This window comes from Oleiphilus sp. HI0043, from assembly GCF_001634935.1.
Map to the genome: position 1 here is coordinate 1 of NZ_LWEY01001888.1, position 57,671 is coordinate 57,671.

62 protein-coding genes (1 of these 62 running past the window's edge) are annotated in these 57,671 nt (G+C 44.2%); 12 read left to right on the forward strand and 50 right to left on the reverse strand.

Annotated features, from left to right (window positions below):
- Positions 1-225: 225 nt before the first annotated feature.
- A complete protein-coding gene (gene tyrS / locus A3729_RS28890; protein ID WP_068634548.1) occupies positions 226-1,425 on the reverse strand; it encodes a tyrosine--tRNA ligase in 1,200 nt (399 codons plus the stop codon).
- A gap of 302 nt (positions 1,426-1,727) precedes the next feature.
- On the opposite strand from tyrS, the gene A3729_RS28895 reads away from it, so the two are divergent.
- Positions 1,728-3,002, forward strand: a complete 1,275-nt coding sequence (locus A3729_RS28895) for an OapA family protein (protein WP_197476256.1) — start codon at positions 1,728-1,730, stop codon at positions 3,000-3,002.
- Positions 3,003-3,022: 20 nt separating this feature from the next.
- On the forward strand, positions 3,023-4,132 hold the full coding sequence (locus tag A3729_RS28900; RefSeq protein ID WP_068513055.1) for an anhydro-N-acetylmuramic acid kinase: 1,110 nt from the start codon (positions 3,023-3,025) through the stop codon (positions 4,130-4,132).
- On the opposite strand, the gene A3729_RS28905 is transcribed toward A3729_RS28900, so the two are convergent.
- Positions 4,120-5,772, reverse strand: coding sequence for an NAD(P)/FAD-dependent oxidoreductase (locus A3729_RS28905; RefSeq protein WP_082880411.1), 1,653 nt, complete (start codon positions 5,770-5,772; stop codon positions 4,120-4,122). The genes A3729_RS28900 and A3729_RS28905 overlap by 13 nt on opposite strands.
- Before the next feature lie 162 nt (positions 5,773-5,934).
- On the opposite strand from A3729_RS28905, the gene A3729_RS28910 reads away from it, so the two are divergent.
- The gene (locus A3729_RS28910; RefSeq protein ID WP_068513060.1) at positions 5,935-6,468 is read left to right on the forward strand and encodes a PadR family transcriptional regulator; all 534 of its coding nucleotides are present in this window, start codon (positions 5,935-5,937) and stop codon (positions 6,466-6,468) included.
- 91 nt (positions 6,469-6,559) lie between these two features.
- Positions 6,560-8,374, forward strand: a complete 1,815-nt coding sequence (locus tag A3729_RS28915; RefSeq protein WP_068634549.1) for a DEAD/DEAH box helicase — start codon at positions 6,560-6,562, stop codon at positions 8,372-8,374.
- Between the two features lie 92 nt (positions 8,375-8,466).
- On the opposite strand, the gene A3729_RS28920 is transcribed toward A3729_RS28915, so the two are convergent.
- Entirely contained in the window at positions 8,467-8,880 is a 414-nt protein-coding gene (locus A3729_RS28920; RefSeq protein ID WP_231872168.1) for a cytochrome c5 family protein, read from the reverse strand.
- Positions 8,881-9,306: 426 nt separating this feature from the next.
- On the opposite strand from A3729_RS28920, the gene A3729_RS28925 reads away from it, so the two are divergent.
- A complete protein-coding gene (locus tag A3729_RS28925) occupies positions 9,307-9,516 on the forward strand; it encodes a cold-shock protein (protein ID WP_068511735.1) in 210 nt (69 codons plus the stop codon).
- Between the two features lie 94 nt (positions 9,517-9,610).
- On the opposite strand, the gene A3729_RS28930 is transcribed toward A3729_RS28925, so the two are convergent.
- The 3 genes from A3729_RS28930 to aceE all read right to left on the reverse strand — a co-directional run bounded on the left by A3729_RS28930 (position 9,611) and on the right by aceE (position 15,383).
- Entirely contained in the window at positions 9,611-11,032 is a 1,422-nt protein-coding gene (locus A3729_RS28930; protein ID WP_068511734.1) for a hypothetical protein, read from the reverse strand.
- An 87-nt stretch (positions 11,033-11,119) separates the two neighbouring features.
- Positions 11,120-12,712 (reverse strand): dihydrolipoyllysine-residue acetyltransferase, encoded by a 1,593-nt coding sequence (aceF, locus tag A3729_RS28935; RefSeq protein ID WP_231872189.1) that lies wholly within the window; start codon positions 12,710-12,712, stop codon positions 11,120-11,122.
- Between the two features lie 10 nt (positions 12,713-12,722).
- Positions 12,723-15,383 carry a pyruvate dehydrogenase (acetyl-transferring), homodimeric type gene (aceE, locus tag A3729_RS28940; RefSeq protein WP_068634550.1) on the reverse strand — a complete coding sequence of 887 codons (2,661 nt, stop codon included), beginning with the start codon at positions 15,381-15,383 and terminating at the stop codon, positions 12,723-12,725.
- Positions 15,384-15,681: 298 nt separating this feature from the next.
- Between aceE and A3729_RS28945 the strand changes: the two genes are divergently transcribed.
- On the forward strand, positions 15,682-16,317 hold the full coding sequence (locus tag A3729_RS28945) for a hypothetical protein (RefSeq protein WP_068512542.1): 636 nt from the start codon (positions 15,682-15,684) through the stop codon (positions 16,315-16,317).
- Between the two features lie 8 nt (positions 16,318-16,325).
- On the opposite strand, the gene A3729_RS28950 is transcribed toward A3729_RS28945, so the two are convergent.
- Complete coding sequence (locus tag A3729_RS28950; RefSeq protein ID WP_068554852.1) at positions 16,326-16,907, reverse strand: TetR/AcrR family transcriptional regulator; 582 nt, start codon at positions 16,905-16,907, stop codon at positions 16,326-16,328.
- A 138-nt stretch (positions 16,908-17,045) separates the two neighbouring features.
- On the opposite strand from A3729_RS28950, the gene A3729_RS28955 reads away from it, so the two are divergent.
- Together A3729_RS28955 and A3729_RS28960 are read left to right on the forward strand one after the other, a co-directional pair.
- Complete coding sequence (locus A3729_RS28955) at positions 17,046-17,657, forward strand: glutathione S-transferase family protein (protein WP_068554566.1); 612 nt, start codon at positions 17,046-17,048, stop codon at positions 17,655-17,657.
- 8 nt (positions 17,658-17,665) lie between these two features.
- On the forward strand, positions 17,666-18,325 hold the full coding sequence (locus A3729_RS28960) for a glutathione S-transferase family protein (RefSeq protein WP_068554564.1): 660 nt from the start codon (positions 17,666-17,668) through the stop codon (positions 18,323-18,325).
- A 383-nt stretch (positions 18,326-18,708) separates the two neighbouring features.
- Here the strand turns inward: A3729_RS28960 and A3729_RS28965 are convergent, their stop codons facing one another.
- The 3 genes from A3729_RS28965 to crp form a co-directional block, all read right to left on the reverse strand.
- Positions 18,709-19,299 carry a hypothetical protein gene (locus tag A3729_RS28965; RefSeq protein ID WP_068554562.1) on the reverse strand — a complete coding sequence of 197 codons (591 nt, stop codon included), beginning with the start codon at positions 19,297-19,299 and terminating at the stop codon, positions 18,709-18,711.
- Between the two features lie 8 nt (positions 19,300-19,307).
- Positions 19,308-20,321, reverse strand: a complete 1,014-nt coding sequence (locus A3729_RS28970) for a hypothetical protein (protein ID WP_068512552.1) — start codon at positions 20,319-20,321, stop codon at positions 19,308-19,310.
- 279 nt (positions 20,322-20,600) lie between these two features.
- Positions 20,601-21,242 (reverse strand): cAMP-activated global transcriptional regulator CRP, encoded by a 642-nt coding sequence (crp, locus tag A3729_RS28975; protein ID WP_068512556.1) that lies wholly within the window; start codon positions 21,240-21,242, stop codon positions 20,601-20,603.
- A 383-nt stretch (positions 21,243-21,625) separates the two neighbouring features.
- Here crp and A3729_RS28980 point away from each other — a divergent pair, with 383 nt between their 5' ends.
- Positions 21,626-22,045, forward strand: coding sequence for an OsmC family protein (locus A3729_RS28980; protein WP_068512558.1), 420 nt, complete (start codon positions 21,626-21,628; stop codon positions 22,043-22,045).
- Between the two features lie 59 nt (positions 22,046-22,104).
- On the opposite strand, the gene A3729_RS28985 is transcribed toward A3729_RS28980, so the two are convergent.
- Genes A3729_RS28985 through A3729_RS28995 form a run of 3 tightly spaced genes read right to left on the reverse strand, consistent with a single transcriptional unit; the run spans position 22,105 to position 28,863 of the window.
- Positions 22,105-26,184, reverse strand: coding sequence for a DUF1631 family protein (locus A3729_RS28985; protein WP_068554560.1), 4,080 nt, complete (start codon positions 26,182-26,184; stop codon positions 22,105-22,107).
- A gap of 48 nt (positions 26,185-26,232) precedes the next feature.
- Complete coding sequence (argA, locus tag A3729_RS28990; protein ID WP_197470293.1) at positions 26,233-27,555, reverse strand: amino-acid N-acetyltransferase; 1,323 nt, start codon at positions 27,553-27,555, stop codon at positions 26,233-26,235.
- 30 nt (positions 27,556-27,585) lie between these two features.
- Positions 27,586-28,863, reverse strand: coding sequence for an LSM domain-containing protein (locus A3729_RS28995; RefSeq protein ID WP_068554558.1), 1,278 nt, complete (start codon positions 28,861-28,863; stop codon positions 27,586-27,588).
- 188 nt (positions 28,864-29,051) lie between these two features.
- Here A3729_RS28995 and A3729_RS29000 point away from each other — a divergent pair, with 188 nt between their 5' ends.
- The gene (locus A3729_RS29000) at positions 29,052-30,116 is read left to right on the forward strand and encodes a GGDEF domain-containing protein (protein ID WP_068554556.1); all 1,065 of its coding nucleotides are present in this window, start codon (positions 29,052-29,054) and stop codon (positions 30,114-30,116) included.
- A gap of 45 nt (positions 30,117-30,161) precedes the next feature.
- On the opposite strand, the gene argB is transcribed toward A3729_RS29000, so the two are convergent.
- The 5 genes from argB to A3729_RS29025 form a co-directional block, all read right to left on the reverse strand.
- A complete protein-coding gene (argB, locus tag A3729_RS29005; protein WP_068512576.1) occupies positions 30,162-31,058 on the reverse strand; it encodes an acetylglutamate kinase in 897 nt (298 codons plus the stop codon).
- 38 nt (positions 31,059-31,096) lie between these two features.
- Complete coding sequence (locus tag A3729_RS34400; RefSeq protein ID WP_082865411.1) at positions 31,097-33,697, reverse strand: phosphomannomutase/phosphoglucomutase; 2,601 nt, start codon at positions 33,695-33,697, stop codon at positions 31,097-31,099.
- Between the two features lie 24 nt (positions 33,698-33,721).
- Positions 33,722-34,183, reverse strand: a complete 462-nt coding sequence (gene dut / locus A3729_RS29015) for a dUTP diphosphatase (protein ID WP_068512582.1) — start codon at positions 34,181-34,183, stop codon at positions 33,722-33,724.
- Positions 34,184-34,259: 76 nt separating this feature from the next.
- Entirely contained in the window at positions 34,260-35,498 is a 1,239-nt protein-coding gene (coaBC, locus tag A3729_RS29020; protein ID WP_068512586.1) for a bifunctional phosphopantothenoylcysteine decarboxylase/phosphopantothenate--cysteine ligase CoaBC, read from the reverse strand.
- A gap of 207 nt (positions 35,499-35,705) precedes the next feature.
- Positions 35,706-35,915 carry a cold-shock protein gene (locus A3729_RS29025; RefSeq protein WP_068512589.1) on the reverse strand — a complete coding sequence of 70 codons (210 nt, stop codon included), beginning with the start codon at positions 35,913-35,915 and terminating at the stop codon, positions 35,706-35,708.
- A 230-nt stretch (positions 35,916-36,145) separates the two neighbouring features.
- On the opposite strand from A3729_RS29025, the gene nth reads away from it, so the two are divergent.
- Entirely contained in the window at positions 36,146-36,781 is a 636-nt protein-coding gene (gene nth, locus A3729_RS29030) for an endonuclease III (protein ID WP_068512591.1), read from the forward strand.
- Positions 36,782-36,822: 41 nt separating this feature from the next.
- On the opposite strand, the gene A3729_RS29035 is transcribed toward nth, so the two are convergent.
- The 5 genes from A3729_RS29035 to A3729_RS29055 all read right to left on the reverse strand — a co-directional run bounded on the left by A3729_RS29035 (position 36,823) and on the right by A3729_RS29055 (position 41,239).
- The gene (locus A3729_RS29035; protein ID WP_068554554.1) at positions 36,823-37,401 is read right to left on the reverse strand and encodes a YceI family protein; all 579 of its coding nucleotides are present in this window, start codon (positions 37,399-37,401) and stop codon (positions 36,823-36,825) included.
- Between the two features lie 27 nt (positions 37,402-37,428).
- Positions 37,429-37,986, reverse strand: a complete 558-nt coding sequence (locus A3729_RS29040) for a cytochrome b (RefSeq protein ID WP_068554552.1) — start codon at positions 37,984-37,986, stop codon at positions 37,429-37,431.
- Between the two features lie 174 nt (positions 37,987-38,160).
- Entirely contained in the window at positions 38,161-38,964 is an 804-nt protein-coding gene (locus A3729_RS29045) for an aspartyl/asparaginyl beta-hydroxylase domain-containing protein (RefSeq protein ID WP_197470107.1), read from the reverse strand.
- A gap of 252 nt (positions 38,965-39,216) precedes the next feature.
- Entirely contained in the window at positions 39,217-39,813 is a 597-nt protein-coding gene (gene ssb, locus A3729_RS29050) for a single-stranded DNA-binding protein (RefSeq protein ID WP_068554548.1), read from the reverse strand.
- Positions 39,814-39,862: 49 nt separating this feature from the next.
- On the reverse strand, positions 39,863-41,239 hold the full coding sequence (locus A3729_RS29055) for an MFS transporter (RefSeq protein WP_231872100.1): 1,377 nt from the start codon (positions 41,237-41,239) through the stop codon (positions 39,863-39,865).
- Between the two features lie 166 nt (positions 41,240-41,405).
- On the opposite strand from A3729_RS29055, the gene uvrA reads away from it, so the two are divergent.
- Complete coding sequence (gene uvrA, locus A3729_RS29060) at positions 41,406-44,240, forward strand: excinuclease ABC subunit UvrA (protein ID WP_068554546.1); 2,835 nt, start codon at positions 41,406-41,408, stop codon at positions 44,238-44,240.
- A gap of 289 nt (positions 44,241-44,529) precedes the next feature.
- On the opposite strand, the gene rplQ is transcribed toward uvrA, so the two are convergent.
- The 27 genes from rplQ to rplC all read right to left on the reverse strand — a co-directional run.
- Entirely contained in the window at positions 44,530-44,919 is a 390-nt protein-coding gene (gene rplQ, locus A3729_RS29065) for a 50S ribosomal protein L17 (protein ID WP_068511128.1), read from the reverse strand.
- A 35-nt stretch (positions 44,920-44,954) separates the two neighbouring features.
- Complete coding sequence (rpoA, locus tag A3729_RS29070) at positions 44,955-45,959, reverse strand: DNA-directed RNA polymerase subunit alpha (protein ID WP_068554544.1); 1,005 nt, start codon at positions 45,957-45,959, stop codon at positions 44,955-44,957.
- Positions 45,960-45,994: 35 nt separating this feature from the next.
- Entirely contained in the window at positions 45,995-46,615 is a 621-nt protein-coding gene (rpsD, locus tag A3729_RS29075) for a 30S ribosomal protein S4 (protein WP_068508558.1), read from the reverse strand.
- 11 nt (positions 46,616-46,626) lie between these two features.
- Complete coding sequence (gene rpsK, locus A3729_RS29080) at positions 46,627-47,016, reverse strand: 30S ribosomal protein S11 (RefSeq protein WP_068508553.1); 390 nt, start codon at positions 47,014-47,016, stop codon at positions 46,627-46,629.
- A gap of 12 nt (positions 47,017-47,028) precedes the next feature.
- Positions 47,029-47,385 (reverse strand): 30S ribosomal protein S13, encoded by a 357-nt coding sequence (gene rpsM, locus A3729_RS29085; RefSeq protein WP_068508551.1) that lies wholly within the window; start codon positions 47,383-47,385, stop codon positions 47,029-47,031.
- Positions 47,386-47,531: 146 nt separating this feature from the next.
- Positions 47,532-47,645 carry a 50S ribosomal protein L36 gene (gene rpmJ / locus A3729_RS31225; protein WP_082865410.1) on the reverse strand — a complete coding sequence of 38 codons (114 nt, stop codon included), beginning with the start codon at positions 47,643-47,645 and terminating at the stop codon, positions 47,532-47,534.
- 37 nt (positions 47,646-47,682) lie between these two features.
- On the reverse strand, positions 47,683-49,014 hold the full coding sequence (secY, locus tag A3729_RS29090) for a preprotein translocase subunit SecY (protein ID WP_068508549.1): 1,332 nt from the start codon (positions 49,012-49,014) through the stop codon (positions 47,683-47,685).
- A 5-nt stretch (positions 49,015-49,019) separates the two neighbouring features.
- Positions 49,020-49,454: a 50S ribosomal protein L15 gene (gene rplO / locus A3729_RS29095; protein ID WP_068508547.1), complete on the reverse strand. Its 435-nt coding sequence runs from the start codon at positions 49,452-49,454 to the stop codon at positions 49,020-49,022.
- Between the two features lies 1 nt (position 49,455).
- Positions 49,456-49,641 (reverse strand): 50S ribosomal protein L30, encoded by a 186-nt coding sequence (gene rpmD, locus A3729_RS29100; RefSeq protein WP_068508545.1) that lies wholly within the window; start codon positions 49,639-49,641, stop codon positions 49,456-49,458.
- A gap of 4 nt (positions 49,642-49,645) precedes the next feature.
- Positions 49,646-50,146 carry a 30S ribosomal protein S5 gene (gene rpsE, locus A3729_RS29105; protein WP_068508544.1) on the reverse strand — a complete coding sequence of 167 codons (501 nt, stop codon included), beginning with the start codon at positions 50,144-50,146 and terminating at the stop codon, positions 49,646-49,648.
- 11 nt (positions 50,147-50,157) lie between these two features.
- Positions 50,158-50,508, reverse strand: a complete 351-nt coding sequence (rplR, locus tag A3729_RS29110; protein ID WP_068508543.1) for a 50S ribosomal protein L18 — start codon at positions 50,506-50,508, stop codon at positions 50,158-50,160.
- Positions 50,509-50,516: 8 nt separating this feature from the next.
- Positions 50,517-51,050 carry a 50S ribosomal protein L6 gene (gene rplF / locus A3729_RS29115; RefSeq protein WP_068508542.1) on the reverse strand — a complete coding sequence of 178 codons (534 nt, stop codon included), beginning with the start codon at positions 51,048-51,050 and terminating at the stop codon, positions 50,517-50,519.
- Positions 51,051-51,059: 9 nt separating this feature from the next.
- Positions 51,060-51,452 (reverse strand): 30S ribosomal protein S8, encoded by a 393-nt coding sequence (rpsH, locus tag A3729_RS29120; protein WP_068508541.1) that lies wholly within the window; start codon positions 51,450-51,452, stop codon positions 51,060-51,062.
- A gap of 101 nt (positions 51,453-51,553) precedes the next feature.
- Positions 51,554-51,859: a 30S ribosomal protein S14 gene (gene rpsN, locus A3729_RS29125; RefSeq protein ID WP_068508540.1), complete on the reverse strand. Its 306-nt coding sequence runs from the start codon at positions 51,857-51,859 to the stop codon at positions 51,554-51,556.
- A 12-nt stretch (positions 51,860-51,871) separates the two neighbouring features.
- The gene (gene rplE, locus A3729_RS29130; RefSeq protein ID WP_068508538.1) at positions 51,872-52,411 is read right to left on the reverse strand and encodes a 50S ribosomal protein L5; all 540 of its coding nucleotides are present in this window, start codon (positions 52,409-52,411) and stop codon (positions 51,872-51,874) included.
- Between the two features lie 14 nt (positions 52,412-52,425).
- Positions 52,426-52,743, reverse strand: a complete 318-nt coding sequence (rplX, locus tag A3729_RS29135) for a 50S ribosomal protein L24 (RefSeq protein ID WP_068508536.1) — start codon at positions 52,741-52,743, stop codon at positions 52,426-52,428.
- A gap of 16 nt (positions 52,744-52,759) precedes the next feature.
- A complete protein-coding gene (gene rplN, locus A3729_RS29140; protein ID WP_068508534.1) occupies positions 52,760-53,128 on the reverse strand; it encodes a 50S ribosomal protein L14 in 369 nt (122 codons plus the stop codon).
- 26 nt (positions 53,129-53,154) lie between these two features.
- On the reverse strand, positions 53,155-53,424 hold the full coding sequence (rpsQ, locus tag A3729_RS29145; RefSeq protein WP_068508559.1) for a 30S ribosomal protein S17: 270 nt from the start codon (positions 53,422-53,424) through the stop codon (positions 53,155-53,157).
- Between the two features lie 2 nt (positions 53,425-53,426).
- Positions 53,427-53,618, reverse strand: a complete 192-nt coding sequence (rpmC, locus tag A3729_RS29150) for a 50S ribosomal protein L29 (RefSeq protein ID WP_068508532.1) — start codon at positions 53,616-53,618, stop codon at positions 53,427-53,429.
- Positions 53,618-54,031: a 50S ribosomal protein L16 gene (gene rplP / locus A3729_RS29155; protein ID WP_068508522.1), complete on the reverse strand. Its 414-nt coding sequence runs from the start codon at positions 54,029-54,031 to the stop codon at positions 53,618-53,620. Before rplP ends, rpmC begins: the two co-directional genes overlap by 1 nt.
- Positions 54,032-54,042: 11 nt before the next feature.
- Positions 54,043-54,726 carry a 30S ribosomal protein S3 gene (rpsC, locus tag A3729_RS29160; RefSeq protein WP_068508520.1) on the reverse strand — a complete coding sequence of 228 codons (684 nt, stop codon included), beginning with the start codon at positions 54,724-54,726 and terminating at the stop codon, positions 54,043-54,045.
- 11 nt (positions 54,727-54,737) lie between these two features.
- The gene (gene rplV / locus A3729_RS29165; protein ID WP_368664608.1) at positions 54,738-55,076 is read right to left on the reverse strand and encodes a 50S ribosomal protein L22; all 339 of its coding nucleotides are present in this window, start codon (positions 55,074-55,076) and stop codon (positions 54,738-54,740) included.
- A gap of 12 nt (positions 55,077-55,088) precedes the next feature.
- Positions 55,089-55,364 carry a 30S ribosomal protein S19 gene (gene rpsS, locus A3729_RS29170; RefSeq protein ID WP_068508516.1) on the reverse strand — a complete coding sequence of 92 codons (276 nt, stop codon included), beginning with the start codon at positions 55,362-55,364 and terminating at the stop codon, positions 55,089-55,091.
- A gap of 20 nt (positions 55,365-55,384) precedes the next feature.
- Positions 55,385-56,212, reverse strand: a complete 828-nt coding sequence (rplB, locus tag A3729_RS29175; protein WP_068508514.1) for a 50S ribosomal protein L2 — start codon at positions 56,210-56,212, stop codon at positions 55,385-55,387.
- Positions 56,213-56,227: 15 nt separating this feature from the next.
- Entirely contained in the window at positions 56,228-56,521 is a 294-nt protein-coding gene (rplW, locus tag A3729_RS29180) for a 50S ribosomal protein L23 (protein WP_068508512.1), read from the reverse strand.
- The gene (gene rplD, locus A3729_RS29185) at positions 56,518-57,126 is read right to left on the reverse strand and encodes a 50S ribosomal protein L4 (RefSeq protein WP_068508509.1); all 609 of its coding nucleotides are present in this window, start codon (positions 57,124-57,126) and stop codon (positions 56,518-56,520) included. The genes rplW and rplD overlap by 4 nt, the downstream gene beginning before the upstream one ends.
- Positions 57,127-57,134: 8 nt before the next feature.
- Positions 57,135-57,671: the 3' portion of a 50S ribosomal protein L3 gene (gene rplC, locus A3729_RS29190; RefSeq protein ID WP_068508507.1), read on the reverse strand. 102 nt of this gene lie beyond the right edge of the window; only the last 537 of its 639 coding nucleotides appear in the window; the start codon falls outside the window, past its right edge; its stop codon occupies positions 57,135-57,137.

Here is a 57,671-nt window from a genome sequence, read left to right on the forward strand (position 1 = left end):
ACGATTTTTTTTAATTTGTTTTCGAAGAAATTTAAATTCAAAACCGAAAACCAAAACCTTTAACAAGCGAAGATAAATTACTGATTTTAATCACTTAATTTATCCTCTATCTCCTTCAAACTTCGCCGCTTTCGAAGCGGTTCGCCTTAAGGAGGTGCGCATTATATAGAGCTGATTCTTTAGGTCAACACCTTTATCAAACTTTTTATAAATTAGTTTGTAACGCTATTTTAACGAGACTTTAGCTATCTTTTTCTTGCCCGCCTGAATCACATATATACCAGGCACCGACAACTTCAAGCTCGCCTCTACCTTCTCGCCTTCTACATAGACTGCACCGCGACCCAAGACATCTTTAGCTGCTGCACCATTCTTTACCAAAGCCGCCATTCTTAGTACAGCAGATACTGGCAACTCCGACTGCCCCTCAGCATCAACATCAACTTCCGGAACATTATCTGGAATCTCACCCAAACCGACTCGGTTGCCTGCCGAGTTATGCGCAGTCGCCGCCGACTCCGCATCATGGAAACGCTCAATGATTTCGCGCGCAAACAGATCTTTAACCTCTTGCGGGTTTCTCCCTTGCGCAACCTCTTGTTTAAGAACCTCTATCTCTGCCAATGACTTAAAGCTTAATAATTCATAGTAGCGCCAGATCATTTCATCAGGTAGCGATAGCAACTTCGTGTACATCTCACCCGGCGCATCATTCACACCCACATAGTTATTGAGCGATTTGGACATTTTCTGGACACCATCCAAACCCTCTAATAAAGGCATCGTTAGAATTGTCTGAGGATCCATACCCGCATTTTTCTGCAAAGTACGCCCCATTAATAAGTTGAACTTTTGGTCAGTTCCACCCAATTCAACATCTGCCGCCATTGCAACCGAGTCATAACCTTGCACTAACGGGTACAAGAACTCATGAATTGCAATGGACTGCTCCCCTTTAAAGCGCTTACTAAAGTCATCACGCTCTAGCATTCTCGCTACAGTATATTGCCCGGCCAGCTTGATCATATCCGCAGCAGACATCTTCGACATCCATTCTGAGTTAAACATGACCGCTGTTAACTCAGGATCTAAAATTTTGAACACCTGCTCTTTATAGGTCTGCGCATTTTGCGCCACCTGCTCTTCAGTCAAAGGCGGCCGTGTAGCACTTTTACCGGTAGGATCACCAATCATGCCGGTAAAGTCACCAATCAAGAACAGCACCTCATGACCAAGATCCTGAAACTGCTTCAACTTATTAATGAGTACCGTATGCCCTAAATGTAAATCTGGAGCAGTTGGGTCAAATCCAGCTTTGACACGAAGTTTCTTCCCCGCCTCAAGCTTCTTTACTAAGTCTTCTTCTACTATTAACTCTTCAGCTCCGCGTTTAATAATTTCTAGAGCTTCTTGAACCGATCCCATCTTAAACTTCACCTTTCAACGCATACCAATAACAATCGAGAAACAATCGCGACATCAAAAAACAAACAAGTATATCATCTTTAACATTACTGTAAGCTTTATAAACAAACATTGACTTTGCTTGAACCCAGCTTACAACTATACTTATAGGAATATTTAACAGATTTTCACATTTTTATGTGACTTCTAAAAAGCATTAATACTCACTTTATTGAGTAAAGCAATTAATTAAAGCAGGCCAGACGTTGATTCACGCCTTTCCAAAAAAGCACATGATAGCCGCCAGCCTCACCGGCGCGGTAATGACACTTGTACTTGCACTGAGCCCTAGCAGCAAAGTCAATGCAACCAGAACGTCCATCGAGATTGATCTAGATAACCAGGTTTTGTCTAGCAGCGAGAGCGTTAAAGCATTAAACACGCAAGAGCCCAGCCAGCAGCCCCTGATTGCCAGCCCAACGCCTAAAGTCGAAAACTGGCAGAGTTTTGATATCAAATCAGGCAATACATTATCAACACTGTTTGCTAAAGCCGGGTACAACGATAAAATCATGTACTCCGTTATACACTCGTCGAAAGCTGCAAAGCAGATTGCTAACATTTACCCTGGCGAAAAAATCGCCTTTCTTAACGATGAGAACGAGCAACTTTCCCAAATCAAACTGGTTCGCTCCCCCCTTAAGTCAATTGTATTTAAACGGGATGAAAACAATTCTTTCACTAAAGAAGTTGTTACTCGCACCCCGGATATTCATATCGCCTACGGTGAGGGAACTATAGAAAGCTCATTATTCCTTGCAGGGCAAAAGGCCGGGCTCTCACAGTCGCAGATTATGGAGCTAGCCAATATTTTCGGCTGGGATATCGACTTCATTTTAGATATCCGCTCCGGCGACAAGTTCAACCTAATCTATGAAGAGTTATACCTAGACGGAGAAAAGTACAAAAACGGCAGAATTTTAGCGGCCAACTTCCACAACCGTGAACGAGAACTTTCTGCCGTCCTCTATGAACAAGAAAACGGCATTAGTAATTACTTTACTCCTGACGGAAAAAGCATGCGGAAGGCCTTTATCAGAACGCCTGTCGACTTCGCTCGCATCTCCTCACGCTTCAACCTGCGTCGCAAGCACCCTATTCTACATAAAATCAGAGCGCACAAAGGCACTGACTACGCCGCGGCGACCGGCACGCCAATCAAAGCTACTGGTGACGGCAAGGTTATTCATGCAGCCAGAAAAGGTGGTTACGGTAAAACTGTCATCATCCAACACGGACAAAGCATCACCACTCTTTATGCTCACATGAATGGCTACGCACGCGGCATCCGCTCGGGCAAGCGCGTTAAGCAAGGCCAAATCATTGGCTATGTCGGTAGCACAGGACGTTCAACAGGGCCCCATCTTCATTATGAATTTAGAGTTAACGGTGTCCACAAAAACTCTCTAAAGGTGAAACTGCCACACGCGAGCCCTATCCCTAAAAAGGAGCTTGCTCGCTTTAAGAAAGCAACACACTCACACTTGGCACAGCTCGAGACCTTTTCAGAAAGTTATCAAGTCGCCTCTAATCAGTAAGTACAGATAGAGTCCCTGATATGGCAGACAAACTATATATAGGCGTCATGTCTGGCACCAGCATGGACGGAATCGATACCGTCCTTGCCTCAATATCTGAAAACAAAACCACCGGCATTGAATCATTTAGCGCACCATTTTCAAGCTCGCTTAAGTCGAAACTTCAGTCATTGTCACTACCAGGCGACAATGAGATAGACCGCCTTGGCGAAGCCAGTGTCGAGCTAGGTGAAGCTATTGCGGAAACCGTGAACGATTTACTCAAGAAAGCCAACAAGAATAGTAGCGATGTTTGCGCCATCGGTTGTCACGGACAAACAATCAGACACCGCCCTGAGTCAAGCAAACCCTTTTCACTCCAGATAGGCGACCCAAGTACAATCGCCCACATCACTAATATCACGACGATTACCGATTTCAGAATGGCAGATATGGCCGCGAAGGGGCAAGGCGCACCATTAGTCCCCGCATTTCACCAAGCAGTATTTGGCGACTCAAACGAAACGAGAATCGTTGCCAATATTGGCGGCATCGCGAACATTTCAGTGCTCTCAAAAACAAAGAACAAGCTATCCGGCTACGACACAGGCCCCGGAAATATGCTTATGGACCTATGGATTCAAAGCCGCTTAAAGAAAGCGTACGATCATAATGGCGACTGGGCGAGCACAGGGTCTGTTATCGAAGATTTATTACAGGGTTTTCTCGACGAGCCCTATTTCAAACAAACAGCACCCAAAAGCACCGGTAAAGAACTGTTTAACTCAGCATGGATAGCCAATAAGATTGCAAACAGCACATTCCAAAGCGAAGATATTCAGCGCACGCTACTCGAGCTAACGGCCAGCACAATTAGTAACAGCATCATCACCAGCACTAATGGTGATGGCTGCGACATCTTCGTCTGCGGCGGCGGCATCAATAATCAACTACTAATGACTCGCCTCCAAAACCTGCTTCCAAGCTATCGCTTAAGTTCAACCCTCGACCTGGGAATAGACCCGCAATTGGTTGAGGCCAGCGCTTTCGCCTGGTTAGCAAGACAAACACTGAACAACCTGCCAGGCAATGCCTGCTCCGTTACGGGAGCAAGCAAGAGCAAAATATTAGGTGGAATTTACCCCGCTTGAAGCGATTCCTTCGAAGCCTCTTCCGTATTTTGTTCTGGCTGCCACTTCTTTATTAACCCCATAACCTTGTAGCCTTTTACCCCCATCATTGCGCTAGCAGTCATCACACCTGCCATCAATGCGCCACCAACACCCGCAGTCACTACATCAGCACCGGTAAGGTAGAAGTTTTTAATCGGCGTTACCGGATGCAACCACGCCTGTTCAAAGCGCTCTACGCTATGGTCAATACCATAAATCTCGCCTTCTTCATTCCATTGAAACCATTGAGTCGAAAGCGGCGTCGAAAGCTCAACATAATCAAGAGCATCTTTTAATTGTGGCATTTGCTCGTAAAGCATATTCATCAATTTTTCAGTAAGCTTCACCTTAAGCGCTTCGTACTCTTCCCCGCGCTTATTCCAGGTCGACCCTTCCCATTCCGCAAACCACTCTGGCTTACAGGGTGCTACAATCTCTGCCGTAGACTTTCCAGGATAGCGTTCATTCCAGCTTGGATCTTTTGCTGAAGGAAAAGAAATATAGGTAAGCGGCAGTTCTGCTTCCAAGCTCTCATTGAACTTACTTACATTGTCATCATGATCACTCGTCGGGTATATCCAGAAGTTTTTCTTAGGTATCCCTAATTCTTTTGCCGTACCTTTAAAGCCCGCGTAAATACATATATGCGACGAGGAAATCTCCACTCTTTCTAACAACTTATTCAGTTTATGCTTTTTGATAGCCGACTCTGGCAGCAATTTATTCACCGTGGGATATAAACCAGCGCAACTTACCACTGCATCAGCCGTAATTTCCTGACCTTTCTTCAGCCTTACGCCATAAGCTTTATTGTTTTTGATGAGAATTTCATCCACACCAGCATAGGTAAAGACATTTCCTCCTGAACGCTGAATCACTGGAATAATTGTCTCTGCAATTTTTGCTGCCCCCCCAACCGGGTAACTACCACCATTCAAGTAATGCTTCGCCACCATCGCATGCATCATGAATGATGCTTTCTTAGGAGGTAAACCATAATCCCCCCACTGAGCGGTTAAGACGCCGATAAGTTCTTCGTTATCAGTAAGCTCTTTCAGCACCTCGTAAGTTGTTTTATAGAAATAATCCGGAAGAAATTTATGGCGAACGCGGTTATAGAGCAAACCTGCCATTCTGGGCATTGCCTGTCCGGCAAAGAATTTTGGCACAAGAGAGCTTACCCTATATAGAAGCTCCACATACTTATCGATAGCTTCAGTCTCTGATGGAAAATTCTTCTTCATCTCGTCTTTGAAAGCGTCTTTTCCCGCTAGGTAGTTATACTCTTTACCGCCTATAATCACTTGATCGAAAAGCGGGTCCATCTCTTCCCATTTGAGCTGACCATCTGTGATCACATCAAACAAACGGCGCAGCACCGTCCAAGGCTTATGAACCTCACCAATATAATGAACACCAACATCCCACTCATAACCATTGCGCTCATAGGCGTGCGTGTAGCCACCTGCGGTATAGTGCTGTTCTAGCACACAAACCTTCTTTCCCAACTTTGAGAGTAAGGCCGCATTTGCCAGGCCACCTATTCCGGAACCAATAACAATCACATCATAATGATCATCTGCTTTGTTTTTTCTATATCGAGTTCCAGTTCGCACCATTATTTCTCTCCACTGCATCAATCAGTCAAAAACACAAAAAACCAAGCTCACGACAAGCTCATTATTTCGACATATTACCTCGCAAACAAATTATTATGCAACTTATTGCATATTGAAAAATAATATATACTAGCCAATGTCTATTCAATTTAGAGCTGAGCCATGTCCTTAAAACACGCCATTCTCGTATTATTAGAAACCGAACCAGGCAGCGGTTATGACCTATTAAAACAATTTAAAGAAGGACTAGGGTATTTTTGGAATGCAAGCCACCAGCAAATTTATCAGCAACTAAAAGTTCTTTTAGAGCAGGATTTTATCTCCTGCAACAATATAAAACAGACTGATAAACCCGATAAAAAGGTTTACGACATCACAGCAAAAGGCGTTGAAGAGCTCAAGCAATGGCTATCGGCGCAGGTAAAACCGAATAAAACCAATGATGCCCTCTTGGTAAAGGTTTTTGGCGGCCACCTTATCGATCAAAACAACTTGTTAGAGGAAATTGAAGCGCATCAAGCGCTACACCAAAAGACATTACAAAGCCTTCTATCGATAGAGCAGAGCTACTTAAGCCTGCCCCCAGAGAAGCAAGCCAACTATAAACTTCCCTACCTTACACTAAGGCGCGGAATCATTGGTGAACAAGCCTGGTTAAGCTGGGCAGAGGAAGCCTTAGAGTCGATCAAAAAATAATCAAAGCTTTTTTTCTCAAATCTGCGTATAATTGCCGCCCTTTTATTCTGTCCTCGCGTCAGAACCATTTTATCGATAGGCATTCCTAACTATGACAGACTCCACGCCTCAATTTGAGCAACTTGGTCTCCCCGAAAATATCTTAAAAGCCGTAAAGGATCTTGGATACGAAACCCCTTCTCCAATCCAAGCTCAAGCAATACCCACACTTCTTAGCGGCAAAGACATTTTGGGTCAAGCTCAAACCGGCACCGGAAAGACTGCAGCATTTGCCCTCCCTTTACTTGCAAATATCGACGCAAACAAGTCTGAAACGCAAGTATTGGTGTTAGCCCCTACACGCGAGCTAGCGATTCAGGTTGCTGAAGCATGTCAAAGTTATGCGAAACACATGAAGAACTTCCATGTTCTTCCTATTTACGGCGGCCAAAGCTATAGCAACCAGTTACGCCAGCTCAAGCGCGGCGCACAAGTGGTGGTTGGCACTCCGGGACGCGTCATGGATCACATGCGACGCGGGACGCTGAAACTCAACACCCTAAAAACCTTAGTACTTGATGAAGCAGATGAAATGCTACGCATGGGCTTTATTGATGATGTTGAATGGGTATTGGAACACACACCCGAGGATCGGCAAATCGCCCTATTCTCTGCGACCATGCCTCGCGAGATTAAGAAAGTAGCCCAGAACCACCTCACAGACCCAGAGATCATTAAAATCGCTGATAAAACAGCGACGGCAAAAACCATCAACCAGCGTTATATGATGACCTCCGGCATCGATAAGCTAGAAGCTTTGACTCGCGTTTTGGAGATGGAAACCTACGATGGTGTCATTATTTTCGTACGTACTAAAATTGCCACCGAAGAGCTTGCGTCAAAACTTAACGCTCGCGGTTATTCGGCGGCGGCTCTAAACGGCGATATAGCACAAGCGGCCCGAGAGAAAACAGTAGACCGCCTAAAGAAAGGTGGCATCGATATCCTTATCGGAACTGACGTTGTCGCGCGAGGTCTGGATGTGGAACGCATCAGTCACGTCATCAACTATGACGTTCCTTACGATACTGAAGCCTACGTTCACCGAATTGGCCGAACAGGCCGCGCCGGTCGTTCAGGTGATGCAATACTTTTCATCACACCACGTGAAAAGCGCATGCTTCGCTCTATTGAGAAGGCAACGAGCCAAGCTATTACACGAATGGATGTGCCGACAGCGAATGTCATTAATCAGATTCGCGTAGACCAGTTCAAGAAAAACATCCTGGAGCTACTTGAGTCTAACGACACCAGCTTTTTCCAAGAGATCATCGAAACGCTCATTGAAGAAAGTCATGCAGACCCGATCAAAATTGCTGCTGCACTCGCTCATATCAATAATGGTAATCGTCCCTTCTTGCTTGATCCGAATAGCGATAGAAAGATCAACAAACCCGAGCGAGAAAGGGAACCAAGGGAACCAAGAGAAAGAGATAGCCGAGGCGGTATGGATAAGTTGAAAGCCGCTCCTCGCCCACTAAGGGATCATCCAGATGTTAAACTGGTTCGCTACCGCTTGGACGTAGGCTATAAAGATAATGTCAAACCTGGCAATATCGTCGGCGCTATCGCAAACACTGCTGATTTAGATAGCGAATACATCGGACAAATTGAGATATACAACAACTTCAGTACGGTAGACTTACCTGACGGCATGCCTAAGTCGGTTTTATCTTTACTTAAAGCAGCTCGTGTCGCGAACAAGCCAATCAATCTGCGTAACTTCTCTATGGATGAAGTTGACGAAGGCTCTTTAAGGCCTAGCCCTAATAAGCGAAACACTAAGCCTCGCTCAAATCGACGTAGCGGAAGCAAGCCAGACCGTAAAGGAAAGGCTAATCGAAGCCGTGATAGAGATAGAAGCTAAGTAAATTGCAGACACAAAAAAACCGGACTTAGAGAAATCTAGTCCGGTTTTTTTGTGTCTAACAGCAGTTCTAGTTATTGCTAATTAATAACTTACTTACTGTTTTCAAGAATATAGTTAACTGTCGCAGCAATCTCGTCATCAGAGCAAGACATACATGTACCTTTAGGAGGCATCGCGTTTACACCAGAAATAGCATTAGCGATCAAAGCATCCACACCTTTTGCAGAACGATCAGCCCAAGTCGCTGCATCACCAAATTTCGGAGCGCCCATCGCACCAGTACCGTGACATGCTGCACATGAAGTGTCATAGATTTCTTTTGCGCTTTTAGGCCCTGACGCTACGGCTGCAGCAGCTGTACCACAGTCATCACCTTCAACACATACTTTACCGACCGGCTTCAATCGATCACGAATAGAGTCTTCATCCATTGCTGCATTAACAGAGAACACGACTGCCATAGTCATTACAGTTGATAGCAACACTTTGATTAGCTTATTCACTTAACACCTCATCTCTCATTTAATATTTATAGTGCACCTACTCTCATTTGATATTTATAGTACACCTATAATGTTGGCAGCATTATAGGGCATATTACAAACAACACAACCGTAGATATCTTCGAAAAAGCCCGGAAAAGTCGTTCTAAGGCAGCCAAATAAACCTATCTCACACCTTATTCCTAGATTAGGTCATATTTGTTAATTTTTTCTGCATTGTTCTTTGTTCAAAGCCCAATCCTTGACTACACTTGAACTTGAGTTTGAAAATATTCGCAAGAGCTGGTTTCTGTCCCAAGTTATAAAAAGGATGAAGAGCCCTTCAAATAGGTAATTCAAACAGCAATATGAGCCTCTCAGGTAACCCCTATAAAGTTATTACAGAGTACTCATTGAATAGTAAATTAAAATGGAAAAGGTTAGATAATGTCAGAAACACTTTCAGGAACCGTTAAATGGTTCAATGAATCAAAAGGCTTTGGTTTTATTCAGCGTGAGAATGGACCAGACTTGTTTGTTCACTTCAGCAATATTCAAGGCGACGGTTTTAAAACTTTGGCAGAAGGCCAAGCAGTTACATTTACAGAAGGCTCTGGCCAGAAGGGCCCTCAGGCTGAAAATGTAAACCCTGCATAGTAAGAATTCCTCATTCAACCCCGTTCCGGGGTTGAATTTTTCCTCTCTCACAAGCCTCACACTCAGTCAGCTAAACTCCTCAAATAAGCGACCTCTAGCGAAACCAACGTTTACCATTTCGAAAAGCTCTATTCAATTCAAACAGTCCACGATTGAAGTGCACTCGACACTTTTGTAACAGCGTATACTCTATGATTCGACGCTGATATAGGTGCAGGCTGACATGCCCCCAAACTACCCACCAGCGAACCGGATTCATTCCTTTACCTGACTTACCCGTGTCTTTATTCAAAAGCATTACATTCAATTGAACATCTGGCTTTTTAGGGTGATCGAGCACTAGACCAGTACCTTTAAAGCCCATTTTCTTGTATCGATAGACCCAATCATCGAGACTCGAAACCATTACGTACTTCTTACCCGCCGACAAGCCTTCACGGTACATATTTTCAAACACACCATGCAGAACGTCGGTGTCCTGATAGTACTTTTCAATACATATCGCGGTAATTTCCATAAGCTCTTCATATTGAGGCAGCTTTGCAAAAAGGCTCTTTGGTAATAACTGGTCAAGCTCAAATGGCTTCTCACCTCGCTCACCAAATACCAGCAAAGCACTACCGATTACGCGCTCATTATGAAAAGCAATCAATATCCGACCATAAGCATCCTGCTGCATAGCAAAGCGTGCAATAGGGTCATCTTTGTTACACATCCCCATACTCGCGTATGACTTGCGACGCAATTTCAAGACGGCTTCGTACTCCGCCTGAGTTTCAACAAAACGATACTGAACCAGCTCTTGAATATGCTGGGCATTCATACCCGCTCGACTAATGTCTCGCGGCGTCTTCTGTGCAAAATGGAAGCAATGCTGAGCCAGCTCGTCTTCTGCCAAATACGAAAGTGAGGGCGTTTCAATAAAGCATCTAATTTTATTCTGATCCGTTAACGAAACGTTGGACACCTTACCGACGACATTCTGAAGCTCTTGAATCGAACCCAAGCTATACTTCAGCTCCATACCTTCAAACAAGGTAAACTCTGTGTGAATCCCGCTTGCATAGAAGCCATTGCGAGACAAACTCTCCACCTCAAAATAGGCGTTTTGTTTGTAGACAAAAGGGTGAACCATTTGTCCTTTTAGGCTTTGTTCGGCACTTAAGTGGATAGGATGGAAACGGTCGTGCTTACTGCTCTGTTCGTGCTCAATGACCGCCGCAATTTTTACCTGCCCCTGCCTGATGGGCTGCCGGTCTATAATAAGCCCTTTAATCAGGTACTCGTGGTGTATCAAGGGGCTTACTAATACTTCTATTTTCCCTCCCACTTTCAGATCATCAGCATGCTCTTTTGAAACCGAGATAGCAAAGCCCAAACTTGAGAAGTCTGTGAGGGAAACCGAGAGGCTTTTATGCTCCAGACGAATCATCGCCTGGAAACCGTGCTTCCCGCTTAAAGATTGCCGAGCGATACGTCTATCTTCTCGGCTTATGAACTGGGTCTTAAATTCCATTATGGAAGTTACTCTAATTAATTGACAGCCTACAGCTATTTATTGAATTTATTATTTAATGACTGCCCGCATTCTGTACAATTTTTCCTACAATAACAACTCTCGCAAGTCACCTAGCACCTGTGACAATAAAGTTGTGAAACGCGCAGCATCGGCTCCGTTAACTGCTCGATGATCATAAGATAAAGACAGTGGCAACATTAAGCGTGGTTTGAAGGCTTCACCGCCATCCCAAACCGGTTTCATTTGCGCTTTCGATACCCCTAAGATCGCCACTTCCGGTGTATTTACAATTGGTGTAAAGGCGGTACCGCCCACACCACCTAAACTAGAAATAGTAAAACATGCCCCCTGCATATCCGCTGGCGACAACTTTCTGTCTTTCGCTTTGGCTGCCAAAGACTGGCATTCCTGGGCAATATCCCAAAGGCTTTTTTGGTCGACATTGCGAATAACCGGAACAACCAAGCCAGCAGGCGTATCTACTGCCAAGCCGATGTGTATATATTTCTTACGTACAATTTTCTCGTTTTTTATATCGAGTGAAACATTGAACTGCGGTAGCTGCTGCAAAGCATAAGCGCACGCTTTTATAATGAAGGCTACCGGTGTCAGCTTTACGCCGCGACTCTCAGCCTGTGCTTTGTGGCCTTTTCGAAAAGCCTCAAGGTCTGTAATGTCCGCCTCATCAAACTGCGTAACATGCGGAACCGTTAGCCAACTGGCCTGCATATTCTTAGCAGTAAGGCGCTGAAGTTTATCCATCTGCTGGATTTCAACTTCTCCAAATATTGAGAAGTCAGGCAAAGCAATTTCAGGAAGACCTAGCCCCCCTTGGTTACCACTTTGCGCAGCCTGGACCTGAGACTTTATATATTTCCTTAAGTCCTCTTTCAGAATTCTACTTCGAGGCCCGGAACCCTTTACTCGAGACAACTCAACTCCATGCTCTCTCGCAAATTTACGAACTGCAGGACCTGCATGAACCTTGCTTCCTGAAATCTGAGGCAGCACCGCAGGCGCATCATCCTCACTTACGATTGTCTCTTCCCGGGCATCAGTGTCATGCTCAGGTTTGGGCTTATTTTCATTGCTAGGCTTGCTGATTTCTTCGTTAGCATTCGCTGCTGATGAACCACCTTCAACCTTGAGCTCTGCAATAATATCACCTTTGGAAACCTTGTCTCCAACTTTGATATTAAGCGTTTGCAAAATACCCGACTCAGAGCAAGGTATCTCCATGGTTGCTTTATCAGACTCCAGCACAATCATCGCCTGATCACACTCTAAGGCATCACCTACTTCAACCAAGACCTCAATGACTTCAACCGATTCACTTCCGCCTAAATCCGGTACAGCTACCTGAACAAGCTCACTTTGCGGTGTTTCGCCCGGACTCTTCTCTTCCGAAGCTGATTCCTCAAGCTGAGCGTTCCCCTCAGAGGGTTCCATCACCAGTACCAAGGAACCTTCACTGACTTTGTCTCCTACTGTCAAAGAAACTGATTCAACCTTCCCCGCACATGGACTGGGTACCTCAACGGTCGCCTTATCCGATTCCAATACAATAAGTGAGCTGTCCACCTCAATTTCATCACCAGGAGATACACAGACCTCTACAACCTCTACTTCGCCCTCAACTCCGACATTGGGGACTTTGACTTCTATCGAATTCATCATCGTCTCCTGGTTATCGTTGAGTTGGACTTAGACAATTTCGGTCAATACCGAATTTGCGCATCGCATCTAGCACTACCTTCGCTTCAACCTTCCCTTCTTCAGAAAGTGCACTCAAAGCCGCCACCACGACATAGTGTCGATCAATTTCAAAAAACTGTCTTAATTTCTGCCGAGTATCACTCCGGCCAAAACCATCAGTCCCCAGAACCGTATAGCGCTTCGGTAAGTATGCTCGAATCTGCTCGCCATAAAGGCGGATATAGTCAGTCGATGCCACCACTGGTCCTTCACGTTCACCCAAGCAAGTTTCGACATAGCTTACTTTTTTCTTTTTATCCGGGTTCAACATATTCCAACGAACGGTCTTCATGCCATCTCGCGCCAATTCATTAAAACTAGTGACACTCCAAATATCACTTGCGATGTTATATTCATCACGCAAGATTTCGGCAGCAACTCTAACTTCATTTAATATGGCACCACTACCCATTAACTGAACGCTGAGTTTCTTTCCTCGCCCCTTAGGTTTAAGGGTATCGAATAAGTACATCCCTCTCAGGATTCCCTCTTCGGAGTCTTTGACCAAAGCAGGCTGTTTATAGTTTTCATTCATAATACTCAAATAGTAATAAACGTCTTCATTCTCCTGATACATACGACGTAAACCATCTTGAATAATCACCGCTAATTCACAGGCATAGGCGGGGTCATAAGCGATACAGTTCGGTATCGTTCCTGCCATAATATGACTATGTCCATCTTGATGCTGCAGCCCTTCTCCGTTGAGCGTTGTTCGACCTGCAGTTCCACCAACAAGAAAGCCGCGAGAACGCATATCGCCCGCCGCCCACGCGAAGTCCCCAACACGTTGAAACCCAAACATTGAGTAGTAAATATAGAACGGTATGAGCGGGTAATCATGAGTGCTATATGAGGTTGCGCAGGCCATCCATGCAGCCATTGCACCCGCTTCATTAATCCCCTCTTCCAGAATCTGTCCACCTTGATCTTCACGATAGTACATCACCTGATCACTATCATTCGGCACGTATTTTTGACCTTCAGAGGTATAGATGCCAAGTTGACGAAACATTCCCTCCATACCAAAGGTTCTCGCTTCATCCGGCACGATTGGCACGACGCGCTTACCGATACGCTTGTCCTTAGTTAAGGACGAAAGCATTCTAACAAAGGCCATGGTAGTTGAGATTTCTCTCTCACCACTGCCCTCTAGTTGATTCTTGAAAAAACTCAAGTCAGGCGTCACCAAAGGCTGACTCTGGGCACGCCGTTTTGGATAGAATCCACCTAGTTCCTCTCGGCGTTTTTTCATATAGACAGCTTCAGGGCTGTCTGCTGATGGCTGATAGTAAGGGATTGATTCTATATCGTCATCGCTGACAGGCACCCCAAACCGGTCACGGAATGCCTTAAGTGTTTCGACATCAAGTTTCTTCAGCGAGTGAGTACTGTTTGTTCCTTCACCAACCTTACCAAAGCCATAACCTTTGATCGTGTGCGCCAGAATAACGGTCGGCTGACCTTTATGATTAACCGCCTTATGATACGCAGCATAAACCTTGTAAGGATCATGCCCGCCACGATTAAGTTGCTCAATATCCCGATCACTCAATTGCTCAGCTAACTTGGCAAGCTCCGGATAGCGACCAAAGAAGTGCTTCCTCGTATAAGCCGCACCATTTGACTTAAAGTTTTGCATCTCGCCATCAACCACTTCATCCATCGCGCGCTGCATCGAGCCATCAGTATCTTGATCAAACAGAGGGTCCCACATCCGTCCCCAAATAACCTTGATAACATTCCACCCTGCGCCGCGGAATACCCCTTCAAGTTCTTGAATAATTTTACCGTTTCCTCTAACAGGCCCATCCAACCTTTGAAGGTTACAGTTCACGACAAATATCAGGTTATCGAGTTTTTCTCGCCCCGCTAGAGCTATGGAGCCAAGCGTCTCAGGCTCATCTGTCTCGCCATCGCCTACAAAGCACCAGACTTTTCGATTGCTTTTATCAGTAAGCTCTCGACTATGTAAGTACTTCATCACATGCGCTTGATAGATGGCTTGTAAGGGCCCTAAGCCCATAGATACCGTTGGGAACTGCCAATAATCAGGCATTAACCAGGGGTGAGGATATGATGGCAAACCATTTCCATCTACTTCATTTCGATAATTATCCATTTGCTCTCTAGAAAGCCGCCCCTCGATAAAGGAACGAGCATAGATACCTGGCGAAGTATGCCCTTGAATATATATAAGATCCGCTTCGCGCTTATCATTTCCCGCGTGAAAGAAGTGATTAAAGCCAACATCGTAAAGTGTCGCACTCGAAGAAAACGAGGATATATGTCCACCTAGTTCCCCCGGCCGTTTATTTGCCCTGAGTACCATCGCCATTGCATTCCAGCGAATAAGAGAGCGAATCCTACGTTCCATAAACAAATCGCCGGGCATCCGAGCTTCTTGGTCAGTAGGAATTGAGTTGCAATACGGCGTCGTCACTGAATATGGTAACTCACCACCTAACTTGCGAGCCTTCTCAGATAGTAAAGCAAGCAAATACTCCGCTCGCTCCATACCTTCATTATCGATTACAGACTGAATAGCTTCTAACCATTCCGAGGTTTCAATTGGATCAGAATCATCCAACATAGAGCACTCCTTAGGACACTAAATATTATTATTCTCTAAGAAAGCCAATCCTGGCACGCGAATCACCGCCAAAAATAAGCCGTCTTTACACATGACTCTAAGTTTAGACCCTCATTAGCAATAGCGTTAATTGAGTTTAGTAAAATAAACAACAAGCATAACGTGAATAATATTCACATTATTAAATGTACATATAGGACTTAAAACTGTATTATTTGTAACCAGCCGCAATTGATCTGCAGCGATATGTTCGAATGGAATATTTTTTTAGCTTTACTATGTTGTGTGTCTTGTTGAAATGAAAGCTCCGCTTATTCTTAGTATTTCTCTGCCCTTAATGTTGATAGCAAGTAAGTCACTTGCTTCGCAGCCAATTAATTCTCAAGAAAAGAGCACTATTGCCACTTATCAATCTTTGGCAATGAGCGAGTCAGACATGGACGACGTCTCTGCCATTGCCGGCATCTCTGTTTTGGACATATACGGCTCGCCTGCCGCAGGCTTAACCGTCGATAGCGAAGATGACGAAGCAACGAACTCTAACGGGAAAAATTCATACAATGAAGCAGAAGATACACAAGATTTTGCATCCCACGAGCTGAAGAAAATTGAAGACGGTGGACTGGCTACCACTCAAGCTAGTAATGATATAGCTTCGCCAACTGAAACATTAACTATTGAAGATAATTCAGTTGTCAGCGGTGCCGCACAAAGCTTTACCACCACCAGTGAAATAAATTATAAACCGAAGAATTTTCAGCATGAAATGAAGCAACTAAGTGGTGACTCAATTTCTATTTCACGTAACCTTCATGTAGACCTACTAAAAATAGAAAATCTTAGTGGCGATCATTATGACGAAAGCCGCTCCGCGGGCAGTATTTACCTATCCGACTGGACTTCTCGAGGTGACACAATCCTAACGCCTCGTTAGAAACCACCTTACCAGGCAGCGACCGTATTTCTTAGTATTTGCATCTGCCCTTCAATCTGCGCTTTAGAGTTAACAGCTCTGCGCCAGACAATCATCCCTTGAAGCTGGCAGAGCACAAATGCAGTCATATCCTCACTTCTCATTGTAGCTGGCTGCTCTCTTTGTATTTCATTTATTGCATTAAAAATAGCATCACGAAGATCATCGACCAGCAGCTTTAGAACCGACCTCACATCGGCGTCTTTTGAAATCTGGCTTAAGCCAGTATTCTGCATCATACATCCTAACGAACCCGCTTCAGACTGAAGCTGCTCCAAAAGCAAAACAAAATAATCATCTAAACGCTGCCTTGCAGGCTTATCACTCTTAAGCGGCGCTAACAAATAAGCTAGAACAGTCTTCCTATAATGCATTAAGACCTTTATGAATATTTCTTTCTTATCACCAAAGGTATTGTAGACACTAAAGCGGTTAATCCCAAGCTCATCTACCAAGTCTTGCATAGACGTTGCTTCATAACCCTTAAGCCAGAAAAGCTTCATTGCTTTATGCAACACTCTATCCGCATCAAATGCTAACTTACGACCCATATGCCTTTCTCAATGAATGTACTAATAAAAACTAATTATAGATTATTCTTGACCGGTCGTTTAGAAAAAAATACCATTCTAAACGATCAGTTAGAAAAATTACTAAATCCCGACCAATAACGAATAAGGAAAAACCCTATGAAAATATATGAGATGAGAATCGCACCGAACCCGCGCAGAGTCCGAATTTTCTTAGCTGAAAAAGGGATTACGGACATAGAGTTCATTGAGATCGACCTTCAAAAAGGAGAAAACCTAAACTCAGAATTCAAACAAAAAAATCCATTGGCTAAAGTTCCGGTTCTAGAGCTCGATAATGGCCAAACAATTTCTGAGTCCGTCGCCATCTGTCGATACTTTGAAGAGCTATATCCAGAGAAGCCTCTAATGGGTGAAACTGCTTTCGAAAAGGCTCAAATAGAAATGTGGCAACGTTGGGCGGAGTTTTACTTTCTGATGCCAACAGGTATGTGCTTTCAACACTCAAGCGGCTACTTTAAAGACAGAATGAATCCAATTAAGGAATGGGGAGCCGAGTGTGCCACTCATGTTAGAAAATTTATGACACACCTGAATAAGCATTTAGAGCACAATACATTTCTTGCCGGTGACACATTCAGCATTGCTGATATTACCGCACTCTGCACAATGGACTTTAATCGAGTGAATCAGATATCTATAGACAAAGAACAAGTTCACCTTCTGCGCTGGTATAAAGAAGTTTCCTCTCGCCCATCGGCTAAAGCCTAGGTACATATATGATTGATCTATATACATCACCAACCCCTAACGGACACAAGATTAGCATTGCGTTAGAGGAAATGAATATTCCTTACAAAGTAATCACTGTTGACCTATCTAAGGGTGAACAAAAAACGCCCGAGTATATCGCTATTAACCCGAATGGGCGAATACCGGCGATTATTGATCACGACAACGAAGGTTTTACTCTTTTCGAATCGGGGGCCATCCTGATCTACCTAGCCGAAAAGTCGGGAAATTTTTACGCACATACACCTAACGAGCGCGCGCTTATAAATCAGTGGCTAATGTTCCAAATGGGCGGAATTGGTCCAATGATGGGGCAAGCAAATGTTTTCTTTCGCTACTTTCCAGAAAAAATCCCCGCAGCTATTGACCGTTATCATAACGAGGTAAAGCGTTTGTTTGGAGTACTTGACTCTCACTTAAGTGAACATGAGTACCTGGTAAACAATTACAGCATTGCAGATATCGCAAACTGGGCTTGGGTTCGAACCCACAACTGGTCGGGTGTTGAAATCGATAGCTATCCAAACTTGGAAAGGTGGGTAAAAGCAATATACGAACGGCCGGCAGCATTAAGAGCCATTGATACGCCAAAGCGCCCTCGCTCAGAAAAAGTCGTTGCTAGTGGGCAAAAGATAATCGTTACCTGACAGACAGCGCTAATCAATTAAAAAGCGGGGAGCAGTGTGCTTCCTTGCGCACTACTCCCCGCTACCCAAGCTGAAGTCTTGCTGACCTCTTGGTAGGTTGATAAACCCTCATCACAGATGCTCATCCTTGAGCCCTACCCGCTTGTTCACGAAGTTAACAGCCAAATGCCACTGAAAGAATAATAATACTCGCTAAGCAGCATCCCTCGACTCCTCATGATAGATAAGGCTAGTTCGCTAGCATAAACTCTTCCGCGGCGTATCCCTTGCGTAAGGCAAAGCTAAATCCCTTTACTGCGTGAAGAACGTCTTATCTGGAACTAATGTTATAAGCAATTTTTGGGTGTGAATAGTTGTAGCTACAACCTTTTCAAAAAAATAGTCTAGTGATACTGAAATAACTTGGCCAGTACGCGGAAGGCCTTATCATTTGGAACAGAGCATATACTGAGCTTGTTATATATCGCCAATTTCTTTTTATTAATAGCTTGCTGGGAGATTCCCTTCATTTCAGATAATTGATTAACATCGTAAATTAACAGTTCTCTAGCAAGCTCCTGATCAGAGGAGCTGAGCTGTGCAAAAGGACTATCCCCCTCAATAAACGTATCCCCCTGGGCTGCGGATATAATCGCACTCCAACAAGGAGCGAAGCCCTTATTTTTATCCAAAACGGCATAACACCCCAGGCGCATCATTTTTGCTGCGCTCAAGTTATAAGAGTTTGGACTGGTTAGGATAATCACCTGGCCTTTGAACTGTCTACCGAGCCAGCCAACCAAAGCCCAATAATCAACCCCTGGGATTCCTGCATCGACGAGAAGAATGCTCTCGCTTCCCGCTAATAGAAGCTGCTGTTCAAGCTCAGGAGATATTTGGTTGAACGTCTCAAATTCGCACCCCAGCAATACATCTAGAGATATTCTTAGCGTATCGAGCAAGACCTGATCGGTAGAGATTACCTTAACGTGCACCTTCACTCCTAACAAACCAGACAAAGCGAATAGGTTTCGTCATAACTAATTTCTGCTCGTAGATTTGACGCCTTCGCCAACATGAAAAACTCTAGTTTTAAGCAAGCTAATTCTGCACCACGCTCAACACTTGATAGTAAGGGGTTAAAGTAATCGTTATATGTAAATCGCCCTCCAAGATCAAAGTGAATACACTCTCTTTGAGGCTGAACCATGTCTTTAATGTCATAACCTAAAATGGAGTAATAATCTTTAAGGGTCGCAAGCATCAACACCATTGCAGCCTCATTACTTTCAATATTGCGATCAAATCGTTTTTCGCTCTTGATACCGAACTGACGCAGCAACTTAGACAAACGAAAATTACTATTCATCGCTGTCTCAACTTCTCTAGCATAAACTCTTTTAACTGCCGCTATTATTCTCTGGCTTAGAAAACGCTTGAATTGCTCGCTATCCCGAATACATACCTCGTCCATATAACGCTTGGAGTGCAGCCAACCTCGCTCACATACAGCCAAATACTCTGCTGGAAATAACACCAATTGTTCTCGATGCTGTTTGCTTAATTGCGCTTTTTCAATCCCCTTTTTCAGAACAGCCAAGCGGTCATCTATAACCTGCTGAATACAGCTATTCTCACTCAAAAGCTCCTCACAGGCTTTACTCAATAAGCAGCTCAACACAGCATCCAGCTCCAGATTTTTTGGAGTCTTTGATAAGAGTTCACCGCTATCGATAAAGCTACTAGTCGAAACAACCTTGATATGAGGCCAACGCTGATCAGCTTCGTTTAAAAATGAATATGCCGAAAAGCTGGCGCTCTCCTCATCCATCACAACCAGAAAATAATCAGCGGGTTTATGTTCCAAAAAGGAAATAGCTGATTGAATAGAGTTTGCACTTTGTATACGCAGGCCTTTAAATTTAGCTACACGTCGCGCAGAAGAACATGCTAAAGAATCATCACTAACAAACAAGAAGGCTTTGTCTAATTGCAAGCGGGTCGAATTCCATGTCATCACTTAAATCCTTTTATGATCACTGACTACTAACCGAACAAACTTATCACAGGTGCCGAGACAAGAAAGCCCGACCATATAATTAAAGGGTCACGGGTCACATTCACCTTATAAGCATATTCCATCGGAATCCAGACCGAAGGTCAACCACTATTTACATTGCTATTTGAATTAAACCTTCTACCAACAAAATATAGAATAGGTATATTACCCACAGCCCAAACAAAAAAAGCAGGCTAAGCCTGCTTTTTCTTAAACAAAATGGGAAAACCTAAAGAGTTAACGCGTACCGTAAACCACCATAGTTTTACCCTTAACCTGAACTAATCCCTGATCCTCAAGGGTCTTGAGTACACGTCCAACCATTTCACGAGAACAGCCAACTATTCGCCCTATTTCTTGACGCGTAATCTTAATTTGCATGCCGTCTGGATGAGTCATCGCATCAGGTTCTTTACATAAATCCAGTAAAGTGCGTGCAACACGACCCGTTACATCAAGAAATGCTAAGTCACCCACCTTACGCGTTGTCTGTCGCAAACGACTCGCCATTTGCTCACCAATAAAATACAAAATACGCGAGTCTTGAGACGATATTTCCCGGAACTTGTTGTAGCTGATCTCAGCAACTTCACACTCGGTTTTGGCTTTAACCCAGGCACTTCGAGAGTCCAGATTATCAAACAAGCCCATCTCACCGAAGAAATCACCGGCATTCAAATAAGCCATGATCATCTCACGACCATCATCATCTTCAATGATTACCGTTACCGAGCCTTTAATAATATAAAATAAGGAATCACTTTTATCGCCGGCGTAAATGATTGTACTTTTACTAGGGTATTTTCTACGATGACATTGCGATAGAAAGAAATCGAGGTGCTTTGTTTTACTTTCTATCGGTTTGAGTATTGTGGACATTCTAATTTACCTTTTTATTTGCTTACTTATCGTCAAGCGTTACTTCCTGTAATAGGCCAAAACTGAATCTTTATTCACTTTTTATCAGCAAAAACCGTAGCTTAGCCTACTATAATTCAGCTCAAGCACAAGGTTTTTCAATTCCTTTTTCGTAATAACCTTAAGTAACTCTTTGATACTTTTAAAAAGTATAGATCAAAAAAACAATTCCACAGTGATTATTAATTAGGGATTTATGTTACTCTGCATCATCATTTTGTAACATACACACTAGAGCAAGTGACATTCGAGGAACCAACAGTCCTCTACTCGCTTTTTTAAGTACTTCTTCGACGCAATTTCGCTAATTCAATTCTCATTACGAATACTCATTAGGTACACACATGAACGTAACAATTAATTGGGGCGGTGACGCCAAATTTGTAGGTCAATCAGGCTCAGGTCATGAAATAGTAATGGATGGCCCTCCTGACCATGGCGGAAAAAACCAAGGCCCTCGACCTATGGAAATGCTGCTACTAGGTTTGGGTGGCTGCACATCATTTGACGTCATGAGCATTCTGCAAAAATCCCGTCAAAACGTAACTGACTGCCAAGCAATTATCGACGCAGAACGTGCCGACGAAGTCCCCAGTGTTTTTACCAAGATCAGCATCCACTTCATTGTCAGTGGTGAGCAGCTTAAAGAAAGCCAAGTAAAAAGAGCCGTTTCTCTCTCTGCTGAAAAGTATTGCTCTGCTTCGATTATGCTTGAGAAAGGCGGTGTGGAAATCGCTCACAGCTATGAGATAAAAGAAGCCTGAGCCATAGTTCTTGAATATATAGAGCGAATTAAACTCACTAATTCGCTCTATGCCTCTTGCTATAAATCGATATAAGCAGAGACGGAAGAGCCCTGAACAAAATCGACCTTCAAGTGCTTCATTTTTTGCAGACAGATGGCTGTGTCAACGGCATTAGCCAAGACTTTCTTACCTAAATAGTGAGCGATTTCTATAATCGAATCCGCCGCCTTTTCATCACCTTCGGCTTGATTCAGCTCTTCCATAAACGACTCATCAATTTTGATCATATCGAAAGGCAACGCTTTGAGAAAGGCAAACGGAGACCGCTCTGAGCCAAAGTGATCGAGACAAAATTTGAAGCCTTCCGCTTTTAATTGGTTCATATAAGCCACCGCAGAGTGAATATCTTCAATCGCTGCGCAGTCATATAGATCAAAACATACTTTTCTAGCGGGAATTTTCCCTGCTCTGGAAAGAGAAAGCATTTGTTCAGTAAACTCTTCATCGCATAAAGAGTAACCACTAATCTGCACTCGGACATAGTTCTCATCATCTAAAACAGGGTGCTGATGTGCCTGCAAGGCTATCAGCTGCGCAATCCACCATGCATCCAGCTCTTTGGCATCTTCATCGCCACTGACCTCAAAAGGCGATTGCCCCCCCTCAACAAAGCACAACAGGTTCACGTGATTCTGTAATACGCTATTGCTGCTCGACGCATCGGCCTCACTCTCAGTATTGTTTAAACACTCCACAACCTGCATCTTCAGCTCAAGCGTCAGCGCACTAAAATCTATATCTTCAGGTAAAATGTTTTCTGACTCGTCAATATATAAAGTCGGGATATTGTCTGAATTGGCGACAGGCTCTGGTTCATTAACACGAACGCCATCCGAGGCAAACTCGTCTTCAAGCTCATTTCGATACTCTGAATCTGATCCATCGACACCCTCATCACTTTGATGTATTCGGGCAAAGCTCTCTTCAATTAACTCTAATGCAGCACGAATCATTGACTCTGGGTTATAAAACCCCATATGCGCCTTACTTTCACCAATCAACACTGACAATGCAGTCTCTTCAGACTCACATAGAGTCTCCAGCGTATCCTGGCACCGCAAACCTAAAAACTCTTCGCCATGGTCAACCGTAAATAAGACGAAGTCAGAATCATTAACCCGCCCTAAAACACCACCACCAAGCATACCACTCAATTGACCTGCAACATCCTTAGCGAAACTCGGCTCCAAACTTGCTGCATCATCTGTTTTGGTATCGTAAAAACGAATATAGAGTAAGTAACACTCTGCAGTTCGCTTGCCTTTCTTCATCAAGGTTCTAACCTGACGACAAAACTCTGATTTACGTATTAGGCCTGAACCTTCGTCATAATTCGACTCATACGCTATCTTGTCGTAAACCTCGGCAACCATATTGTCGAGGCTCTGGTTAACCATGGGTAGTTCATAATCAAAATCCAGAGATATTCGCCGGTCTCTTAGGTACGTCGCAAACTTTAGTAAGCCCAGCTCAATAACTTTCATACCCTGATGGTTTACACATACGAACTTGCTATAGCCTTTCGCTATCCAGACCAAGCGCATGTATTGCGGTTCCTTTCCTTCTCGCTCAAGTTGCAGCCAAGTACCCGTTTCAATAGATTTTGCTTTTAGAATCCAGGTTTTGAGCTCTTGAGACTTAGTAAGGTTTCGTTGCACCAAGTCATCTTCAGTCTCTGGCAGGTCTTGTAACTTAGCTTGCACCATATTATGGCAACCACGTGGCGCATTTTGAATAAGATGCTTTAACGACTCTCTTACAGTGCCAGACGCTTCATTCGTTCCCGATACCTGTTTCAGACCTTCTTGAATAACAGGAATAATTTTCTTAGCATCAACGGGGATTTCAGGATTGTCTCCAAAAGCAATTAGACGATCAAGAACCGATAAATAAGTATGCCACTGCTCACTATCTTCACCATATTTTATATGGGTGAGGTTCAGCAGTTCCTTCCAGCCATTTTCAACCAACACACTAACGGCTGATGGAACCTGCTTTCCAGCAAAACGTTGATTAAGTGCTGTTGCAACCGCAACCTTGGCCTCATCAACCTTATGCACACCATCAGCAGCGGCTGCCACTCGCTCTACATTCTTAACATATAGCTTGTTTTGCTTCTCGATCAATTGGTCCAATTCTGCCAGGACGCTATCGAATATTTCAGTATCTTGTTCAAACTGCTCAACAATCTGCTCTACTAATTCTGACACCTTTCGCCGGCTTGCAGGGTTCAAGGTAACACCTTTTGCGCCAAGCTGAGCAATACGGTTCATAACAGCTCTGACGGAGCTATTATGATCTTCAAAGAAACGCTCATCTTTCAGTAGCACTTTCAGTACTGGTACTTCAAGTTTAAGTAGGTGCTGTTTTGCTTCAGAACTAATACGGGGGTTATTCCGCATACTGTAAAAAAAGCGATCTACGACATCGATAGCAACCTTCTGTTGCTCATCGAGTGCTTTTTCAGTTCCCTGCTGTTTGAAGCTCTCCTCTACTCGGGACATCAAGCTAGGGCGTTCTTCCAGCTTGTCAGCATCACTAGCACCTTGAAGCTCAGCAAGGCCTTCGGTGAACTCTCCTTGCGAGTAATTCTCTAGTGGAGCGCTGGCCTCACCTAAGCGCTGACTCTGTTCAGCTGATTTTTTCCGCAAAGATCGCATCAAACCCACAACATTATTTAGCGCACTTTGCACTTCTGCCTGATTTTGTTGGAATGGACTATCGCCACCCATTTGATTTGCTTGACCGGATAGTGTTCCTAGACCTGGAGCCGCACCTGAAGGAGAGCTTGCGGACTGAAAAGGCGGCGCTGTTAATGCAGCGCTTTGAGTATCAGCTTGCCCGGTTCCACCACCAAGAGATTCGATAAAGGAAGAACGCTGCTCTTCTAACGGGGCACTTGGCGCTCCCAAGGCATCTTGGTTTTGTTGAGTTTCAGCGGAGGTAGCTAAACTTGCTTGGCTTTCTAAACTGGCTGCCATAGGGGACGCTTCCGGCACATAGCCTGGCCTTCCCGCCACACCAGGCCCACCTGCAGAACCACCCTGAGCTGAATTTTCTTGCTCTTGCGGTCTTTTCTCCTGAGAGGGCTCTGGTTTTGATCGCTTAGGTTTAGCTTCTGCACGTGACTTGACTGCCTTAGCCAGATCCATATTCGGTAGAATATTATGGTTAACCAAAATCTGGTTTAAACCTAAATACAAACTATCAAGCGACGTCATTACCTGCTTTTCAAACACCTTGAAAACCAGTTTCTCTAGTGCCCCACCCAAGCGCAGAGGTATAACGGCGGCATGAAAAGCACTCACCAACAATGCTGGGCCAAAAACACTTTGGTGATGGTTTTTATCACCAATTCCTACCGCATCCAAACGGACTTTAAGAGGTAATAATTCGGCACGATATTGAGTTTCACATTTGGTAATCAAGACCCTTGAAGTCAACCAGTCTTCAAAGTCACCTTTATCGACAAGCGATAGGGTATCGCTCATTTTTGTAGACATATCCAGATGCTCTTGATATGCCCCTAAAGGATCTTGCACTCCAATTGAAAAACCAGCTTGCAGTTCACGCTGACTCTTCTCTACTTTCTCAGCAGCGGCCATTAGCTCATTGGCTTTTTGGTCACTTTGGGCCTGTATTGAAGCTTGCTTTATTTCCTCAATTAAAACTGGCCAAAGGTCTGTCATTAAGGGAAGTGTCGTGCTATGAATCCTTTCTATACACTCCTCAACAATCTTTTTGCTCTCTTCGCTTGGTGCCGAACGTGCACCCTGGTTCATAGCAACCAAAGCACGGATAGCTTGAGGTTTACGCTCAGTAAAGCGAATACCAAAAGCTCCTGTCATCATATGTGCGAGATGCGCACCGATGTGAAACTCTTTACCACGCAAGTCCTTAAAAGAAAGGTCCAGTAAATCTTCTTTTCTAAGTATGGCCAAAAAGTCGATATACTCACGATCAAATTTGAGAAACATACCGTCAGGGCAATAGTCTGCAATCACACAAGGAACATGGTGGGTTTTACCTAAGTGCAGTATTGCCTCATGATGAATCGGTCGACGAATACTTGAGCGACGTTCCTGACTCTTGTTCATTGCGTAATCCGCTGTTGTTGAGTTCGATTAATATGGTCCATGAATAGTCTAAATCTGTTTCATCAATACTTTTGCATTGCGGCTAGAGTTATAGTTTTTCCCGCCAGGCAAGTGCTCTGAAGAACTCAAGCCGAAGCCCCGTTCTTTAAACCATTGTTCAGTCTTAGTTGTTAACACAAATAAACGGGATAAGCCTAGAGACCTTGCTCTATCTGTTACAGCTTCTAACAAACGATCTCCACGGCCTTTTTGTCGATAATCCGGATCGACCGCGAAACACGAGAGTTCACCGGCCTTGTCTTCAGTAAAAGGATATAAACCAACACAAGCTATGATCGCGTTGTCACGAGCCTCAACCAGAAAATAATCTAATTCCGTCTCAAGTAGCTCTCGTGAGCGTCTAACCAAATAGCCTTGCTCTTCAAGAGGACGAATCAGGTTCAAAATACCGTTCGTATCTTCCAGTCTCGCTGGCCTTATTTGGTCAAAGACTTCGACACTAACCATTGTGCCATGACCATCTCGGGTAAATAACTCTTCAAGCAAAGCACCATCATGAGCATAACCAAGCAAGTGAGCTCTAGTCACACCAGCCTGGCAAGCTATCGCAGCGGAATATAGCAAATTCAAGGGAGTACCCGCGTCAATTAGCTCAGTACCAGCACGTTTTGTGTCGACAAGAGACAAGGCCTCTTCAGCCGTCAGCTGCTTTACTGCTGTGCCTTTTTCTGTCGAAATAGGGCTTTCACTACCTAGAAATATCAGCTTATCTGCTTGTAGCCTTACCGCTAAGTCCCCTGCGAGCTCTTCGTAGCTTAAATTGAAAATATCACCACTCATAGAGTACCCAGTTGCAGGAATCAAAACGATTGAGCTTGACTCTAAGCTCTGGGTAATAGCCTCGACTTCAATCTTCCTGACATGCCCCGTATGGCCCATATCGACACCTCGACTCACACCATGAGGCTTTGCCATAACAAAATTGCCACTGACTACTCGAATTTTAGCCCCGTGCATTGGCGAATTCACAACCCCCATAGAGAGGCGAGCCTCGAGCTCCGAACGAAGTCTTCCGTAGGCTTTAAGCACCGCAGGCATCATTCTTTCTTCCGTTACACGAAGGCCCAAGTGAAATTTTGAACGTATCCCCCGGTCGGCAAGCTCCTCATCTATTTGCGGACGAGCCCCAAAAACAATAGCCAAGCGAATACCCAAGCTATTTAGCAAACTAATATCATTGATAATATTCGCCAGATTATGGTTTGCTAGCGCTTCTCCGCTTAGGGCGAGCACAAAAACCTGATTACGGTGAGCATTTATATAGGGGGAAGCATTTCTAAACCAGCTCACCCACTCTTTCATTTCAGTCATCTATTTATGAATACCTGAGTTGGCAGCGTATTAGCGCCAAACTTCGACGAGTTCTATTTTCTCATTAGCAAAAAAGTAATCTGCAGTCCCACCGCCAAAAATAAGCGTCACTTCAATTTTTTGTTCGTCAGCAGATTTCAACAAGCCCTGGTAGGTTTTGCCATCCTTGAGTTCAATTCTTACTTTACGGTCGACGAATTCGGATAAAACCATAATATCAGTTGGCTGATAGCGTAAATTACTCAAAACCACTGTCGCCTGACCGCTGCTCTCTGGTTTTTTAGGTTTCTCTTCAAGCACTGGCTCAGGCCGATAATAACTGCCATCTAAAAACAGCTGCAACGATTGACTCATTTTGCCGTTGATATTTGCACTTATTGCTAGACTAGACACTAGTTCCTGATCATAAAGTCGTTCTAACTCTCCCAACCTTATCGGCACAGGAGGTTCAACTTTTAACTTCAAGACACCGCCTTGCAACAATTTATCACGATATAAATCTTCGACAGCCTCATTTGCCAGCATTCCTATCCCCGCCATACCTATTCGCCAAGCTTGAGAAGCATGTTTTGCATAGGCCTCAGGCTCTAAGCCACTCTCTTCCGTGCATAAGTTCACCATACGACGAGCATAGCCCGCATCTAAATGACTCATTTCTAGGTTATGAATATTTATTGCTGACACATTTCCCGTTTCAATTACGGTATTAAGCCCTTCCAAATCCAGACTTAGGGCCAACTCTAACTTTCCGATCTTATCGATGTCTATCGACAGCGTAATCATATCTTTGCCGCGGGCTTGCTCATAATAGATGCGACCCGAAGCCGATAGCTCTTCTATCCCCATGGCTTTTAAAGCTGAGAAATCCAGAGATGAACGATCTCCGCAAGCAAACAAGCTCATTGGAACCAACACCTTATCGCCAATAAACAGAGCCATCCATTCATCAAGACCGCGCCCCTTAAAAGGCATTCGCAAGCCAGAGTAGCTCATTGAAATCGGAGCAGTCAATTTGCCTACTTTTAAGCTAGGCAAGGCTGTCATCATTGAAGATGCATTGCCTAAACCGAGCGTAAGTTTGTCTATATTAATCGGACGCTTCAAACTAAAAGGCGTTAAAACAAGTCCCTCAAAATGGATATTCCCTTCAAAGTCAACCGATAGCCAGGAATAGCTTAACGAAAGGCTTTTACTATGCTCTTGTTTAAAACTTTCTATAAACTGCATCGCAGAGTACGTGGCATAGGCCTTGATGCCTGCTACAAGGAGCAGCCCAAGAATCAATAAAGCCCCTAACTTCTTAATCATTTCTTATGTTCCAAGTAACTTATCCAACTTCGTATACAAACTATAGCAAATATTCTAAGAATTTAACTTTATCTTCAGATATTTAGGTCTAAGCTAAAATCTATAAGCTGTAGGCAATTAATGGGTTAATCACTGCCAATTCAGCATTTCACCATTTATATAGCTAAAGTCGAAGTTAGACCCTTACCATGAAGCACTCAGATGATGTATCCAGAGCAGTAGACCTTCTGAAAAAAACGCTGCCGGAAATGAACAAACGAAATATCGCTACTACGCCTAATAATTATGCGATTTGGTATGAGTTCGTCGTGGGTGACAACCCGGAACTTAGCAAAGCAATTCAAGAACTGGATGCTAAGAAGACAAGCTATACCACGGAAACCCTTCAATCACTCTATGAGAAATATATTTCAGACGCCCACGAAGCTGCAGTCAATAAGCTGAGCAATAGTGTTAAAGAAATTATTCATAACTTTCTCAACAAAGTTAATAAGGAGGGTCACGGACTAACTGATTACGCGCAGACCTTATCGTCGTTTTCTGAGAAAATGGAAGGTGCCAGTGACATCAGTGATATAAAGTCACTCATTAGCCATCTGCTAGATGAAACCAAGAAGCGTGAAAGCGCTACACAGAGTATGCAAACTTCCCTTGAAAGCATGGCGCTTGAAATGAAAAAACTCAGGGCCGAAGTATCAAAGCTTAACTCTGAAGCAACAACAGATTCCCTCACAAAGGTGAACAATCGCCGTGCCTTTGATATGGAGATAGAAAACTTTATTTCTTCCAGCAAAGCCGAGAAGAAACCATTATGCCTACTGTTAATCGACCTGGATGATTTCAAGCGTTTTAATGAACAATTTGGTCATACAATTGGCGACAAAGTTCTTCGTTTTGTCGCGACACTCTTAAAAAACAACATTAAGGGCTGCGACTCGGTTGCTCGGTTTGCTGGCGAACAATTCGCAATTCTACTGCCTGAAACGGCCTGCGAAGGAGCTTACATTGTCGCTGAGAATATTCGTGAGCGCTTATCGAAACAAACTTTATCAGACAGCGCAGAAAAGATTGAACTAGGAACTGTCACAGCTTCGATCGGTGTCGCCGTATACAAGTATGGAGAGAGTGCAGAGCAGCTAATTCGTAAAGCTGATAAGTTCATGCACGAGGCAAAACGTTCAGGAAAGAATAAAGTTGTGGGCGGTTCAAATGTAGGTTCTGACAGCAAAGAGTCATCAAGTACGCTTATTTAAAACAATCAAGCGGCCATAATTACTGACCGCTCAGCACACTAAGTACTAGTCATTAGTAATCAGCGTTCCAACACCTTCATCTGTAAAGATTTCCAAAAGTGTTGAGTGGCTAACTCGACCGTCAATAATGTGCGAACTCTTTACTCCGTTTTTCACAGCCTCTAAAGCGCACTTAATTTTCGGCAACATACCGCCGTATATCGTTCCATCAGCAATCAACTCATCGACCTGAGCAGTTGATAAACCTGTTAACACCTCTCCCGATTTATCCTGCAGACCAGAAATATTTGTCAGTAGAATAAGTTTTTCTGCTGCTACCGCCTCAGCTACTTTTCCAGCAACCAAGTCAGCATTGATATTATAAGACATCCCATCTTCACCGACTCCGATCGGTGCAATAACGGGTATCACATCACTTTTGGTCATCATATCAATAACCGAGGTATCGACCGACTTGACCTGACCAACATGACCGTAATCTATAATTTCTGGTCGATCAACTTCTGGAGTTATTTTATCGACATGAAGTTTAGTTGCCTTGATCAGGTTTGCATCCTTCCCTGTAAGACCTATTGCCTTACCTCCATTGCTGTTAATAAGAGCAACAATTTCCTTATTCACTTTTCCGCCCAAGACCATCTCGACCACATCCATCGTCTGGCTATCGGTGACACGCATACCATCAACGAAGTGGCTTTCAATATTCAAACGCTCAAGCAAGTCACCTATTTGGGGGCCGCCCCCATGCACAACAATCGGATTGATGCCCACCAACTTCATCAACACAACATCTCTTGCAAAGCTGTTCTTTAAGTCTTCGTTCTCCATGGCGTTGCCACCATACTTAATCACCAAGGTTTTACCTGAAAAGCGCTGAATATAAGGCAGTGCTTTGCTTAATACTGAAGCCACCTGGCCAGCAGATTCTCTTGTTAAACTCATATTTTTCCTAACAAACAATAAAGGTCAGAATGGTTGACCTAAAAATTACATTCAATTGATGGATCGACTATCTGAAGCTGCGTCCTAAATATCGACTTCACTTCTTCTAAAGCTGCCTCATTATCAGCCTCGAACCTCAGAACCAATACGGGAGTGGTATTGGATGCACGACATAAACCCCAGGCATTTGGGTATTCGACTCGTAAACCATCTATCGTGGAAATATTTCCACCAACAAACTGGTCTTTCAAAGCACACAGACTTTCAACGATCATAAATTTAGACTCATCTGTCACACTGATATTTATCTCAGGCGTACTTAAGTCTTCAGGAAAATCGGCAAATACTTCTTCAGAAGAGCGATCTTCAATACCCAAGACTTCTAATAAACGAGCGGCAGCATAGAGACCGTCATCGAAGCCAAACCAACGCTCTTTGAAGAATACATGACCACTCATTTCACCAGCAAGTAATGCCCCGGTTTCTCTCATTTTAGCTTTCATATAAGAGTGTCCGCTCTTCCACATTACCGGGCGACCGCCATAACTGCTAATCAAACCATTAAGGCGTCGAGAGCATTTAACATCAAATAAGATATCTGCTCCCGGGTTACGGGAGACAACGTCTTTGGCGAACAACATCAACAAACGATCAGGCCAAATAATCTTACCTGTATTGGTTACAACGCCCAAACGATCTGCATCGCCGTCGAAGGCTAAACCGATATCCGCATCATGCTCTTGCACTGCGGCAATCAAGTCTCTGAGATTGTCTGGGTTACTAGGGTCAGGGTGATGATTAGGAAAACTACCATCAACCTCACAATGCAATGGAATAACTTCACAACCAAGTTCTTCAATTAGTTGTGGCGCAACCTTCCCGCCCACGCCGTTACCCGCATCCAATACAACTTTTAAAGGCGCAGCAACAGCAATATCATTTAGAATTGTGTCCATGTACTCTTGGGTCACATCGCTATCTGTACATGAACCTTCTCCATGCTCAAAGTCCTGCAACAAGATACGGTTGTAGAGCTTTTGAATATCATCGCCAGCCAAGGTTTTACCATCAAGCATGATCTTAAGGCCGTTATAATTAGCTGGATTATGACTGCCTGTAATCATCACACCACTTCCTGTTTTAAAGTGGTGCGTAGAGAAATATAAAACCGGCGTGGGAACCTGCCCAACATTGACGACATCCAGGCCGGTACTCAAGATCCCGCGGATCAATGAATCCGAGTACGGTACGCTAGAATAACGACCATCAAACCCGACGCATATCGCGTTTTGCCCTTGAAGAAGCGCCTCACTTGCAATAGCTTTACCTATTAACTCTACAAGCCCTTCGTTTAAGGTTTCGTCAACCACACCCCGGATATCATAGGCGCGGAAAATAGTCTGGGGAATATCTATATCCAGACCTTGCACTTCCGAAACCATATCATCTGTATCACCAAGCGCTCCAGAGCCTTCTGCATCATTTAACACATCCAAATCAAGCAAATCATCATCAAACAGAGGCGCATCATCTTCTACGTCATTCGAAACAGGAGCTGTTTTTTTAGACTGCTCTTCTTTTGGCTTATTAGCGGTCTGTTGCACAGACTTCTTCGCACTCGCGGATAAGTGCTTTATGTGTTCAGATACAGCTGACGACATTGCTGTGAACTCTCCAAAGGAGAAGGAGGCACGCCCAGTTTTGCCACCCGAAGCAAGCCCAGCTGCCATTTGACTAACTTGAAGAATATCTTTACGAACACTTAGCATGTTCATCCGAGCGATTAACACTAGCCCAAGAATTAGCACAACACCTACCCCAAGCAAAATAATCATCACCATTATTCGGTCAATCTGTAAGGACTTTCTAGCATCAGGAGCGTAGGTAATTGTGACGCCAGGCACACTGGTAGCACTCTTTAGTTTATTTGCCGAGTTGCCTTTTCCAAAGGATAAGATCGCTCGCCCGGACTGAGATGCCAAAGCCACCTCACCAGCACTTGCCGCCTCACTCTGCTTGAGAGTTGACTCGATGATATTCAACTGAAATATAGCCAGCATAATATCACCAGACAACGCTTGTGATTCACGTTGTTTTACAGGGCTTGCAAACTGAATATACCAAACACCTTCGTTAAAGAAGGGTTCTATTAATAAGCTCTCTTTCTTTAGCGAACGCCTCAGCAAGTCGATACTGGCAAAAGAAAGCGCTGGGTTATTTTGTCGCAAACTTTCTAGCTTGGAACTAGGCACCTGATAAACAGCATCAAGCTCTGCCCAAAAGCTCTTAAGTTGACGACTTGATAAGCCTTCTTCGCCAGAATCTTGTAAAGATATATTGGCTACACTTCGCTTTTTCGCATCTATGTAAGCATTAAAACTTTGAGCCAGAGAGTCTAGACGCTGTTGATCTACCTCTGCATTAAATGCAATTTCATTTTGACGTAGCGAGAACTGGTCAATTAAAAAATACGATACAGTCAAGCCTATCAACACAAGTAAGGCCGGTTGGTATATCCACGATACCAGGCTTTTTCCTACTTTTGTTTTCTTTGAAGATTTGACTTTCTTCGCAGGCTTCTTGGCTGCCGCCTCTTCTTTAGTGCTATCTTTGACAACCGTATCTTTCTTTTTGAACATGCTCAAGCTCTCACTCTATTGTTACTATGCTCTGCCAGTCGAACCAAAACCGCCCTCACCGCGAGCACTTTCCGTAAATTCTTCAACAACCTCAAATTGCGCCTGAACAACCGGCACAAGCACTAACTGCGCAATGCGTTCACCAACCTCAATAACAAAGTTTGAGTTCCCCCGGTTCCAGCAAGAAACCATTAACTGCCCTTGGTAATCTGAGTCGATCAGGCCTACCAAGTTGCCCAAAACAATACCATGTTTATGCCCAAGTCCGGATCGCGGTAATATCATCGCAGCCAGATTCGGATCTTCGATATAAATAGACAACCCTGTAGGTAACAAAACGGTTTCACCAGGAGCCAGCTCTATGCTTTTATCTAAGCAAGCCCTTAAATCTATTCCAGCAGAGCCTTGAGTTGCGTATTCTGGCATGGGGATTTCTGAACCCAAGCGTTCATCCAAGATTTTTACCTGTAGTGTTTGTCGCGTCATTATCAGATCTTCTCAATATTTATTTACTGTCGACATAAGTTTAGATGCTTCTTTCGCTTTGTATATGCGAGTTTCGCTAAGAAGCGCTTCCATCCATTTTTTTTGCTATATCCTTTACTATTTCTTCAGCTAAAGAGGCTTTGGACTGCTTAGCGCAAGCCTTTTCATCTTGCGCAGTAATTATCCATGCCTCATTCTGATCACTGTTAAAGCCTATCTCGGGCTTGGATACATCATTCGCTATAATCATATCCAAGTTCTTACGCTTAAGTTTGTCTCTGGCATAATCCAACACATCATGTGTTTCTGCAGCAAAACCAACGGTAAAAGGACGTGACTTTAATGAGGAAACTGTCGCTACAATATCCGGATTTTGCTCTAAGGTAATAGTCATCGACTCGCCTTCATCAGGCTTCTTCTTTATTTTCTTTGTTTGTATCGTCTGAGGCCTGTAGTCCGCCACCGCTGCACACGCAATGAAAATATTATTTGAACCGCCAAGCTGTGCCAAAACAGTATCCCTCATTTCTACTGCTGACAATACATTCAAACGCTCAACTCCATCGGGCGCGTCAAGTTTTGTCGGGCCAGAAACCAAGGTAACCTTTGCCCCTGCACGAACACAACTTTCAGCAAGTGCATAGCCCATTTTCCCCGAGCTGTGATTACTAATATAGCGGACCGGGTCAAGCGCTTCCTGTGTTGGTCCGGCAGTGATCACTACCTTACGCCCAGCCAATAAGCTAGATGGTTCTTTAGTAATTAATATCTCTAGCGACTCACACAGCTCCGCGGGCTCTAACATTCTGCCAGGACCGACATCCCCACAGGCTTGTTCTCCCTGTGCTGGCCCCAGGATTGTCACTGCAGACCCCAGAGTTTTAGTCAATTCAGAAATATTCCGCCGAGTCAGTGGGTTCAACCACATAGCCTGATTCATTGCAGGCGCCAGGAATACCTGAGCAGTACTAGCCAACAGCAAAGTATTAAGCAAGTCGCCCGCCATACCTTGAGCATATCTCGCTAAAAAGTCAGCTGTGGCTGGAGCAACCAAGATAAGATCTGGCCATTTTGCCAGTTCAATGTGACCCATTCCTGCTTCTGCATCGGAGTCTAACAGTTCAGTTTGGACGGGGTTACCAGACAAAGCCTGCAGGCTAAGTGGGGTAATAAATTGCTGAGCTCCCCTACTCATCACAACACGTACTTGTGCGCCAGCCTTAACGAGCTGCCTGCACAGGTCTGCAGATTTGTAAGCTGCGATACCGCCGGTTATCCCAAGTAATATCTTTTTGCCGCTCAGTTTGGAGCTCATACCTACTTCCCTTCACGATAAAAGCGAAAAGATACCACTCATAGCCCTCGATTTCACGCTAAACCAAGAGTTTATTAGGAGTTCGGCGTCAAGCACTCTCATGCGAACTGCTCACTCTGCATTTTTTACAGGCAAAAAAAAGAGCGCTAAAAAGCGCTCTTTTTCAATAAGCTGATACCACGAGGGTAGCATGCTCATCGAGAGAAATTACATAGGAGTAACGTTCTCAGCTTGTGGACCTTTCTGACCAGTACCAACTGTAAATTCTACAGTCTGACCTTCAGCAAGAGTCTTGAAGCCATCAGATTGAATAGCGCTGAAGTGTACAAACACGTCTGGGCCATTTTCCTGCTCGATGAAACCAAAACCTTTAGATTCGTTGAAAAACTTAACTTTACCAGTAACTCTATCTGACATAATCATATCCTGACTAAAAAACTAAAACATAAAATCGCCGAAAAACTGGATATAACTTATGCTTACCGGGTTGAACACTATTACTAGCAAGTCTAAACACAGAACATAAAAAAATAGCCGGGCTTTCTAGGCTGCCTGCAGTATACTCTATTAAATCTTAAATACAAACCTCATACATAAAGAGTCACAAAAAGTAAACATTCCCTACCGCCTATATTAGCTACTACCTTATGAATAAAAGCAAACGCACTGAAATTTTTACACGCTTACGAAATGAAAACCCATCCCCCGAGACAGAGCTGAACTACAGCTCCCCTTTTGAGTTACTGATAGCTGTCGTCTTATCAGCCCAAGCAACTGACAAAGGTGTAAATAAAGCAACCGATAAACTGTTTCCCATTGCCAATACCCCCGAAACAATTAGAGACTTGGGCCTTGATGGCTTAAAGGCTTATATAAAAACCATTGGCCTGTTTAATGCAAAAGCAGAAAACGTCATTAAAACATGCAACATACTGATAGATAAGCATAATAGTGAGGTCCCACAAACCAGAGAAGAGCTTGAGGCTTTGCCTGGTGTAGGAAGAAAAACTGCAAACGTGGTATTGAACACGGCATTTAAACAAGTTGCCATGGCCGTCGACACGCATATTTTTAGAGTGTCCAATCGGACAAAAATCGCACCCGGTAAGAATGTACTGGAAGTTGAAAAGAAGCTTCTTAAATTTGTTCCCAAAGAGTTCTTATTAGACGCTCACCACTGGCTTATTCTTCACGGACGTTACACATGCGTTGCCAGAAAACCTAAATGCGGCGCCTGCTTAATTGAGGACTTATGCGAATTTAAAGAAAAAACCGGCGAGTAATTACTTACTAGCCGGTTACAATAATTATCCTGAATTAGGGGCTACTGTCGAATACCTTCGATGTTCAGCTCAATTTCTACGTGTGTCGAAGCAGGGCCCAAGTTACGGGTAATACCGTAATCAGCAAGCTTTAAGCTCGTCTTACCGGTGAACCCAGCTCGATAACCACCCCAAGGATCTTTCCCTTCACCCACCTTTTCAACCGGGAAACTAATACTTTTACTTACCCCATGAAGCTCGAAATTCCCCGTTACTATCGCACTATCTTCATCAATCGCCTTAAAGTTCGTACTTTTAAAGGTCGCAAGCGGAAACTTCTTAACATCTAGGAAGTCATCACTTTTTAAATGCTTATCACGTTCAGCATGATTGGAATCAATACTATCAGTTTGAATTGTCACATTAATTGAAGATTTTTCAGGTGCTGCAGCATCATAAGAAAAACTACCGTCAAACTCATTAAAGCGCCCTAAAAGCCAGCTATAACCCAAGTGCTTTATCTTAAAGGAAACAAATGCATGCGCGCCCTTTACATCGATCGCATAATCAGCGGCATTCGCAACACCTACTGGGCCAAGAGTACCAAGCGCCAATAGACCAGATAAAATTAACTTCTTCATATTATTCTCCTAAGTTGGATTTGAGACTTATTTCCCCGACCGTAACATTTTGACCAAGGTTGTATCTTTATCAATAAAATGGTGTTTTAAGGCACCTGCCACATGAAGTATTACCAAAACAATCAAAGTCCAGGCGAGATAAAAATGAATTTCGCCTGCTATATCTTCCTGGTTCTCGATCAAAGAAGGTAGTGCTGGCACATCAAACAACTCGAACACGCCTACACCTCGACCGTCAGCAGTAGAAATAAGATAACCACTACTCATTATCAGAAACATAAGAATATATAACATTAGATGCACTAGGTGCGCCACCTTGTGCTCGAACGCCTCACCTTTACGCCCACTTACCTCGGGTTGTGGAACAATGTTAATAGTGCGCCAAATGACTCGAAATATGAGCGCCAAGAGCAGACATACACCAATACTTTTATGCAGATCCAAAGAGCCCTTATACCAGGAATCATAATAGCTGAGCTCAACCATGTATAAACCCAAGCCAAAGAGGAAGAATATACTAACAGCCATGAGCCAATGAATTATAATAGCCACCAAACCGTAAGAACTTACTGTATTCCGGATCATCACACATTCCTGCTAAACAGAAGAAACAATGATGTCACTATAGATCAAGGACACTTGTGCGGAAATATAAAATATGCAGAAGCGTTGTGCATAATTGCACACAGAGTAAATTGGGGTGCGCGCTCTTATTCTAGAAACAAGAGAGTTTTATATCATAGCGAGTATGGAAACTAGTTATGAGAAGATAATAAACGGCGTAGCGATAATTAATAGCAGAATTAACAGCAACAGCGAGTTAAAAACAAACTGAAGCCTTTTATAAAGCGGGCGATTCCGCTTTTTAAAGGCCTTCGACCATTCAAGAAAAGGTGTAACAGTGCTGAATAGGCGGTTAAAAAAACCTTGGCGATCTATCGATGTATTAGGCACTAAAGTTGCGCGTGCCAAGAGCTTGTATACCCAGTTAATCCCTCGACCAAATATATTCATTGGACGCTCAACATCAAACATTAGAATCAGTCGATAGTCTTCGGTATTGTTGTTCACATAGTGAATATAAGTTTCATCAAAACAAAATGCCTCACCATCCCTCCAAGAATAGCTTTTGCCATCAATATTGATAAAACAGGCATCTGAGTTAGGTGTAGATAGCCCAAGCTGATACCGGTATGAGCAGGCAATGGGATCGCAGTGGCGAGTCAACTCTGAGCCTGGAGGCAACAAAGTAAACATTGCACCGTTTACTGAAGGAATGTTTTTTAGCAGCTCAACTGTATTAGGGCATAGCTTCTTTGCAGATTCATGCGTGTAACCATACCAGTTGACATAGAATTTACTCCAACCATGCTTATAGAAGGTTCTAAAGCCAACATCATAGTACGATGCAGAGCCTTCTTTGGTTGTCTTCTCAAAGTAACCCTGCTCTCTAAGACTCTCCGCCTCTTCACGCACGAGTTCCCACTTGTCAGTAAGGGACTGAAGCTCAGCAAAATCATCAATATTAACAATCGGTTTACGATAATTTCGCTTGGTCGACACATACAGAAAACAATTGAGAGGAGCAAAAATTGGCCAAGCTTTCCGGAGATATTCGCGAAGATTCTTATAGCGCACCTCTCCTCGATAGTTATACACATATACACAGCTGACTGTACTCAGTGCCACAACGAGAAGAATTACTAACAGAGCAAGGCTCATCGGTACCGACCTTATCTACATATAAGCCTGAAAGATAACACCTCAAGGGGCTCTTTGTAGAATTTAAATCTACAAAACTAAATATACTGTGAATTAGAACGGAATATCATCATCAAAATCATCACTAGGAGGCGCCATTGCTGGAGCGCTTTGCGGAGCGGCTTGAGGCGCTGCCTGAGTATAAGCCTGGCCGCCCTGTTGTGGCGCGCGCTGATAGCCTTGTTGAACCGGCGCCGCCTGCTGTGGCTGCGCATAGCCCTGCGGTGCAGCCTGTGCTTGTGGTGCTGCTTGAGGAGCAGGCTGTGTCTGATACCCGCCTTGCGTGGCTGCTTGCGGCTGATCAAATCCACCCTGCTTACTATCTAGCATCTGCAGTTCGTTCGCAACAATCTCGGTGGTATAGCGGTCTTGTCCGCTTTGATCTTGCCACTTTCTGGTCTGCAACTTACCTTCGATATAGACTTTAGAGCCTTTACGCAGATAATCTTTTGCAATTTCAGCTAAACGATTAAACATAACAACACGATGCCACTCCGTTTTTGGCACCATCTGTCCACTGTTTTTATCTTTATAACTTTCATCCGTAGCAATATTCAGGTTTGTGACCGCTGAACCTTGCGCCGTCATGCGCGCATCAGGATCTTGCCCTAAATTACCGATCAAAATTACTTTGTTTATACCTCTTGCCATTACCTTTCCCCGAATTATTTTTTGCTCTAATCTAATTATTGTCTCATGCTTAACGATAGCATTCCATAACCGAATCCAGCTCCTGCTGATTTAGTTTACCTTTGATTACTTTGAGATAAGCCACCTTATCTTCAGGCACCAAAACAACCTCTTCAACACCTCCCACTGAGCTAAGCCTATCGGTTATTTCCTGAGCCTGAGAGTCTGCCAAAGCTGAGAAACTTAAGGTCATACCTGTTTCAGAGCTTGGGTTAGCCATGCCGCGAGCAAATAGAAACCAGCCAAGACAAACAATACTTACCAGCAGATAAACGCCTGACTCATCATAGCTACTTAGAACCCAACCACCTAACACCCCCCCAACAAAGGCACCAAAGAACTGGCAAGTTGAATAAACCCCCATCGCCGTTCCTTTGCTTCCAGCCGGACAAATCTTACTGACCAAAGAAGGCAAACTCGCTTCGAGCAAGTTAAAAGCCATAAAGTAAAAAAACAAGCTAAGCCAGAAATATAAAAACTGGTTCTGAGTCAAACTAAAACTCAGTGACGAAGCCAGAAGAAGCAGAATTGCGAATAAAAAAACCGGCTTCATTTTCTGCTTCTTTTCACCAATGATAATAAAAGGAACCATTGCGAAAAATGATGTCACCATCACTGTTAGATAGACCAGCCAATGATCCTCGCCCGGCATATTAATTTTGTTAAGCAATGACATGGGGACAGCTATAAACAAAGCTGTCAGGCAAAGGTGAAGTGCAAAAATGCCGATATCAAGGCGAACTAGCTCTTTATGTTTTAAGACGTCCATTAACTGGCTCTTGAACAAACGGGTATTCCTGTCGGATGCACTCTGAACAGGATTCGGCACAAAGAAGTACAGCCAGAACATTCCGAACAGTGCCAACACAGCAGTAAACCAGAAAATCCCCTGAAGCCCAAGAACACTTCCCACTAAAGGCCCTATAACCAAGGCAACAGAAAAAGATACACCAATAGACATACCAATAATTGCCATCGATTTGGTGCGGCTCTCTTCACTCGTTAAATCACTTAGCAAAGCCATCAAGACACTGGCAATTGCCCCTGCCCCCTGAAGGAATCGGCCAAATATCACACCGTAAATTGTCGTTGAAAGTGCCGCGACCAAACTGCCAATGAGAAATAGGAGCAGCCCGAAGAAAATCAGTTTTTTGCGACCAAATCGGTCAGACAGTGCACCAAAGGGAACTTGGAACAGCGCCTGGCTCAAACCATAAGCACCAATAGCAACACCAATTAGAATTTCACTCGACCCGGCTAGCTCCTGCCCATATAAAACAAAAACCGGCAAAACCATAAACAAGCCAAGCATACGCGAAGCATATAAAAGAGCTAAAGAAATTACCGAGCGCTTTTCACTAGCAGTCATTATTTTGTATACATTCATCAAATTATTCGGGCAGCCATTCTATCATTAAGACCCACTGCAAGGAATCGCAATACAGGTCTAATAAGTACTAATGAGCGCTTACACCCCATTAGCGTAATATGTCATACAAGTTAGCGTCTAAATTGCTATAATCGACCGTTTTTAAGCATCGGTTAGTAGATTAATGGATAAGATCCTCGTTCGTGGCGCAAAAACACACAACCTAAAAAATATCGACCTTACAATTCCTCGTGATAAGCTAATCGTAATAACCGGTTTATCTGGCTCCGGTAAATCATCGCTCGCCTTTGACACGCTTTATGCTGAAGGCCAGCGACGTTATGTCGAGTCTCTGTCGACTTACGCTCGTCAATTCCTGTCGATGATGGACAAACCTGAAGTCGACCATATTGAAGGTCTTTCTCCAGCCATATCCATCGAGCAAAAATCCACCTCTCACAATCCACGATCTACTGTCGGTACGATTACTGAGATCTACGATTACCTGAGACTATTATTCGCTCGCGCAGGCGAACCTCGATGCCCAGAGCATGACGCACCACTCAATGCGCAAACTGTTAGCCAGATGGTTGATAAAGTGCTTGAGCTTCCTGAAGAAAGCAGGCTTATGCTGCTCGCCCCAATTGTCCAAAACCGTAAAGGCGAACATCTTCATGTCTTCCAAGATCTCTTGAGCCAGGGATTCATTCGCGCCCGAATTGACGGCATTATTACTGACCTCGATGACACGCCTAAGCTTGAGAAGAATAAAAAGCACACCATTGAGGTGGTCGTTGACCGCTTTAAGGTTCGCAACGATATCCAACAACGTATTGCAGAATCCTTTGAGACATGCCTTGCTCTTACAGATGGCATTGCAGTTGTTGCCCCAATGGGGGAAGACGACAGCCAGGATGAAATCATTTTCTCTTCACGATTTGCCTGCCCACATTGTGGTTATGCGATTAGTGAGCTTGAGCCTCGTATGTTCTCTTTTAACAATCCTGCCGGTGCCTGTAGCTCCTGTGATGGCTTAGGCGTTAATCAGTTTTTTGATCCTGAAAGAATCGTACACAACCCTAGCCTGACACTTGCAGAAGGCGCAATTAGAGGTTGGGATCGACGCACAATCTACTACTTTCAACTCTTAAGTAATGTTGCCGAACACTATAATGTCGACATCTCGCAGACCTATGAAGAGCTGCCTGATAGCTTTAAACAAATCCTATTGTACGGAAGCCAAGAAGAAGAAATATCCTTCACCTATGTCAATAGTCGTGGCGACAGCGTACAGCGCTCACACGTTTTTGAGGGCGTCATCCCTAACATCGAAAGACGCTATCGAGAAACCGAATCAAATATGGTTCGGGAAGATCTTGCCAAGTACCTAAACAACCAACCTTGCCCAAGCTGCCATGGCACCCGCTTAAAGCAAGCATCGCGGCATGTTTACATAGACAAAGACTCACTACCCGACTTAGCCAAGCTCCCCATTGGTACTGCTTTGGATTATTTCGAAAACCTAGAACTTAGCGGTCAACGAGGAGAAATAGCTGACAAGATTCTAAAAGAGATCCGCTTACGATTGGAGTTTCTAGTGAACGTAGGCCTAGATTATCTAAATCTGGAACGTAGTGCCGACACATTATCCGGCGGCGAAGCCCAAAGAATACGGCTAGCAAGCCAGATTGGCGCCGGGCTTGTGGGCGTCATGTATATTCTGGATGAACCATCGATCGGACTTCACCAACGGGACAATGATCGCCTCTTAAAAACACTCACTCATCTCAAAGAGCTAGGTAATACTGTAATCGTTGTTGAACACGACGAAGATGCTATCAGACTTGCCGATCACGTCATTGATATCGGCCCGGGGGCTGGAATACATGGTGGCGAGATCGTCGCCGAAGGTACACCTGATGAAGTTATGTCGAACCCTGCATCCCTAACCGGCCAATATCTGTGTGGCAGCAAACGAATTGAAATCCCGGATGAACGCCATAAACCAAATAAGAACAAACAACTCATTCTGCAAGGCGCCAAGGGAAATAACCTTGAAAACGTTACACTTGAAATTCCAGTTGGCTTATTTACCTGCATTACTGGTGTTTCAGGCTCTGGTAAGTCAACCCTGATCAACTCAACGCTTTACCCCTTAGCGGCGACTGAACTAAATAATGCCACGACCTTAAATGCAGCAGAGCACGAAGCCATTCACGGCATGCACTTTTTCGATAAAGTTATCGATATTAATCAGAGCCCGATCGGACGCACCCCAAGATCAAACCCCGCGACCTATACAGGACTGTTTACACCTATCAGAGAGTTATTTGCTGGCACTCACGAGGCAAGGTCTCGTGGATATAAACCAGGCCGCTTTAGCTTCAATGTTAAGGGTGGCCGCTGTGAGGCCTGTCAGGGTGATGGCGTCACAAAAGTAGAAATGCACTTTCTACCTGATGTCTATGTCCCTTGTGATGTTTGTAAGAGCAAGCGATACAACAGGGAAACACTAGATATCACCTATAAAGGGAAGAATATCCACGAAGTTCTGGACCTTACTATCGAAGATGCGCGTGAATTCTTTGACGCGGTTCCCTTTATTGCCCGAAAGCTTCAGACCTTAATGGATGTTGGCCTGTCGTATATCAGACTTGGTCAAAGTGCGATTACACTATCTGGCGGCGAAGCCCAGCGTGTCAAACTAGCTAAAGAGCTTTCCAAGCGAGATACAGGTAAAACCCTCTACATCCTTGACGAACCAACTACTGGCTTGCACTTCTATGATATCCAGCAATTACTGACTGTTCTTAACAGGCTTAGAGATCACGGCAATACGATTGTCGTAATCGAGCACAATCTAGATGTCATAAAAACTGCTGACTGGATAGTAGACCTAGGACCAGAAGGCGGTTCGAAAGGCGGTCAAATCGTTGCAACAGGAAGTCCTGAGCATGTCTCAGAGGTCGATGGTTCATTTACTGGACAATTCTTAAAGCCAATACTGGCCAGGAAATAAACAAAACAAGGCCTACGGGCCTTTCAGACTGCTGACAAACCTCGGCGTACTTTTTAGGACGCGCTTCTACGTGAATGAAATAGTTTTTTTCACTGTAAACTACTAAAAGATTTAAAAAATCGACCTATTTTGAGGTTGTTTTTTAAACGATTTATGCAAAACAAAACCTCGATATAAAATACCGGGGTTTATCAATACTCTGCAAGGCCTACGGGCCTTTAGCCTTATTTATTCCAGATACAAAAAAACCAGCACTAGGCTGGTTTTTTTACGACGGTGAGTAATAGACCTACTCGTCGTCATCCTCGAAGGCTTCAACCACTGGGCGGTCAACTAGCTCAACGAACGCCATTGGCGCTGCATCACCAGAACGGAAACCACATTTTAGAATGCGGATATAACCACCTGGGCGATCTTGGTAACGAGGACCAAGCTCATTAAACAATTTCGCTACAACAGCATTGTCACGAGTACGAGCAAAAGCCAAACGGCGATTTGCAACTGTATCGTTCTTCGCTAACGTAATCAAAGGCTCAGCTACACGACGTAGCTCTTTAGCTTTTGGCAAAGTTGTTTTGATTAACTCATGCTCAACAAGAGAAGCTGCCATATTTTTGAACATGGCTTTTCTGTGCGAGCTATTTCTATTAAGTTTACGACCACTTTTACGATGACGCATTTTATAATTCCTTACCTATTCAAACCGAGGATGACTTAGCCACCCAGTACTCGGTCATCACCTTTCAAACTAGCTGGAGGCCAGTTTTCAAGACGCATACCTAATGAAAGACCACGAGATGCTAGCACATCCTTAATTTCTGTAAGAGACTTCTTACCCAAATTAGGCGTTTTTAGCAGTTCAACCTCAGTACGTTGAATTAGGTCACCAATGTAGTAAATATTCTCTGCTTTCAAACAATTCGCAGAACGAACGGTTAGCTCTAGATCATCTACTGGACGAAGCAGGATTGGATCGACTTCTTCCTCTTCCTCTTCTTGAACTACTTCTTTTTCGTTATCGAAATCAACGAATACAGCAAGTTGTTGCTGAAGAATTGTAGCTGCACGGCGGATTGAATCCTCAGGATCAATAGTACCGTTAGTTTCAAGATCAATTACAAGCTTATCGAGGTCAGTACGTTGCTCAACTCGCGCATTCTCAACAGAGTATGCAACTCGCGAAACCGGACTATATGACGCATCCAACTGCAAACGACCGATTGCGCGTGTTTCATCATCATTATTACCACGCTGGTCAGCTGGCTCATAGCCACGACCGCGACCAACACGTAGCGTCATAGTGATATCACCATTGTCGCTAAGGTTGCAAATAACATGATCCGGATTCATGATTTCAACGTCATGATCCAACTGAATGTCACTAGCCAAGACTGGGCCTGGCCCCTTCTTAGTAAGCGTCAAACTAGCTTCATCGCGTGAGTGCATGTTTATAGCCAAACCTTTAAGGTTCAAAAGGATCTCAATAACATCCTCTTGAACACCTTCGATTGCGCTGTACTCATGCAATACACCTTCGATTTCTGCTTCTACAACTGCACAACCCGGCATTGATGACAAAAGAATTCTTCTTAATGCGCTACCAAGCGTATGGCCGAAACCTCGCTCTAATGGCTCTAGAATAACTTTTGCATGTGTTGCGCTTAAACCTTGAACTTCAATGTTTCGTGGATTCAAGAATTCATTAACTGAACGCTGCATATATGCCCCTATACCTTATGTTGTATCCGATGAGATTACTTAGAGTAAAGCTCAACAATTAGATTCTCGTTGATGTCCGAAGGTAGCTCTGAACGCTCAGGAACAGCTTTAAAAGTTCCTGTGAGTTTATTGGTATCTACGTCGATCCACTCAACTGCCCCGCGATTAGCTGCTAACTCAACAGCGTTTTTAACACGCAATTGGTTCTTAGCTTTTTCGCGAACAGCAACAACATCACCAGCTTTAACTTGGTAAGATGCGATATTCACTACCTGATCGTTAACAACGATTGCCTTGTGGGATACAAGCTGACGTGATTCTGCGCGAGTAGAACCGTAGCCCATACGATATACAACATTATCAAGGCGTTGTTCCAGCAACTGAAGCAAGTTTTCACCTGTAGCGCCTTTACGGCGTGCAGCTTCTTTATAGTAGCCACGAAACTGTTTTTCAAGAACACCGTATAGACGGCGAACTTTCTGCTTCTCTCGTAACTGGGTACCGTATTCAGACAAACGTCCGCGACGAGCACCGTGCATACCTGGAGCAGTTTCTAAGTTACACTTTGAATCTAGCGCTTTAGCGCCACTTTTCAAAAATAAGTCAGTACCTTCACGGCGTGACAGTTTACATTTTGGTCCAATATAACGAGCCATTTGCTAATCCTCTAAACGCGACGTTTCTTAGGTGGGCGACAACCATTGTGTGGAATAGGTGTCACATCCGTGATATTTGTGATTTTATAACCACAAGCGTTTAAAGCGCGAACAGCGGACTCGCGTCCTGGTCCAGGACCCTTAACTTGAACTTCTAAGTTCTTAAGGCCGTATTCAGCAGCCGCATTACCGGCTCTTTCAGCTGCTACCTGCGCAGCAAAAGGTGTACTTTTTCGCGAACCACGGAAACCTGATCCACCAGCAGTTGCCCAAGATAGAGCGTTGCCTTGGCGGTCAGTAATGGTAACGATAGTATTGTTGAATGATGCATGGATATGAGCCATACCATCAACAACAGTCTTTTTCACCTTTTTACGGGTACGTGTACCTGGCTTTGCCATTACGAATTCCTATTATTTACGAATTGGTTTACGAGGGCCCTTACGGGTACGTGCGTTCGTTTTGCTTCGCTGACCGCGCACAGGCAAGCTGTGACGATGACGAAGACCACGATAACAACCCAGGTCCTTCAACCGTTTAATATTCATTTGAAGTTCACGACGCAAATCGCCTTCTACGGTCAAGTTATTGACCTCAGAACGCAATATTTCTAACTGCTCTTCAGATAGCGTGCTAACTTTAGCAGTACGGGCTATACCCGTTGCATCGCATATTTTTTGTGCAGTAGTTCTGCCTACACCAAAGATGTAAGTCAGAGAAATTACTGCGTGTTTATTGTCGGGTATATTGACACCGGCTATACGTGCCATCCATCTTACTCCGCTTAATTGGTAGCTAAATTGAGCAAATGCTCTACGCTACTGTTTAGTTACCGTCTGATAAAAAGGGCGCAAATCATACAGCCTGATTAAATATAAATCAAGCTATATGCAGCACACTTTTCATACAACACCAATTAACCTTGGCGTTGCTTATGACGAGGCTCTTGACAAATAACTCTTACAGAGCCATTTCTTCTAATAATTTTACAGTTACGGCAGATTTTCTTTACCGAAGCACGAACTTTCATATGCTACTCCAAAAACTAAATTTTCAACTCTTCGCGATTAACGCTGCATCCCACCATTACCGTAACCTTTAAGGTTCGATTTTTTCATCAGTGACTCATATTGATGGGACATTAAATGAGACTGAACTTGCGCCATGAAATCCATGACTACGACCACAACGATCAACAGGGATGTACCACCGAAATAGAATGGAACATTTGCCCAAACAACCAAAAACTGCGGCAACAAAGAAACTGCGGCAATATAGGCTGCACCGAAGATTGTCAAACGTGTCAGTACGCTATCGATATAGTTTGCGGTCTGCGCCCCTGGACGAATACCCGGAACGAAAGCACCAGACTTCTTAAGGTTATCTGCAACTTCTTTTGGGTTATACATTAACGCTGTATAAAAGAAGCAGAAGAAGACGACTGCAATGGCAAACAAAATAACATACAGAGGCTGACTCGGCCCAAGCGCTTGAGAAACATTAGCTAACCACTCCATGCCCTCGCTCTGTCCGAACCACTGCCCCATTGAAGCAGGAAACAACAATATACTCGAAGCAAATATAGGCGGGATTACGCCAGCCATATTAACTTTAAGCGGCAAATGGCTTGACTGCTGAGAGTAACCACCACGTGCCTGTTGTCTTTTTGCATAATTAACAGTGATGCGTCTTTGACCTCGTTCGATAAACACGACGAAGGCAACGATAGCAACTGCGAATACACCAATACCTAACAATGCAAGGATATTTAATTCTCCCTGCCTTGCAGCTTCAAACGACTGACCGAACGCACCTGGTAAACCCGCGACAATCCCTGCAAATATCAACAAGGAAATACCGTTACCAATACCACGCTCTGTAATCTGCTCTCCCAACCACATAAGGAAGACAGCACCACAAACAAATGTAGAGATCGCAAGGAAGTAGAAACTAAAGCTATCAGTGAAGGTCACACCTTGAGAGGCAAGACCTACCGACATACCTGAAGCCTGTATCAACGCTAAAGCAACTGTGCCATAACGCGTATACTGACTAATCTTTCTACGACCCGCTTCGCCTTCTTTCTTAAGCTGTTCAAGAGTAGGGCTTACAGCAGTTAACAACTGCATAATGATCGATGCAGAAATATAGGGCATGATTCCCAAGGCGAAGATACTCATTCGCTCCAATGCACCACCAGAGAACATGTTAAACAAGCTCAAAATAGTACCTTGGTTTTGCTCGAATAGCGCGGCTAGTCTCTCTGGGTTGATGCCTGGCACTGGAATGTGCGCACCAACTCGATAAACCAGGATTGCAGCGAACACAAACCATAATCTTGATTTGAGTTCTGCAAAACCTTTACCTACGCCCGAAGGCAATGCGTTTGACTTCGCCATGGGTATTAATCCTCTACCTTTCCGCCAGCAGCAGTAATTGCTTCACGAGCACCTTTAGTTACTTTCAAACCTTGAATAGTAACTGCTTTAGATAACTCGCCCGACAAAATAACTTTAGCCTGCTTAGCATCACGACGAACCAAGTTTGCGTTTTTCAACGCATCCAAGTCGATAACATCAGCTTCGACAGCTGCTAATTCGTTCAAACGAATTTCAGCAGAGTACTTAGCTTGACGTGAACTGAAACCGAACTTTGGAAGTCGGCGTGCTAGAGGTTGCTGACCACCCTCGAAACCTGGCGCTACAGAACCGCCAGAACGAGACTTCAAACCCTTGTGGCCACGACCACAAGTTTTACCAAAACCACTACCAATACCGCGACCTACACGTCGAGCTGTAGGCTTTGATCCAGGAGCTGGACTTATTGAATTAAGACGCATTTTATTCTCCTTCAATCCTAACCATGTAGTTAACTTTGTTAGCCATACCGCGAACTGAAGGTGTATCTTCCAGCTCTACAGTCTGACCAATCTTACGTAGACCAAGACCGGTAACACACGCTCTATGAGCAGGTAAGCGACCAATCGGGCTACGGTACAATGTAACCTGTATTGTTTTCTTAGCCATGACCTTATCCTGTAATTTCGTCTACAGACTTGCCGCGCTTAGCAGCAACGTCTTCTGGTGACTTCATTGCACTCAAACCTTTAACTGTTGCGCGAACAACGTTAACTGGGTTTGTAGAGCCGTAGCACTTAGCAAGTACGTTTTGAATCCCTGCGACTTCTAGCACTGCGCGCATTGCGCCGCCAGCGATGATACCAGTACCATCTGAAGCAGGCTGCATATAGACCTTAGAGCCACTATGCTTTGCAGTTACAGGATATTGCAAGGTTGTACCGCTAAGAGGTACGTCAACCATATTCTTGCGAGCTGCATCCATTGCTTTTTGAATAGCGATTGGAACTTCACGCGCTTTACCACGACCGAAACCTACACGACCTGCACCATCACCAACAACAGTTAGTGCTGTGAAACCGAAGATTCGACCACCTTTAACAACTTTTGCTACACGGTTAACTTGTACAAGTTTTTCCTGTAGCTCTGGACCGTTTTTGTCTTCTACGCTCATCGTAATGCCCCTTAGAACTCTAATCCGGCTTCACGCGCAGCGTCAGCCAATGCCTTTACACGACCGTGATATTTAAAACCAGCACGATCAAATGCTACTCTTGAAACACCAGCTGTCTTTGCTCGCTCAGCGATCAAAGCACCAACTTTAGTAGCCGCGTCAATGTTACCTGTACCTTCGCCGCGAAGATCTTTATCCAGAGTAGAAGCAGAGGCTAAAACCTTGTTTCCTTCACCTGAAATAATCTGTGCGTAGATATGCTTAGGTGTACGATGAACTGTAAGTCGGGTCTCACCCAAAGCTTTTAACTTAAAGCGAGTTTTTTTCGCTCTACGTAGTCTTGATTCTTTCTTAATGCTCATAGCTTCACCTATTTCTTCTTAGCTTCTTTGCGTCTGACATGTTCGTCAGCAAAGCGTACACCCTTACCTTTGTAAGGCTCTGGCGGACGGAAAGCACGAATTTCAGCAGCAACCTGACCTAGCAACTGTTTGTCAGCGCCTGACAAAACAATCTCGGTCTGTGATGGAGCTTCAGCTTTAATACCTTCAGGAAGCTCGTATTCGACTGGGTGAGAAAAACCCAATGACAGATTTAGTTTCTTGCCCTGCATCTGTACACGATAACCAACACCGATTAGCTGTAGCTTTTTCTGGAAGCCAGTACTTACACCAGTAACCATGTTGTTTACCAACGCGCGAGTCGTACCAGACATCGCTCGTGAGAACTTGCTGCCATTTTTAGCAGCAAATTTAATTTCTGAACCTTCCTGCGTTACAGTAACAACAGAATTAAGATCCAAAGATAAAGTGCCTTTACCGCCCTTTACTTCAATTTCTTGCTCAGTTAGCTTAACTTCTACACCGGAAGGAAGCTGAACTGGACTATTAGCAACCCTAGACATGCCCTTCTCCTAGAAAACTGTGCAGATTACTTCGCCACCAATGCCGGCATTACGCGCAGCTCGGTCGGTCATCACACCTTGCGAAGTTGAAATAATGGCAACACCCAAACCACCGCGAATGCTTGGCAGCTCGTCTTTACCTTTAAACTGGCGTAGACCTGGACGGCTAGCTCTCTTAATTTCTTCGATGACTGGCTTGCCTTCGAAATACTTAAGATCAACAGTTACCTGTGCTTTTACCTGACCATCAGTGTTAAAGCCTTCGATGAAACCTTCTGACTTTAATACTTCTAGTACTGACACCTTCATTTTAGAAGAAGGCATTGTGACAGATTGCTTCTCAGCCATCTGTGCATTACGAATACGTGTGAACATATCCGCAAGCGTATCTTGCATACTCATCGTATGAACTCCTAGTCTTTTTAGTTGTGCAGTATCAAAAACAAGCCGGAAGGAAACCCCACCAGCTTGTTATGGTACTTACCAACGTTTCTTTACTGGTATTACCAGCTTGCTTTTTTCAGGCCGGGCACATTACCACTCATTCCCTGTTCACGCAATTTAATTCGTGAAAGTTTGAACTTGCGGTATACGCCATGTGGTCGACCTGTCACTTGACAGCGATTTCTAAGTCTGCTTGGACTAGCGTTACGCGGTAGCTTTTGCAATTGTTTCTGAGCTTCCCAACGATCTTCATCAGAAGTATTTTGGTTAGAGATAATTGCTTTTAGCTCCGCACGCTTCTCAGCATACTTGGCTACTGTTTTTTCGCGCTTTAGTTCGCGCTGCTTCATTGAGATCTTAGCCATTGCTTCTTACCCTTATTTTTTGAACGGGAAGTTGAAAGCGCGAAGCAAAGCTCGACCCTCATCATCCGTTGCAGCAGATGTAGTAATAGTAATGTCTAGACCACGAATCTTATCGACTTTGTCGTAATCAATCTCTGGGAATATGATTTGCTCTTTAACACCCATTGAATAATTACCACGTCCGTCAAATGACTTCGAGTTTAGACCTCGGAAGTCGCGGATACGCGGAATAGCGATACCAACTAAACGCTCGAAAAATTCCCACATACGCTCGCCACGTAAAGTAACTTTACAGCCGATCGGATAACCTTCACGAACTTTAAAGCCAGCTACTGACTTACGAGCTTTTGTAGTCACTGGCTTTTGGCCAGCTAATTTCTCAAGATCAGCGATTGCGTTCTCTAGCATTTTTTTGTCTGCTAGCGCTTCGCCAACACCCATATTAAGGGTAATTTTCTCAATTTTCGGTACTTGCATTATGCTCTTGTAATCGAACTCTTTTTGCAGTGCAGGTACCACTTCGCTTTTATAAACTTCTTTCATATTTGCCATGGTTTATTACCTGCCTACTTATCTACGAGCTCGTCGTTAGATTTGAATACACGTACCTTCTTGCCATCTTCAAGGACTTTGAAGCCTACACGGTCTGCTTTGTTGGTTGTTGGATTAAAAATCGCAACATTAGAAGCCTGAATTGGCGCTTCTTTCTCAACAATGCCACCTGGCGTACCCAGCATTGGGTTAGGCTTAGTGTGGCGCTTAATCATGTTGATTCCAGAAACGACCAAACGGCCATCCTTCATCACACGATTAACTTTACCACGCTTACCGTTGTCCTTGCCTGCTATGACAATCACTTCATCGTCACGTTTGATCTTTTTCATAACCGGCCTCTCGTCCTTAAAGCACTTCAGGTGCTAAAGAAATAATTTTCATGTACTTATCGCCGCGCAACTCACGAGTTACAGGACCAAAAATACGAGTTCCAATCGGTGCATCACTAGCGTTTAACAACACAGCAGCGTTACCATCGAATTTAATTAAAGAGCCATCTGGGCGACGTACACCACTACGCGTACGCACTACCACAGCACTCATGACATCGCCTTTTTTGACTTTGCCGCGAGGTATAGCTTCTTTTACAGTGACTTTAATTACATCACCAATTCGTGCATAACGACGATGTGAACCACCCAGCACTTTAATACACATTACTCGACGCGCACCGCTGTTATCGGCCACATCTAGCATACTTTCCGTCTGAATCATCGTTGTTCTCCAAACCTTACCAGGGGTTAAACGTTAGATGCTTTTTCATCGATGTTTAGTAACGTGAAAGACTTTGTCTTCGAAAGAGGACGCGTCTCTTGAATTGTTACTACATCGCCGATGTTGCATTCGTTATTCTCATCGTGAGCATGTACCTTGGTAGAACGCTTAACGTACTTACCGTAGATTGGATGCTTTACACGACGCTCAATCATCACAGTGATTGACTTATCCATTTTGTTACTAACAACTTTACCATTTAAGGTACGAGCTGTGTTCTGTGCAGTATCAGTCATAATCATTCACCTGCCTTTTGCGTCAATACAGTTTTAATGCGTGCAATGTCGCGTCTATTCTGACGAAGTAAATGAGACTGATTCAACTGACCAGTAGACTTGCGTAGACGCAAGTTAAACTGCTCTTTAAGCAAACCAAGAAGATCCTGATTCAACTCGTCTACAGACTTACTTGTTAATTCACTTGCTTTCATTACATCACCGTCCTTTCAACAAAGGTTGTCGAAACAGGTAATTTTGCAGCTGCAAGAGCGAATGCTTCACGCGCCAGCTCTTCCGGCACACCTTCAATTTCGAATAAAACTCGACCTGGCTGAACCTGGGCAACCCAATATTCAACACTACCTTTACCTTTACCTTGACGAACTTCTAAAGGCTTTTGCGTAATCGGCTTGTCAGGAAAAATTCGGATCCAGATCTTACCACCACGCTTAACTTTTCGAGAGATCGTACGACGAGCCGCCTCAATCTGTCGTGCAGTAATACGCCCGCGATCGGTACACTTAAGACCATATTCGCCGAAGCTTATCTTTGCACCGCGCTGAGCCAGACCGCGGTTACGGCCTTTCTGCATTTTTCTAAATTTGGTACGTTTTGGTTGTAGCATTACTTGGCCCCTTACTTAGCAGCTTTCTTCTTGGTAGCTTTCTTCTCAGCACGTACCTGTTCGATACCACCCAGAATCTCGCCCTTGAAGATCCAAACTTTAACGCCAATAATGCCGTAAGTGGTATTTGCCTCATGCGTTGAGTAATCAACGTCTGCACGCAATGTATGTAGAGGCACACGACCTTCACGATACCATTCACTTCTAGCTATCTCAGCACCACCCAAACGACCACCAAGCTGTATCTTGATACCCTTCGCACCTTGACGCATTGCATTTTGAACTGCACGCTTCATTGCACGACGGAACATAACACGACGTTCCAATTGGCTAGCTACACCTGCAGCAACCAACTTAGCATCCAAGTCTGGCTTACGAATTTCCTCGATATTGATGTGAACCGGAATCCCCATCATTTCGCCAATCTCTTTGCGAAGCTTTTCAACATCTTCGCCTTTCTTACCGATTACGATACCAGGACGCGCAGTGTGAATTGTCACACGAGCGTTCTGAGCTGGTCGCTCGATAGTGATCTTGCTAACTGACGCTCTTTCAAGCTTTTTCATCAAATACTCACGTACCTGAATGTCGTTTAGCAAGTACTTAGCGTAATCACCTTTCTCTGCATACCAAACGGAGTTGTGGTCTTTCACAATACCCAGTCTGATACCAGTAGGATGTACTTTCTGACCCATCTTAGTATCTCCTAGTTATCGGCCACTTTGACCGTGATATGACAGGTGCGCTTGAATATTCTATCAGCACGACCTTTCGCACGTGGTCGGATTCGTTTCATAGTTGGGCCTTCATCAACAAATACTGTTGAAACTTTAAGCTCATCTACGTCCAAACCATCGTTATGCTCTGCATTTGCGATAGCCGACTCCAACACTTTCTTCATAAGGGCTGCAGCTTTCTTAGTGCTGAAAGTTAAAACTTCCAACGCCTCTTCTACACCCTTTCCTCGGATCTGATCTGCTACCAAACGTGCCTTCTGAGCAGATAGACGAGCACCTCTATGCTTTGCAGCTACTTCCATCTCAATATCCTCTCAGAATTATCGCTTCGCTTTCTTATCGGCATCATGACCCCGATAAGTACGCGTTGCAGCAAATTCACCTAATTTATGACCAACCATATCTTCGGTTACATAAACAGGAACGTGTTGACGTCCGTTATGAACCGCAATAGTCAGGCCTACCATCTCAGGAAAAACAGTTGAACGACGAGACCAAGTCTTAATTGGTTTCTTGTCACCTTTTTCCAGAGCCGTTTCTACTTTCTTCAATAAATGAAGGTCTATAAATGGACCTTTTTTCAAAGAACGTGGCACAGCGTAACCCTCTTAGTTAATTACTTAGCCGACCGACGACGTACTATCATCTTGTCAGTGCGTTTGTTCTTGCGAGTTTTATAGCCTTTAGTAGGTACACCCCAAGGAGTAACAGGGTGACGACCACCAGAGGTTCGCCCTTCACCACCACCATGTGGGTGGTCAACTGGGTTCATAACAACACCACGCACCGTTGGTCGAATACCGCGCCAACGTGATGCACCCGCTTTACCTAATTGCCGTAGGCTGTGCTCACTGTTTGAAACCTCACCCAAAGTAGCTCGACATTCAACAAGAACCTTACGCATTTCACCAGAACGCAAACGAAGAGTTGCATAAGCACCTTCTCTTGCTACTAGCTGCGCAGAAGTACCTGCACTACGAGCGATTTGAGCGCCTTTACCAGGCTTCAATTCAACACAGTGGATAACACTACCCACAGGAATATTTCGAATAGGTAAGGTACTGCCTACTTTAATAGGAGCATCTTCACCCGAACGAATCTCTTGACCGACTTCAACACCTTTAGGAGCAATAATGTAACGACGCTCGCCATCCATATATTTCAGCAATGCGATGTGCGCTGAACGATTTGGATCGTGCTCGATACGCTCAACAACAGCTGGAATGCCGTCTTTTGTGCGCTTGAAGTCAACAACACGATAGTGCTGCTTATGACCGCCACCCTTGTGACGAACAGTAATACGACCGTTGTTATTACGACCGCCATTTTTAGATTTCTTTTCAACTAACGGCGCATAAGGACGACCCTTGTATAAATGAGGGTGTACTACCTTAACGACATGACGACGGCCGGCAGATGTTGGTTTGGTTTTTACGACTGGCATAATTCGACCTCTACCTTATTCCACGTCCATGAAATCGATATCCTGACCTTCTGCCAATTTGACATAAGCCTTACGAATATCTTTGCGCTTACCAAGACCGTTCTTAGTGAACTTAGTCTTGCCTTTAATATTTACAGTTTGAACTGCTTCAACTGTAACATTGAAAAGTTTCTCAACAGCCTTCTTGATTTCTGGCTTGCTAGCATCCGCAGCAACCTTAAAACAAACCTGGTTGTTCTCTGCTGCCATAGAAGCTTTTTCAGAAATATGAGGACCTAAAAGAACCTTATAGATACGTTGTTCATTCATCCCAACATCTCCTCAATCTTTTTAAGAGCAGAAACTGTGACAACCACCTTATCGAAACCAACAAGGCTTACAGGGTCAACACTTTCCGCATCACGCACATCCACTTTAGGGATATTGCGAGACGCCAAATATAAGTTTTGATCAATTTCTTCAGAGATGATCAAAGTACTATCTAGCAAACCCTGCTCTTTCAACTTAGCAGTCAGCTCTTTTGTCTTTGGCTCAGCAACAGTTAGCTCTTCAACAACCAACAAACGCTCCTGACGAACCAACTCTGACAAAATAACCTGCATCGCTGCACGATACATTTTACGGTTTACTTTTTGAGAGTGATCTTGCGGCTTCGCAGCAAATGTAACACCACCTGAACGCCAGATTGGGCTACGAATAGTACCTGCACGTGCACGACCAGAACCCTTCTGCTTCCATGGCTTCTTACCACCACCACTTACTTCAGAACGAGTTTTCTGAGCTCGAGAACCCTGGCGGGCAGCTGCCATATATGCAGTGACAACCTGATGAACCAAAGACTCATTAAATTCACGAGAAAACGTAGCTTCAGATACAGCCACTGAATTTCCAGAACCAGTAATTGTTAATTCCATGACGCCCCCTATGCCTTCTGTGCTGGCTTGACAATGATGTCCGCGCCAGTAGCACCAGGAACAGAACCTTTAATCAATAAAAGGTTACGTTCTGCGTCTACACGAACGACTTCTAAGCTCTGAACAGTAACTTGTTCAGCACCCATGTGACCTGACATCTTCTTGCCTTTAAAAACACGACCTGGCGTCTGACACTGACCAATTGAACCGTTTGATCTGTGTGACAACGAGTTACCATGCGTCGCATCTTGCATGCCAAAGTTCCAACGCTTAATACCGCCCTGGAAACCTTTACCTTTAGACTGACCAGTTACATCAATAATCTGACCAACTTCGAAGACTGTCGCATTAAGTGCGTCACCTGCTTTAAGATCTTCGCCTTCGCCTTCCGCCAAACGGAATTCCCAAAGACCACGACCCGCTTCAACACCTGCTTTCGCAAAATGTCCAGCTGCAGCTTTAGATACGCGAGAAGCGCGACGCTCACCAACAGTTACCTGAATTGCACGGTAACCATCAACATCGTCTGTTCTCACCTGTGTGAT

Coding starts and splice junctions, on each gene's coding strand:
- tyrS (WP_068634548.1), bottom strand. CDS start 1,425: ATGGGATCGGTTCAAGAAGCTCTAGAAATTATTAAACGCGGAGCTGAA.
- A3729_RS28895 (WP_197476256.1), top strand. CDS start 1,728: ATGACACTTGTACTTGCACTGAGCCCTAGCAGCAAAGTCAATGCAACC.
- A3729_RS28900 (WP_068513055.1), top strand. CDS start 3,023: ATGGCAGACAAACTATATATAGGCGTCATGTCTGGCACCAGCATGGAC.
- A3729_RS28905 (WP_082880411.1), bottom strand. CDS start 5,772: ATGGTGCGAACTGGAACTCGATATAGAAAAAACAAAGCAGATGATCAT.
- A3729_RS28910 (WP_068513060.1), top strand. CDS start 5,935: ATGTCCTTAAAACACGCCATTCTCGTATTATTAGAAACCGAACCAGGC.
- A3729_RS28915 (WP_068634549.1), top strand. CDS start 6,560: ATGACAGACTCCACGCCTCAATTTGAGCAACTTGGTCTCCCCGAAAAT.
- A3729_RS28925 (WP_068511735.1), top strand. CDS start 9,307: ATGTCAGAAACACTTTCAGGAACCGTTAAATGGTTCAATGAATCAAAA.
- A3729_RS28930 (WP_068511734.1), bottom strand. CDS start 11,032: ATGGAATTTAAGACCCAGTTCATAAGCCGAGAAGATAGACGTATCGCT.
- aceF (WP_231872189.1), bottom strand. CDS start 12,712: ATGATGAATTCGATAGAAGTCAAAGTCCCCAATGTCGGAGTTGAGGGC.
- aceE (WP_068634550.1), bottom strand. CDS start 15,383: ATGTTGGATGATTCTGATCCAATTGAAACCTCGGAATGGTTAGAAGCT.
- A3729_RS28945 (WP_068512542.1), top strand. CDS start 15,682: ATGAAAGCTCCGCTTATTCTTAGTATTTCTCTGCCCTTAATGTTGATA.
- A3729_RS28950 (WP_068554852.1), bottom strand. CDS start 16,907: ATGGGTCGTAAGTTAGCATTTGATGCGGATAGAGTGTTGCATAAAGCA.
- A3729_RS28955 (WP_068554566.1), top strand. CDS start 17,046: ATGAAAATATATGAGATGAGAATCGCACCGAACCCGCGCAGAGTCCGA.
- A3729_RS28960 (WP_068554564.1), top strand. CDS start 17,666: ATGATTGATCTATATACATCACCAACCCCTAACGGACACAAGATTAGC.
- A3729_RS28970 (WP_068512552.1), bottom strand. CDS start 20,321: ATGACATGGAATTCGACCCGCTTGCAATTAGACAAAGCCTTCTTGTTT.
- crp (WP_068512556.1), bottom strand. CDS start 21,242: ATGTCCACAATACTCAAACCGATAGAAAGTAAAACAAAGCACCTCGAT.
- A3729_RS28980 (WP_068512558.1), top strand. CDS start 21,626: ATGAACGTAACAATTAATTGGGGCGGTGACGCCAAATTTGTAGGTCAA.
- A3729_RS28985 (WP_068554560.1), bottom strand. CDS start 26,184: ATGAACAAGAGTCAGGAACGTCGCTCAAGTATTCGTCGACCGATTCAT.
- argA (WP_197470293.1), bottom strand. CDS start 27,555: ATGACTGAAATGAAAGAGTGGGTGAGCTGGTTTAGAAATGCTTCCCCC.
- A3729_RS28995 (WP_068554558.1), bottom strand. CDS start 28,863: ATGATTAAGAAGTTAGGGGCTTTATTGATTCTTGGGCTGCTCCTTGTA.
- A3729_RS29000 (WP_068554556.1), top strand. CDS start 29,052: ATGAAGCACTCAGATGATGTATCCAGAGCAGTAGACCTTCTGAAAAAA.
- argB (WP_068512576.1), bottom strand. CDS start 31,058: ATGAGTTTAACAAGAGAATCTGCTGGCCAGGTGGCTTCAGTATTAAGC.
- A3729_RS34400 (WP_082865411.1), bottom strand. CDS start 33,697: ATGTTCAAAAAGAAAGATACGGTTGTCAAAGATAGCACTAAAGAAGAG.
- dut (WP_068512582.1), bottom strand. CDS start 34,183: ATGACGCGACAAACACTACAGGTAAAAATCTTGGATGAACGCTTGGGT.
- coaBC (WP_068512586.1), bottom strand. CDS start 35,498: ATGAGCTCCAAACTGAGCGGCAAAAAGATATTACTTGGGATAACCGGC.
- A3729_RS29025 (WP_068512589.1), bottom strand. CDS start 35,915: ATGTCAGATAGAGTTACTGGTAAAGTTAAGTTTTTCAACGAATCTAAA.
- nth (WP_068512591.1), top strand. CDS start 36,146: ATGAATAAAAGCAAACGCACTGAAATTTTTACACGCTTACGAAATGAA.
- A3729_RS29035 (WP_068554554.1), bottom strand. CDS start 37,401: ATGAAGAAGTTAATTTTATCTGGTCTATTGGCGCTTGGTACTCTTGGC.
- A3729_RS29040 (WP_068554552.1), bottom strand. CDS start 37,986: ATGATCCGGAATACAGTAAGTTCTTACGGTTTGGTGGCTATTATAATT.
- ssb (WP_068554548.1), bottom strand. CDS start 39,813: ATGGCAAGAGGTATAAACAAAGTAATTTTGATCGGTAATTTAGGGCAA.
- A3729_RS29055 (WP_231872100.1), bottom strand. CDS start 41,239: ATGAATGTATACAAAATAATGACTGCTAGTGAAAAGCGCTCGGTAATT.
- uvrA (WP_068554546.1), top strand. CDS start 41,406: ATGGATAAGATCCTCGTTCGTGGCGCAAAAACACACAACCTAAAAAAT.
- rplQ (WP_068511128.1), bottom strand. CDS start 44,919: ATGCGTCATCGTAAAAGTGGTCGTAAACTTAATAGAAATAGCTCGCAC.
- rpoA (WP_068554544.1), bottom strand. CDS start 45,959: ATGCAGCGTTCAGTTAATGAATTCTTGAATCCACGAAACATTGAAGTT.
- rpsD (WP_068508558.1), bottom strand. CDS start 46,615: ATGGCTCGTTATATTGGACCAAAATGTAAACTGTCACGCCGTGAAGGT.
- rpsK (WP_068508553.1), bottom strand. CDS start 47,016: ATGGCAAAGCCAGGTACACGTACCCGTAAAAAGGTGAAAAAGACTGTT.
- rpsM (WP_068508551.1), bottom strand. CDS start 47,385: ATGGCACGTATAGCCGGTGTCAATATACCCGACAATAAACACGCAGTA.
- rpmJ (WP_082865410.1), bottom strand. CDS start 47,645: ATGAAAGTTCGTGCTTCGGTAAAGAAAATCTGCCGTAACTGTAAAATT.
- secY (WP_068508549.1), bottom strand. CDS start 49,014: ATGGCGAAGTCAAACGCATTGCCTTCGGGCGTAGGTAAAGGTTTTGCA.
- rplO (WP_068508547.1), bottom strand. CDS start 49,454: ATGCGTCTTAATTCAATAAGTCCAGCTCCTGGATCAAAGCCTACAGCT.
- rpmD (WP_068508545.1), bottom strand. CDS start 49,641: ATGGCTAAGAAAACAATACAGGTTACATTGTACCGTAGCCCGATTGGT.
- rpsE (WP_068508544.1), bottom strand. CDS start 50,146: ATGAGCGTAGAAGACAAAAACGGTCCAGAGCTACAGGAAAAACTTGTA.
- rplR (WP_068508543.1), bottom strand. CDS start 50,508: ATGAGCATTAAGAAAGAATCAAGACTACGTAGAGCGAAAAAAACTCGC.
- rplF (WP_068508542.1), bottom strand. CDS start 51,050: ATGTCTAGGGTTGCTAATAGTCCAGTTCAGCTTCCTTCCGGTGTAGAA.
- rpsH (WP_068508541.1), bottom strand. CDS start 51,452: ATGAGTATGCAAGATACGCTTGCGGATATGTTCACACGTATTCGTAAT.
- rpsN (WP_068508540.1), bottom strand. CDS start 51,859: ATGGCTAAGATCTCAATGAAGCAGCGCGAACTAAAGCGCGAAAAAACA.
- rplE (WP_068508538.1), bottom strand. CDS start 52,411: ATGGCAAATATGAAAGAAGTTTATAAAAGCGAAGTGGTACCTGCACTG.
- rplX (WP_068508536.1), bottom strand. CDS start 52,743: ATGAAAAAGATCAAACGTGACGATGAAGTGATTGTCATAGCAGGCAAG.
- rplN (WP_068508534.1), bottom strand. CDS start 53,128: ATGATTCAGACGGAAAGTATGCTAGATGTGGCCGATAACAGCGGTGCG.
- rpsQ (WP_068508559.1), bottom strand. CDS start 53,424: ATGACTGATACTGCACAGAACACAGCTCGTACCTTAAATGGTAAAGTT.
- rpmC (WP_068508532.1), bottom strand. CDS start 53,618: ATGAAAGCAAGTGAATTAACAAGTAAGTCTGTAGACGAGTTGAATCAG.
- rplP (WP_068508522.1), bottom strand. CDS start 54,031: ATGCTACAACCAAAACGTACCAAATTTAGAAAAATGCAGAAAGGCCGT.
- rpsC (WP_068508520.1), bottom strand. CDS start 54,726: ATGGGTCAGAAAGTACATCCTACTGGTATCAGACTGGGTATTGTGAAA.
- rplB (WP_068508514.1), bottom strand. CDS start 56,212: ATGCCAGTCGTAAAAACCAAACCAACATCTGCCGGCCGTCGTCATGTC.
- rplW (WP_068508512.1), bottom strand. CDS start 56,521: ATGAATGAACAACGTATCTATAAGGTTCTTTTAGGTCCTCATATTTCT.
- rplD (WP_068508509.1), bottom strand. CDS start 57,126: ATGGAATTAACAATTACTGGTTCTGGAAATTCAGTGGCTGTATCTGAA.